This is a genomic window from Paenibacillus camerounensis, from assembly GCF_000723885.1.
Classification (GTDB): Bacteria; Bacillota; Bacilli; order Paenibacillales; family Paenibacillaceae; genus Paenibacillus_AQ; species Paenibacillus_AQ camerounensis.
In genome coordinates this window covers 1-57671 of the sequence record NZ_CCDG010000016.1, presented here as the reverse complement: position 1 = coordinate 57671, position 57671 = coordinate 1, and the positions used below count along the sequence as shown (strand labels likewise).

47 protein-coding genes and 1 riboswitch are annotated in these 57671 nt (G+C 52.3%); of the genes, 8 read left to right on the top strand and 39 right to left on the bottom strand.

The genetic code is table 11. The annotated features are described in order from the left end of the window. Nucleotides 1–81 precede the first annotated feature (81 nt). Both BN3772_RS06535 and BN3772_RS06530 read right to left on the bottom strand, forming a co-directional pair. On the bottom strand, nucleotides 82–2436 hold the full coding sequence (locus BN3772_RS06535) for a YhgE/Pip domain-containing protein (RefSeq protein WP_042197960.1): 2355 nt from the start codon (nucleotides 2434–2436) through the stop codon (nucleotides 82–84). Nucleotides 2437–2596: 160 nt separating this feature from the next. Further along, nucleotides 2597–3178, bottom strand: a complete 582-nt coding sequence (locus BN3772_RS06530) for a TetR/AcrR family transcriptional regulator (protein ID WP_086074440.1) — start codon at nucleotides 3176–3178, stop codon at nucleotides 2597–2599. A gap of 304 nt (nucleotides 3179–3482) precedes the next feature. Here BN3772_RS06530 and BN3772_RS06525 point away from each other — a divergent pair, with 304 nt between their 5' ends. Then, on the top strand, nucleotides 3483–4670 hold the full coding sequence (locus BN3772_RS06525; RefSeq protein WP_042197958.1) for a UDP-N-acetylglucosamine--LPS N-acetylglucosamine transferase: 1188 nt from the start codon (nucleotides 3483–3485) through the stop codon (nucleotides 4668–4670). Nucleotides 4671–4742: 72 nt separating this feature from the next. On the opposite strand, the gene BN3772_RS06520 is transcribed toward BN3772_RS06525, so the two are convergent. Both BN3772_RS06520 and thpR read right to left on the bottom strand, forming a co-directional pair. Further along, complete coding sequence (locus BN3772_RS06520; protein ID WP_042197956.1) at nucleotides 4743–5636, bottom strand: cell wall hydrolase; 894 nt, start codon at nucleotides 5634–5636, stop codon at nucleotides 4743–4745. Between the two features lie 83 nt (nucleotides 5637–5719). Continuing rightward, complete coding sequence (thpR, locus tag BN3772_RS06515; RefSeq protein ID WP_157643552.1) at nucleotides 5720–6325, bottom strand: RNA 2',3'-cyclic phosphodiesterase; 606 nt, start codon at nucleotides 6323–6325, stop codon at nucleotides 5720–5722. A gap of 88 nt (nucleotides 6326–6413) precedes the next feature. Here thpR and BN3772_RS06510 point away from each other — a divergent pair, with 88 nt between their 5' ends. Further along, a complete protein-coding gene (locus BN3772_RS06510) occupies nucleotides 6414–7373 on the top strand; it encodes a D-2-hydroxyacid dehydrogenase (RefSeq protein ID WP_341872565.1) in 960 nt (319 codons plus the stop codon). A 98-nt stretch (nucleotides 7374–7471) separates the two neighbouring features. On the opposite strand, the gene BN3772_RS06505 is transcribed toward BN3772_RS06510, so the two are convergent. Continuing rightward, the gene (locus BN3772_RS06505) at nucleotides 7472–9247 is read right to left on the bottom strand and encodes a methyl-accepting chemotaxis protein (protein WP_042197953.1); all 1776 of its coding nucleotides are present in this window, start codon (nucleotides 9245–9247) and stop codon (nucleotides 7472–7474) included. Nucleotides 9248–9464: 217 nt separating this feature from the next. Beyond that, nucleotides 9465–10874: a deoxyguanosinetriphosphate triphosphohydrolase family protein gene (locus BN3772_RS06500; protein WP_042197951.1), complete on the bottom strand. Its 1410-nt coding sequence runs from the start codon at nucleotides 10872–10874 to the stop codon at nucleotides 9465–9467. Between the two features lie 190 nt (nucleotides 10875–11064). Between BN3772_RS06500 and BN3772_RS06495 the strand changes: the two genes are divergently transcribed. Next, nucleotides 11065–11838, top strand: coding sequence for a polysaccharide deacetylase family protein (locus BN3772_RS06495; RefSeq protein ID WP_042197949.1), 774 nt, complete (start codon nucleotides 11065–11067; stop codon nucleotides 11836–11838). 119 nt (nucleotides 11839–11957) lie between these two features. Beyond that, entirely contained in the window at nucleotides 11958–12956 is a 999-nt protein-coding gene (locus BN3772_RS06490) for a substrate-binding domain-containing protein (RefSeq protein WP_042197946.1), read from the top strand. Between the two features lie 61 nt (nucleotides 12957–13017). On the opposite strand, the gene modB is transcribed toward BN3772_RS06490, so the two are convergent. From modB to BN3772_RS06440, 10 genes are all read right to left on the bottom strand, one after another. Continuing rightward, nucleotides 13018–13680 carry a molybdate ABC transporter permease subunit gene (gene modB / locus BN3772_RS06485; protein ID WP_042173261.1) on the bottom strand — a complete coding sequence of 221 codons (663 nt, stop codon included), beginning with the start codon at nucleotides 13678–13680 and terminating at the stop codon, nucleotides 13018–13020. Nucleotides 13681–13711: 31 nt separating this feature from the next. Further along, complete coding sequence (gene modA / locus BN3772_RS06480) at nucleotides 13712–14494, bottom strand: molybdate ABC transporter substrate-binding protein (RefSeq protein WP_042197944.1); 783 nt, start codon at nucleotides 14492–14494, stop codon at nucleotides 13712–13714. A gap of 170 nt (nucleotides 14495–14664) precedes the next feature. Beyond that, nucleotides 14665–15558 carry a nickel transporter permease gene (gene nikC / locus BN3772_RS06475; RefSeq protein ID WP_042197943.1) on the bottom strand — a complete coding sequence of 298 codons (894 nt, stop codon included), beginning with the start codon at nucleotides 15556–15558 and terminating at the stop codon, nucleotides 14665–14667. 13 nt (nucleotides 15559–15571) lie between these two features. Next, a complete protein-coding gene (locus BN3772_RS06470; protein WP_042197941.1) occupies nucleotides 15572–16576 on the bottom strand; it encodes an ABC transporter permease in 1005 nt (334 codons plus the stop codon). Nucleotides 16577–16655: 79 nt separating this feature from the next. Next, nucleotides 16656–18326: an ABC transporter substrate-binding protein gene (locus BN3772_RS06465; RefSeq protein ID WP_042197939.1), complete on the bottom strand. Its 1671-nt coding sequence runs from the start codon at nucleotides 18324–18326 to the stop codon at nucleotides 16656–16658. Between the two features lie 119 nt (nucleotides 18327–18445). Then, entirely contained in the window at nucleotides 18446–19438 is a 993-nt protein-coding gene (locus BN3772_RS06460) for an ABC transporter ATP-binding protein (protein WP_042197938.1), read from the bottom strand. Beyond that, the gene (locus BN3772_RS06455) at nucleotides 19435–20427 is read right to left on the bottom strand and encodes an ABC transporter ATP-binding protein (RefSeq protein WP_042197936.1); all 993 of its coding nucleotides are present in this window, start codon (nucleotides 20425–20427) and stop codon (nucleotides 19435–19437) included. Before BN3772_RS06455 ends, BN3772_RS06460 begins: the two co-directional genes overlap by 4 nt. Nucleotides 20428–20678: 251 nt before the next feature. Further along, nucleotides 20679–21644, bottom strand: coding sequence for a helix-turn-helix transcriptional regulator (locus tag BN3772_RS06450; protein ID WP_042197933.1), 966 nt, complete (start codon nucleotides 21642–21644; stop codon nucleotides 20679–20681). A gap of 259 nt (nucleotides 21645–21903) precedes the next feature. Continuing rightward, complete coding sequence (locus BN3772_RS06445; RefSeq protein ID WP_042197931.1) at nucleotides 21904–22554, bottom strand: hypothetical protein; 651 nt, start codon at nucleotides 22552–22554, stop codon at nucleotides 21904–21906. Nucleotides 22555–22741: 187 nt separating this feature from the next. Next, a complete protein-coding gene (locus BN3772_RS06440; RefSeq protein ID WP_042197929.1) occupies nucleotides 22742–23428 on the bottom strand; it encodes a M50 family metallopeptidase in 687 nt (228 codons plus the stop codon). 270 nt (nucleotides 23429–23698) lie between these two features. On the opposite strand from BN3772_RS06440, the gene BN3772_RS06435 reads away from it, so the two are divergent. Then, entirely contained in the window at nucleotides 23699–24226 is a 528-nt protein-coding gene (locus tag BN3772_RS06435; RefSeq protein ID WP_042197927.1) for a hypothetical protein, read from the top strand. A 39-nt stretch (nucleotides 24227–24265) separates the two neighbouring features. Continuing rightward, on the top strand, nucleotides 24266–24970 hold the full coding sequence (locus tag BN3772_RS06430) for an AIM24 family protein (protein ID WP_042173240.1): 705 nt from the start codon (nucleotides 24266–24268) through the stop codon (nucleotides 24968–24970). A 116-nt stretch (nucleotides 24971–25086) separates the two neighbouring features. Here the strand turns inward: BN3772_RS06430 and BN3772_RS06425 are convergent, their stop codons facing one another. From BN3772_RS06425 to BN3772_RS06295, 22 genes are all read right to left on the bottom strand, one after another. Continuing rightward, the gene (locus BN3772_RS06425) at nucleotides 25087–25542 is read right to left on the bottom strand and encodes a Dps family protein (protein ID WP_042197925.1); all 456 of its coding nucleotides are present in this window, start codon (nucleotides 25540–25542) and stop codon (nucleotides 25087–25089) included. A gap of 328 nt (nucleotides 25543–25870) precedes the next feature. After that, a complete protein-coding gene (locus tag BN3772_RS06420) occupies nucleotides 25871–28561 on the bottom strand; it encodes a discoidin domain-containing protein (protein WP_042197923.1) in 2691 nt (896 codons plus the stop codon). Between the two features lie 31 nt (nucleotides 28562–28592). Continuing rightward, entirely contained in the window at nucleotides 28593–30110 is a 1518-nt protein-coding gene (locus BN3772_RS06415; RefSeq protein ID WP_042197921.1) for a glycosyl hydrolase, read from the bottom strand. Nucleotides 30111–30325: 215 nt separating this feature from the next. Beyond that, nucleotides 30326–33097 carry a PA14 domain-containing protein gene (locus tag BN3772_RS31175; RefSeq protein ID WP_425280421.1) on the bottom strand — a complete coding sequence of 924 codons (2772 nt, stop codon included), beginning with the start codon at nucleotides 33095–33097 and terminating at the stop codon, nucleotides 30326–30328. A 100-nt stretch (nucleotides 33098–33197) separates the two neighbouring features. After that, nucleotides 33198–33277, bottom strand: a riboswitch (cyclic di-GMP riboswitch). A gap of 138 nt (nucleotides 33278–33415) precedes the next feature. Continuing rightward, on the bottom strand, nucleotides 33416–34789 hold the full coding sequence (locus tag BN3772_RS06385; RefSeq protein ID WP_042197919.1) for a sugar phosphate nucleotidyltransferase: 1374 nt from the start codon (nucleotides 34787–34789) through the stop codon (nucleotides 33416–33418). A gap of 467 nt (nucleotides 34790–35256) precedes the next feature. Continuing rightward, nucleotides 35257–36594: a UDP-glucose dehydrogenase family protein gene (locus BN3772_RS06380; RefSeq protein WP_042197917.1), complete on the bottom strand. Its 1338-nt coding sequence runs from the start codon at nucleotides 36592–36594 to the stop codon at nucleotides 35257–35259. A 4-nt stretch (nucleotides 36595–36598) separates the two neighbouring features. Next, nucleotides 36599–37699 (bottom strand): glycosyltransferase, encoded by a 1101-nt coding sequence (locus tag BN3772_RS06375; RefSeq protein WP_042197915.1) that lies wholly within the window; start codon nucleotides 37697–37699, stop codon nucleotides 36599–36601. Between the two features lie 45 nt (nucleotides 37700–37744). After that, on the bottom strand, nucleotides 37745–38884 hold the full coding sequence (locus BN3772_RS06370; protein ID WP_042197913.1) for a glycosyltransferase family 4 protein: 1140 nt from the start codon (nucleotides 38882–38884) through the stop codon (nucleotides 37745–37747). Then, nucleotides 38878–40071, bottom strand: coding sequence for a glycosyltransferase family 4 protein (locus BN3772_RS06365; protein ID WP_042197911.1), 1194 nt, complete (start codon nucleotides 40069–40071; stop codon nucleotides 38878–38880). The genes BN3772_RS06370 and BN3772_RS06365 overlap by 7 nt, the downstream gene beginning before the upstream one ends. Further along, on the bottom strand, nucleotides 40058–40912 hold the full coding sequence (locus tag BN3772_RS06360) for a glycosyltransferase family 2 protein (RefSeq protein WP_042197908.1): 855 nt from the start codon (nucleotides 40910–40912) through the stop codon (nucleotides 40058–40060). Before BN3772_RS06360 ends, BN3772_RS06365 begins: the two co-directional genes overlap by 14 nt. A 297-nt stretch (nucleotides 40913–41209) precedes the next feature. Then, nucleotides 41210–42598: an oligosaccharide flippase family protein gene (locus BN3772_RS06355; RefSeq protein WP_042173222.1), complete on the bottom strand. Its 1389-nt coding sequence runs from the start codon at nucleotides 42596–42598 to the stop codon at nucleotides 41210–41212. After that, complete coding sequence (locus tag BN3772_RS06350; RefSeq protein ID WP_042198056.1) at nucleotides 42561–44057, bottom strand: O-antigen ligase family protein; 1497 nt, start codon at nucleotides 44055–44057, stop codon at nucleotides 42561–42563. The genes BN3772_RS06355 and BN3772_RS06350 overlap by 38 nt, the downstream gene beginning before the upstream one ends. Before the next feature lie 29 nt (nucleotides 44058–44086). Continuing rightward, on the bottom strand, nucleotides 44087–44860 hold the full coding sequence (locus tag BN3772_RS06345) for a WecB/TagA/CpsF family glycosyltransferase (RefSeq protein ID WP_042197906.1): 774 nt from the start codon (nucleotides 44858–44860) through the stop codon (nucleotides 44087–44089). Then, complete coding sequence (locus BN3772_RS06340) at nucleotides 44857–46203, bottom strand: O-antigen ligase family protein (RefSeq protein ID WP_042197904.1); 1347 nt, start codon at nucleotides 46201–46203, stop codon at nucleotides 44857–44859. The genes BN3772_RS06345 and BN3772_RS06340 overlap by 4 nt, the downstream gene beginning before the upstream one ends. A 9-nt stretch (nucleotides 46204–46212) precedes the next feature. After that, complete coding sequence (locus tag BN3772_RS06335) at nucleotides 46213–47148, bottom strand: glycosyltransferase (RefSeq protein ID WP_042197902.1); 936 nt, start codon at nucleotides 47146–47148, stop codon at nucleotides 46213–46215. Between the two features lie 25 nt (nucleotides 47149–47173). After that, a complete protein-coding gene (locus BN3772_RS06330) occupies nucleotides 47174–47866 on the bottom strand; it encodes a sugar transferase (protein ID WP_042173210.1) in 693 nt (230 codons plus the stop codon). Between the two features lie 34 nt (nucleotides 47867–47900). Continuing rightward, nucleotides 47901–48791, bottom strand: coding sequence for a UTP--glucose-1-phosphate uridylyltransferase GalU (gene galU / locus BN3772_RS06325; protein WP_042173208.1), 891 nt, complete (start codon nucleotides 48789–48791; stop codon nucleotides 47901–47903). A gap of 50 nt (nucleotides 48792–48841) precedes the next feature. Then, on the bottom strand, nucleotides 48842–49483 hold the full coding sequence (locus BN3772_RS06320) for a CpsD/CapB family tyrosine-protein kinase (RefSeq protein WP_042197901.1): 642 nt from the start codon (nucleotides 49481–49483) through the stop codon (nucleotides 48842–48844). Beyond that, complete coding sequence (locus tag BN3772_RS06315; protein WP_042197899.1) at nucleotides 49467–50207, bottom strand: YveK family protein; 741 nt, start codon at nucleotides 50205–50207, stop codon at nucleotides 49467–49469. Before BN3772_RS06315 ends, BN3772_RS06320 begins: the two co-directional genes overlap by 17 nt. A gap of 419 nt (nucleotides 50208–50626) precedes the next feature. Continuing rightward, nucleotides 50627–51262, bottom strand: coding sequence for a response regulator (locus tag BN3772_RS06310; protein WP_042173203.1), 636 nt, complete (start codon nucleotides 51260–51262; stop codon nucleotides 50627–50629). Between the two features lie 23 nt (nucleotides 51263–51285). Continuing rightward, entirely contained in the window at nucleotides 51286–52932 is a 1647-nt protein-coding gene (locus BN3772_RS06305) for a sensor histidine kinase (protein ID WP_042197897.1), read from the bottom strand. Nucleotides 52933–53555: 623 nt separating this feature from the next. After that, nucleotides 53556–54413 carry a helix-turn-helix domain-containing protein gene (locus BN3772_RS06295; RefSeq protein ID WP_042197893.1) on the bottom strand — a complete coding sequence of 286 codons (858 nt, stop codon included), beginning with the start codon at nucleotides 54411–54413 and terminating at the stop codon, nucleotides 53556–53558. 83 nt (nucleotides 54414–54496) lie between these two features. On the opposite strand from BN3772_RS06295, the gene BN3772_RS06290 reads away from it, so the two are divergent. Continuing rightward, nucleotides 54497–56428, top strand: a complete 1932-nt coding sequence (locus BN3772_RS06290; RefSeq protein WP_042197890.1) for a beta-N-acetylhexosaminidase — start codon at nucleotides 54497–54499, stop codon at nucleotides 56426–56428. 42 nt (nucleotides 56429–56470) lie between these two features. Here the strand turns inward: BN3772_RS06290 and BN3772_RS06285 are convergent, their stop codons facing one another. Next, nucleotides 56471–56791, bottom strand: coding sequence for a hypothetical protein (locus BN3772_RS06285; protein WP_042197888.1), 321 nt, complete (start codon nucleotides 56789–56791; stop codon nucleotides 56471–56473). A gap of 114 nt (nucleotides 56792–56905) precedes the next feature. On the opposite strand from BN3772_RS06285, the gene BN3772_RS31780 reads away from it, so the two are divergent. Next, nucleotides 56906–57671, top strand: a 766-nt coding sequence (locus BN3772_RS31780) for a hypothetical protein (protein WP_052380402.1), incomplete at its 3' end; no start/stop codon positions are given.

Here is a 57671-nt window from a genome sequence, read left to right as displayed (position 1 = left end):
GACTTTTCTGCATATGAAAACAGAAAGGACGCCCCTGTAGGAGCGTCCTTCCGTACCTTTGGACAATTTCCGGTAAAATCGTTATACAGTCAACGCTTGTTCACCTTTTACAGTAATTTCATTCTCCTGTCCGCGGGTCATGAAGTAAGTAAAGGTAAGCGCCAGGAATACTAATCCATAAATGGCCAGCACACCCGCATCACTCCACATCACATTGTAATTACCGGTTGAAATGGCTGCCTTGAAGCCGCGGACACTATAGGTCATCGGAAGCAGCGGGTTAAAGAACTTCATCCAGCCTGGGATCAGCTCCAGCGGGAAGGTACCTGCGCTGGTGGTCAGCTGGAAGATCAGAATTACAATAGCTACGAAACGTCCAGGCTGATCCAGCCAGGTTACAATCGCCTGAATCATCCACATGAACGAGATGCTTGTAATGAAGGTAAAGGCGTAGAACAAGGCTACGTTCTGTACCTCAAGACCAAGGCCGTACAACACAATCATTGCCGCCATCAGCGACTGGAGCACGCTCATCATGGTAAAGGTCAATGTCCGGCTGATGAACCGGTTGAACCGGCTTGCACCGATGACCTCGGAGCTGCTCATCGGAATAACCAGCGTGCAGATCAGCGCACCTACGAATAATCCGAGTGACAGGAAGTATGGGGCAAATCCTGTGCCGTAGTTCGGCACTGCACTGACCTTCACTTCTTCAATCTGTACGGGCTGTGCGAACATGGACACCAGCGCATCCGACTTGTTCACAGTGCTGGTCTGCTCTGCTGCATCTCCCAGCTTCGAGGCGAGCTCGCCGGAGCCTGCCTTCAGCTCATCAAGGCCGTCCTTGAGCTGGCCTGCGCCGTCACTGAGCTGCTTCGATCCGTCCAGAGCCGAACTCAGGCCGCTGCTCAGCTGGCCTGTGCCTGCCAGCAGCTTGGCTGTGCCCGCCTCCAGCGCCTTACCGCCGTCAGCGAGCTTCGCGCCGCCTGCGGCCGCTTCGTCCAGCTTCGCGCCGAACTGCTGCATCCCGGCGGACAGCGTGCCGCCGCCGGCCGTCAGCTTCGCTGCACCGGCCAGGAGCTGCTGCTGCCCGGCCAGCAGCTGCGTGCTGCCTGCATTCAGCTGCTGCGCACCTTCATGCAGCTGGCTAACCCCGGCATCCAGCTGCTGCGTTCCCGCCTGCAGCTGGGCTGCCCCCTGCACCAGCTGCTCCTGGCCGCTGTGCAGCGAGACCGCGCCAGCCAGCAGCTGCTGCTGGCTCTGATCCAGCTGCGCTGTGCCTTCGGCTACAGCGGTGCTTGCCGCCAGCAGCTTCTGCACGTCTGCGCTTGCCGCAAGCTGCGGATTCGCCTTAGCCAGCTGCTGCAGGCCGTCAGCCACCGCTTGGGCTGCAGTGCTGACCTTCGCACTGCCTTCCTTGGAAGCCTGCAGTCCGGCTTCCAGCTTGGCGCTGCCTTCAGCGGAGGAGGTCAGTCCCGCCGCCAGCTTACTGCTGCCGTCCACTACGGACTGTGTACCGGCCTGCAGCTTGGTTGTTCCGTCTACTGCCGACTGTGTACCGGTCTGCAGTGCTTTGGCTCCGGCTTCGGCCTGTTTCAGGCCGGTGCTAAGCTGCTTGCTGCCGTCTGCTGTCTGCGCCACACCGTCCTGGAGCTGCTTATGTGCAGCCGACAGCTGCTGGAGCCCGCCGGCCAGAGTACTGCTGCCGCTCTCCAGTGCTGCTGCACCAGTGTTCAGCGCAGTTACACCTTCGGTCAGCGGAGCTACCCCGTCAACCAGCTTGCCGGTACCTTCAGCCAGCACAAGCAGATTATCCTTCAGCTTCAGCGCACCGTCATCCAGCTTGGCAGCGCCGTCGGCAATCTGGGTTGCCCCGTCTCCGGCATCGCCGAGCCCGCTGGCGATATCCGTTATTTTATCAAACACGGAAGACGTATAAGCCTCGGTAATTTTGGCCGACACCTTTGTTTTGATATCTTTAACCGCAGTTCCGCCGATCTGGCCGGCCAGGAAGTTGTACCCTTCATTCGGTTCATAAATAATCTTGGCCGGCTGAGGATCTGCATCCAGCAGAGTCGTTGCATTTGCAGAGAAATCCTCCGGTACAATAATCGCCATGTAGTAAGTATCATCGTCCAGTCCGGCTTCTGCCTCTGCACGGGTTACAAAATTCCAGTTGAACCCGTCGGTCTTCTTAAGCTCCTCCACCAGATCACTGCCGGCGGTAAGCTTAGCGCCCTCGTAATCAGCGCCTTTGTCTTCATTAACAACAGCGACAGGCAGCTCGGTCATTTTACCGTACGGGTCCCAGAATGCCTTAAGGAACAATCCGCTGTACATCACGGGAATGAACAGGACGACGAACATGGGGATCAGCACCTTGGGATTTTTAAGCGCAGCGCCCAGGTCCTTGATAAAGACGGATAAAGATTTCATTCTGGTTCTCTCCTTATAATCATATGCTCTTTGTATAAAAGCTATAAATCTCTCTATGGCAAAACCGGTTAACAAGTTTGCTAGTATACTGAAAATTGCAGTAACACCAAGTGACCATTTTCCCCATTCGGTCATTTATGAGCAAAAAAAATGGAGCACCTTAAGGTGCCTGCGCCACGCCGTCAGACAAAAACAGATGAAAATATTCCTTGATCTGCTCCTTGCTTAAAGGCACATGCACCTTGTTCAGCTCAGCGGTCAGCACGATGTACAGCCTGAACATTACAATAGATACAATCTGGGGGTCACACGGCTTAATCTCCCCCTGCTGTATAGCCTGCTCCACCTCCCGTTCCAGATATTCCAGCACAACGTTCTCCAGCTTGTCGAGCCCGTCACCGGCCTGCGGCGTTCCGAAATCGCGACTTTCCTGGGAAAGCTTGATGAACAGCTCGTGTTCGCCCCGAAATTCAAGCAGTGCATCCAGTACCCTGTGCAGGTTATCAAAAAACGGCTTATCCCGTCTGATCTCCCGCTCGGCAATATGCTTCATCTCGGTGATGACATCACGCAGGATCTCATCAAATAACTGCTCCTTATTCGTAAAAAAGGTATATATCGTGCCTTTTCCGACATTTGCAATCTTAGCGACCTGATCCATTGTCGTTGCCTTATAGCCGAATAATGAAAAGCACTTTGTCGCGGCCTGAAGCACCAGCTGCCTTCGATCTACCACAGCCACCATCGTCCACTCCCTTTCCTGCAAAAATAATCGCTGCCACACGCTCGTGACCATATTACTATTTCGGTCATTTGGTCATTACCAACTTTATCACTTTACCTTTCACTTGGCAATACCTGAATCTCAGCTTTATTTTATTTTTTGCAGTGTTTTAACTTTCCTATAACGTCTTATTTGTATAATGTGAGAAAAGAAGCCAAAACCCTTGTATAATGTAAGAGGAACTTTACAGGGTGGTATCTCGTATTCGCTCTAAGAGGAGAACCCGCAATTCTACCTATAATGGAAAGTAGCAGGTGAACTTATGCGAAAGAAAAGAGTACTGCTGTTTTCGGAAGGCTTCGGTACGGGCCATACAGGGGCAGCCTATGCTCTGGCCGAAGGAATCAGACTGCTTAGCCCGGACGTCCAGTGCCGTGTCATTGAGCTGGGCAAATTCCTGAATCCCACGGTTGCGCCTTGGATTCTTTCCGCTTACCGCAAGACAGTCAGCAGCCAGCCGAAGCTGGTCGGCATGATGTATAAAACCCAATATGATAAATCACTGAGCCGGCTGACCCGGGCAGCATTGCACCGGGTCTTTTATACACGTGCCAAAAAGGTAATTGAGCAGCTTAAGCCCGATCTCATTATCTGCTCCCACCCGATTCCTGCCGCCGTCATTGCAAGGCTGAAGCAGCAAGGGCTGGATGTACCGCTTTATACATTAATTACAGATTATGACGCACACGCCAGCTGGGTAAATCCTGAGGCTGACCGTTATCTGGTATCCACCTCCCGGGTCAAATCTATTCTTACCGGCCGGGGCGTTTCACCGGAGCTTGTCACGGTGACGGGCATTCCCGTACACCCCAAGTTCTGGGAGCGTTCCAATAAGACGCTGCTCCGCAAAGAGCTCGGGCTGGCGGATATCCCGACCGTTCTGATTATGGGCGGAGGCTGGGGGCTTATGTTCGGCCGGGATGTGATGGATTCCCTTACGGCAAGGATGGATGAGATTCAGCTGATCTTCTGCATGGGCAGCAACGACAAGCTGGTAGCCCGGATGCGCTCGACCCCGCTGCTGAATCATCCCAACGTCAAAATACTGGGCTACAGCAGCGAGATTAACAAGCTGATGGACGTCTCCGATCTGCTCATAACGAAACCGGGCGGAATGACCTGTACGGAAGGCCAGGCCAAAGGGATTCCGATGCTGTTCTATAGTGCAATTCCCGGGCAGGAAGAAAAGAACTGCCAGTACTTCGTAGAGCTCGGCCTTGCCGAGGAGCTTAACTCTCGGGTAGTGGACAAATGGTTCTCCCTGCTCCTGCGGGAGTACAAAGGAATTGAAGAGCAGCGCAGACGCCGGCTCGCCCTGGAGCGCCAGCAGCCGCATAACTGCGCTTCAGCCGTATTGCAGCTTCTGGGCAAGACAGCGGAAGCGACAGCCGAAATGCGGACCGCACGGGCTCAGGCCCGCACGGAAGAGGCTGTCTATGTTACGCCCTGAACGTCCAAAAACCTCCACCCTGCATAATGCAGATGTGGAGGTTTTTTTAGTTTGTCTGCAATGAAAGAGACCTTATTTATAAAAGGTATGATTGCCTATCGTCTTGGCGTAGGTACGGGAATGATGCACAGTCAGATCCTGGGCAAGCTGCAGCGACAGGAAAAAATACGTATCATCCGTAACCTCCTTCACGCCGGAAAGAGCGGCATTGACCGCTTTGATGCTGTCTTCGTTCGGTTTTACACGCTTAAGACGCCCGTTAGCTACCGGGCTGAACTGGCTTTTCTGATAAATAACCTTATATATAGTGTCGGGATAATTGGCTGACCGTAGCCGGTTCAGAACAACGTTGGCGACTGCCACCTTGCCCTGGTACGGTTCACCCTCTGCTTCTGCCATTACAATCTTCTGGAGCAGCAGCAGGTCTTCTTCGGATACGGCGTAGCTCCAGGTTGCTTCCGCTTGCTGTTCCTGGCTTAGTAGCTTTGTCCGGGAGAAGAACAATTTAAGTGGGGGATTGTGCTGAGATGCCGTGCTTACCTTCTTTACGGTCTGATTCCCCTTGGCTGCCGCCTGCTTGAGTGTTGTCTGCACTGCCGGCGGGGCCTTCATCAGAGTGGCTTTGGGCTGTTCAGGCTGCTTCACGGCCGTCTTCGCAAGCTTGAGCTTGTCGGGACCGAACCATCCTGCCTTATGCTTGTCCTGCCAGATATGGCTCAGACCAGCTGCCGATGTATAAAAAACAGGGGTGCTTGTGACAATCCTGCTTGTCCTCTCTGCGGTAGGCGATTGCTGATCCGTCAGTGCTGCTGCGGCAGCATAACCGGCTCCGCCTAATGTATCCAGTTGCTGTGTATTCTGTCCTTCGGTAATTGCACCCGGGCTGAACAGGCTTATCGCTGAGAAACACACTAGAATAACGCCTACAAGCAGCGCAATACAGCGGTTTTGTTTGAAAATTTCCATTGTTTACCTCCTAATTTACGGCACATTCCTATTGTATGTAACCGAAAACGGAAGCTTTGAAAACTATCCTGCCGATTTTGAGCTTAGAAAAATGTCATTTTTCGGATCATTTCATACATAGGAATGGCATGCATTCTAGTAGCATACACCACAAAAGCATCAACCGTCCAGTCTTTTACCGAACAATTGTTCTCCCCGATGTCAGATTCACTCTGCAAAAGCTTAAGCCGTCCATCACTGAAAGCGTGCTCATCCCTGTATTTCCGGGCCAGCGTAAGATGCGGGGAATAGGTTCTTTTTTCCTCCTTATACCCTAGCGGCGAGGTTACAGACACGATCTTTTTCTGCAGCTCCCGCAGCTGCCCCAGTTCACCGGAAACCCCTGCCCACAGCACTCTGGGCGACTCTGGAACACCGAAGGTCCCCCATTCATCAAGCCTCAAACGAAACGGCTTTTGGCCGGCAGAAATTTCCTTGAGCGCGGCAAGCAGGTCAGGAATTTTTGCAGCAGGAGTGTCACCCAGAAACTGGAGGGTAATATGATAATCATCAGGATATGTCCATTTGGCAAACTTCAGCCTGGAGGACAGGGCGGCGGCTTCCTGTCCCAGCAGCCCCCCGAGCTTCTCAGGCAGCTTAACAGCAACAAACAGACGCTCGGTTCCAGGGGCGGCGGATTGATTATCCATGTGCATTTCACCTTTCGGGACAGATTTGTTATCCTTATTGTATACATGATCAGCCTTTTTTACGAAAATCGTATAACGGGAGGGAACCATCATCACTAAATCTATTATTTGTCTGCAGCCTCTTACTTTACAACAGCAGGAGACTATTCTCGCCGCCGCCCCGGGTTATACCCTTACGCTCGGAAATGCCAAAAACCCGGATCTGGATGAGCTGGCCCGCGCGGAAATCGTAATCGGCTGGGGCAAAGGCATCAGTGACACTCTGCTGAAGCCCGATTCGCCGCTGCGCTGGCTGCAGACCTGGTCTGCAGGCGTTGAGAAGCTGCCTCTTAAGCAGCTTGAGGAGCGCGGAATTATCCTTACCAATGCCAGCGGTGTCCATGCTGAACCGATCACGGCTGTCATCTTCGGATTCATGCTGATGTTCACCCGGAATCTGCACACGGCTGTCCGCAATCAGCAGGAACGCAAATGGCATTCTGACGGCAATGAAAGCGAGCTGACCGGGAAAACTGCTGTTATCGCGGGAACAGGCTCCATCGGCAGCGAAACTGCGCGGATTGCCAAAGCCTTCAAGATGAACACAGTCGGCATTAGCCGTTCCGGTAAGGCGGTGGACGGATTCGACAAGATCTATTCAACGGATCAGCTGCAGGAGGCGGCCGGAGAGGCTGATTTCCTGATTAATACACTGCCGCTTACCGGCGAGACACAGAGGCTCTTTAATGCAGCCGTGTTCAATGCCTGCCCGCAGGGCGCTTATTATATCAACATCGGACGCGGTGCGACAACTAATACGGATGACCTCATGGCTGCCCTGAACAGCGGACAGCTGGCCGGAGCCGGCCTTGATGTCTTTGACCCTGAGCCACTGCCGCAGGAGCATCCGCTCTGGGGAATGGAGCAGGTCATTATTACGCCTCACTGTGCCGGCTCGACAGACCGCTATGCCGACCGGATCGTTGAGCTCTTCACTGAGAATGTACAAGCCTACCTGAATAACGGAAAACCGGTACGGAATCTGGTGGACTACAGCCGCCAGTACTAATTCTGACTGATGCTTCTGCTATAACAAAGGGGTATTCCCGGCGGCCTTAGTTTAGCCCGGCCGGGAATACCCCTCTTGTCTGTTTACTATATCGCCGATTATACCCGGAAGCGTGTTACCGACTCCTCCAGCTCGACCAGCCGGCTGCGGAGCTCGCCTATTCCTGCCGCCACCTCGCTGGTTGCCTGCACCTGCTCGTTGGCGGAAGCCGAAGTCTCCTCCACCCCCGCTGCCGACTGCTGGGCGAGTGCCGAGATATGCTGGCTGAACTCATTCATCGTTTCACTGGCACCGGCCATTTGCCGGATATCTCCGCTCATGTTCTCTATTGTTGCAGCCATAACATCCACAGACCCGTTAATCTCAGCGAGCGCGTTTCCGGTCTCTACAATCTGCCGGCCGCCTTCCTCTGTCTTCAGGACACCTTCCCGCAGATGCTCAACCATCTGCCTGGAATCAGCCTGAATCCCCTGCGTGATACTGGTAATCTCCGATACTGTCTGCTGCACATCCTCCGATAGCTTACGCACCTCCTGAGCCACCACTGCGAAGCCGCGTCCGCTGTCTCCGGCTCTGGCAGCCTCAATGGCCGCATTAATCGCCAGCAGATGAGTCTGCTCGGAAATGCCGCGGATGGAGCCGACCAGCCGGAAGATTCCCTCATTCTTGCGGTTCAGTTCCTCTACAGTATCCATCGACTGTGACACTGCTTCGGCAATTTGCTCCATCTGGGCTACTGAGCTTTCCATCAGCGCTCTGCCGCGCTCGCCTTTGGTGCGCACCTGTCCGGAGTGCAGCATCAGCTCATTGCTTTTCCCGGCGAATTCACCGATCAGCTGATTCAGATCCTCCACCGCCTTGGAGGCTTCCACTGCGGATTCCGCCTGGCTTCCTGCCGCATTAGCCAGCTCCTCCATCGTGACTGCAATCTGGCTGCTTCCTTCTTTGGTACCCGAAACCGTGCGCACGAGCTCTTCGCCCTGCTTCGAAATGACCCCTGAGACGTGACGGATCTGGCTGACAATTGCCAGCAGCGTCCGGTTCGTCTCATTAACAGTCTTGGCAAGCCGGCCGATCTCATCCTCATTTGCAATTAACAGGTCCTCTGAGGTCAGATCTCCCTCGGCAATCCGCTGCAGATGGGCGGTTACCGCTTTAATCGGGTTGATCATGGTCTTACGGATAATCATATTAATCAGGCCGATCATTATGAGCACAATCACTACAATAATAATACTAGTGACAAATGAGGTCTTGAAGCTTTCTTCCGAATGGCGGCCTTCCTCTTTAGCATCCTCCTGGCTGTATTTCACCAGCGCCTCCAGATCAATCTGCATCGCATTAAAGGCAGCAATCCCTTTTTGCGAAACCTCAAGCGCCAGTGCCTCATTTCCGGCGTCGCTAAGCTTAATTGCCTGATTATTTATCGTCATGTATTCTTCCCATTTGCTGTTGAGTGCAGACAGCCGTTCCAAGCCCTTGTCACCGTCAAGCGATTCCTCATACTGCTTCATTGTTCCGGCAACCTTGCCGACGAATTCATTCCTTTGTTCTTCCAGCTTGGCCTTCTCTTCACTGTCAGTATTGAGAATATGCTGCATGCTGAGTGCCATAATATGCTCTGTGTCATAGTTGATGCCGTGCACATAGTTAAGCGAAGGTATCGCTTTTTCAACAATATTTGCTGTGTTGTTCTGCATATTGTACATCTGATAGAGGGACGTCCCCCCGATTAGCAGCACCATTACCGCCAAGGCTATGTAGCCTGAAGCAATTTTCGCCCCTACACTTTTCCTTCTGGCTTCCATAGCTCCTTTTAGTTTACCGTTTGCCTGCTGCAGTACAGATTGCATACGCTTCCGATCTTTCCCCACAATTTTGCCCCCTCTGATCTCCCATAAACACTTCCATGTAATTCCAACCGGTTACTTTCATTTTCACAACTGGGCAAAACGAGCCATTACACTCTATATTTCGGCAAGATTTAAGCTAAATTTTAGATAATGCCGTTATTTTCAAATAACACTCCGTTTGCCTGCACACCTCAAAAACCCGGGTTTCACAAGGAGCCCCGGGTCTATTATAACCGCATCAATCCAGATCGTAAATCGAGCCCACCTTCAGGCCGTACAGCTCATTATAGATTTTCTCGGCAAAAGCATCCGTCATCCCGGCAATATAATCAATTACCATATGCTCCCACGTCCAGATCGGCTTCTGCTGCCGCTGATCCTTCTCAAAGCGCTGCAGCCAGTCGCTCGGAATGATGGCCTTAGAGGTCTCAGGATCGTTGAACGCCCCCCACAGCCGGCGGAGAATCCATTCACTGCGTTTTTGCAGGCGCTGCACGCGCAGGTCACGGATCATTGTGACCCAGGCGAAGCTTTTGAGTACACTGACCGTCCGCAGCATATCCTCGTCCTCAGCCCCTTCCTTGATGAACGTAACCTTCTTCCAGTCGCCGTCTGTAATAACCCCCAGGCTGGCTACAAACGTGCTGACCCAATAAGCCTTCACCTCGCGGCGGGTGCGGGAATAGTCGTTCTCGCAGGTCGGCATCTTCTCCATCCAGACCCTGAGGAATTCACTGAGAACCGCTTCTACTTTAATATGAATCGCTTCGGGCTGCCAGCCGCTCCAGAAGGCATCCTCCAGTGTGGTAATCTTCTCCACAATCAGCTGCTGAATGTAAGAGTCATGCATGAAATGCTCATGCACTTCGATCTTGCCCGCCTTAATCCCGTCCTCCAGGTCATGTGCAGAGTAAGCAATGTCATCACACAGGTCCATCAGCTGGGCCTCCAGCGTCTTCTTGCCTTCAGGAACTCCCCATTCCCTGCGGATCTCCGAGATATAATTCCATTCGGACAGATACATCCCCTTCTTCAGCACCGTGCCGGGAAACGGATACTTGTTGATTCCCAGCAGCACGGCATCGGACAGGTTCAGCCCGTCGATATTCTCACGCTTCTCCAGGAACATAATCAGCCGGAAATTATGGGCATTGCCCTCAAAATGCTCATACTGCCGTTTCATATTCCCTTCGATCGTCTGTTTCTGCACCGGGCCGGCGCCTGATTTCAGGACTTCTTCAGCTGTCTTTTTGGCAATGAGCTGCTCCAGGATGTTATCCAGCACCTCTTCCCCTTTATGCCCGAACGGCGGATGTCCGAAATCATGGGCGATTGCCGCACATTCCACTACCTCAGGATCAATGACCAGCCCCGGGTTATCTGCCTGTCCGGTCTCTACTTCAGGATAGGAACGAAGCAGGCTTTTGGCCGCCTCCCTGGCAATCTGCGCTACCTCCAGCGAATGGGTCAGCCGGGTGCGGTAATAATCGCCGGTACCTGCGCCGAACACCTGTGATTTGCCCTGCAGCCGGCGGAAGGTCGGCGAATGAATCAGGCGCGAATAGTCACGCTCATAAGCTGCTCTTGACGTTTCCAGGCGGGTAATCTCCGGATATTGCCTGTGCTCTCTTTTCTCAATTAGTGTCATATCCGCTGCCCCTATCCATGTTCTGTATTTAGTAATTCATTATAAGTCATTTCCGGCAAAACTTTCACTTAAAAAATAGAAAATACGCTTAAAGCCCGCCGTGAATATTTCAGCACCGGGATGGCGCATCATAAGGTCAAAATAGCCCGTTTCACGTATACGGGTCCGGTATGGAGTGAACAGAGAACCCATGAATAGCATCCGCCGAATATCTGCTGTACTGCTTGTCCCGCTTCTGCTGCTGATCAGCTGCTACAGCCCTGCACTTGCCGGGGCCGATATCAAGAACCGCCAGTATCACGAACAGAAGGGCGATATGATCTGGGAAGTGCCGATTAGCCAGAAAGTGATTGCTTTAACCTTCGATGACGGCCCTGATCCGACGGAGACCGCCCAGATTCTCGATGTACTGCAGGAATATAACGCAAAGTGCACCTTTTTTGCTATCGGCAAAAAAATTGCCGCCTATCCTGAAATCGCCGGCCGGGTTATCTCTGAGGGCCATGAGCTGGCCAATCATACCTATAACCACGTGTACTTCAAACGGCCCATCTCGGTCGGACAGGTAATGAAGGAGCTGAAGCAGACCGAAGACGAGATTGTTAAGGTCACAGGCCATCACAGCAGCCTGTTTCGCCCGCCCGGCGGGATGTACGATGAGACACTGGTCAATGTCTCGAACAGGATGGGGCTGAAGCCGGTTCTGTGGTCCTGGCATCAGGATACACGTGACTGGAACCGCCCGGGTGTCTGGAGCATCTCCAGCAAGGTGATCAAAAATGCCCGCAGCGGCGACATCGTACTTTTCCATGACTATGTCCACGGACAATCCCAGACACATGAAGCCCTGCAGATTATTTTACCTGCACTGGAGAAGCAGGGTTACCGCTTTGTTACTGTCTCCGAGCTAATCCGGCTGTCTGACTCCGAGAAGGCTGCAGAGAGCAGGCAGCTTGCTTACTAGAGACCGCCTCAGTCTCCCGCAGGTTCTTTAATTGCGCAGGCTCTCAAAATAAGGTAGGCTTGAACTATCTGTAGACTTAATGAGCGCTGCCGCAGTGCACCTCTAGGAGGCTTTATCCCATGTCCGAGAACACTTCCTATACAACCGAGGAACTTGCCCGGCTGTTGAAGATATCCAAATTAAAGGTATATGATCTGATCAAAAAAGGTGAGCTGCCGTCCTACCGTGTCGGCAAGCAGATGCGGGTGGACCACTCTGATCTGGAAGCCTATAAACAGAATTCCCGCAGCAGCAGTGCTTCCGCTGCCCTGCTCCCGTTGCAGACAGGCATACCGTTTGTTCTGCCGCCGGCTACCTTCTCACCTCCGCTTCATACCAACCAGCCTGCAGCCGGGCCGGTGAAGGCCGCCGTAACGAACATAGTGATTACCGGGCAGGATATGTCCCTTGATATTCTGGCTACTCATCTGGAGCGCAGCCTGCCTGCAGCCCGTCCGCTCCGTTCTTATGCCGGCAGTCTCGACAGCCTGATTGCGATGTATAACGGCGAATCTGATATTGTCAGCACCCATCTGCTGGACGGTGATACAGGGGAGTATAACCTTCCCTATATCCGCAAGCTGCTGGTCGGCTTCTCCTATCTCGTCGTGCACATGCTGACCCGCAGCGCCGGATTCTATGTGCAGCAGGGTAATCCGCGGAACATTTCCGGCTGGCGGGACTTACAGCAGGAAGGCCTGAGGCTGATTAACCGTGAGCGCGGCTCCGGCGTACGTGTACTGCTGGACGAGCAGCTGCGGCTGCACGGAATTTCCGTAGCCGGACTCAGCGGGTATGAGACGGTGGAGAATAGCCATCTGGCGGTTGCCGGCCGCGTAGCCCGTGGTGAAGCCGATGTCGGCATTGGCATTGAAAAAGCCGCCAAGATTATTGACGGCCTGGAATTCATCCCGCTGATTCAGGAACGTTACGACCTCGTGATGCTCAAGAAGCCAGGGAATGAACAGTGGATTAATGCAGTTCTTGATATTTTACGCTCACCGGCCTTCAGGAATGAGCTCAATTCGATTCACAGCTATGATCTGACCGGAACCGGTGAAATTGTCTACGAAACCTGATGCTGACCGCATAAACAAAACTCCGGCCCCGCCTGATTGAACAGGCAGGGCCGGAGTTTTGTTATGATCGGCGGTTAACGAACATCAGCATAAGGGCAGAAATAACAATAATGGAACAGACCCACATCCAGGCAAGGGTCATATTGCCGCCGTCAACGGCCACATAAATCGCTGTTGGAACCGTCTGTGTACGCCCCGGAATATTCCCGGCAACCATAATGGTAGCCCCGAATTCTCCAAGCCCCCGGGCGAACCCGAGCACAAATCCCGCAGCCAGCGCACGGCCGGCTAACGGCAGCGTCACATACCGCAGTACCTGCAGCTCGCTGGCACCCTGCGCACGCGCAGCATCCTCAAGATCCTTATCCACTTCCTCAAAGCCGGCTTTGACTGTCCGGTAGACCAGCGGAAATGCTACCACTACCGCAGCTATTACCGCCGCACCCCATGTAAACAGAATAGTCTGCTCTGTAAGCCGTTCGTACAGCTCGCCGATCCAGCTCCTGCGCCCCAGAATGACCAGAAGCACAAATCCTACTACGGTCGGCGGCAGGACAAGCGGCAGCATCAATACAGTTTCCAGCAGGCTGTAGCCCGGGAATTTCCGGCCTGCCATCAGCTTGGCCACGTAAGAGGCCAGGATAAATACTATAATACTGGTAATTACAGCTATTTTGACTGAAAGCCAGACCGGGGCGAAGAATTCAGTCCAGTTAATCTCCACACGCTTTCACCCCGCTTATCTCTAATCTCAATTAATTGGCCAGTGAAAAGCCGTAGCTTGTGAAAATACTGCCTGCTGCCTTGGTCTGGACATAATTGTAGAACGCCTTGGCTTCTGCCTGATGATCAGATTCCTTTATAATGCCTACAGGGTAATTAATTGCTTTATGGACATGGCCGCCTACGGTAAGAGCGATCTTGACCTTCTTGGAAGTCAGGGCATCCGTCTTGTATACGAAGCCCGCATCCGCATTACCTGTCTCCACATAGGAGAGGACCTGGCGGACATCCTTGGCAAAGACCAGCTTGCTTTGCAGTGTATCCCATACCTTCTTGGCAGTTAATGACTGCTGGGCATACTGGCCGGCAGGTACAGATTCAGGCTGGCCGACAGCTACCTTTTTAAAGGCTTTGTCAGTAAGCTGTGTAATGGTGGTGATTACTGTCTTGGAGTTAGCAGGTACAACCAGTACCAGCTGGTTCTTTAAGAGCTGCTTATTCTCAGAGATAAGCCCCCCGTCGATCAGCGCCGTCATCTGTTTATCACCGGCAGAGAAGAACAGGTCAGCAGGAGCCCCTTGTTCAATTTGCTTTTGCAGCGTACCGGAAGCGCCATAGTTGAATACAAGGTCGATGTCAGGATGAAGCTTCTCGTACTGTACTGCAATCTTGTCCAAGCTATCCTGCAGACTGGCTGCTGCAGATACAATAATTTCTGTCTTTTTGGCTGCCGCCTGCACCTGGTCCACCGATGACACTGAAATACCCGACACGAGTAAAAAAGATAAAACTAGCATAGCCCATTTCTTCAACATAATTTTCCTCCTGCTTATGTATCTATATTTTGGTGCTATTTTAGCATATCTTTTTTCGTTTTACTATATATTTAGTTATGTTTGTTTATGTTTAGTTATATCCAGTGTGTAAAAGAAGATAAAAAAGCCCTTTAGCGGATTGCCGCCCAAAGGACTTTCTGAATTGATATTTAGTTCTTCATCCGCGGATCAAGTACATCCCGCAGGCCGTCCCCCATCAGATTGAAGCCCAGTACAGTCAGCATAATGGACAAGCCGGGAAAAATAACCGTCCACGGCGCCTTCTGAATGAACTGCCTGGAATCCGACAGCATCTTCCCCCACTCCGGCTCCGGAGGCTGTGCACCAAGCCCCAGGAAACCAAGCGCCGCCGCCTCAATAATGGCTGTCGCAATCCCCAAGGTCCCCTGTACGATAATCGGCGTCAGACTGTTCGGCAGAATATGCGTAAGCAGAATCCGTGAGTTCTTCATCCCTATAGCCTTTGCCGCTATGATATACTCCTCCGATTTCAGTGAGAGCACCTTTGCCCGGACCAGCCGGCCATAGGCCGGGATATTGACGATCGCAATCGCATACAGCGCATTCTGCAGCGAAGGCCCGAGGATAGCGACAATCGCAATAGCCAGCAGAATGCCGGGAAAAGCCAGCAGAATGTCAAACAGCCGGGAAATCAGCATATCAACCCATCTGCCGTAAAATCCGGCCAGCACGCCAAGAAAGGTCCCGGCCACAATCGACCCGATCACCGAAAAAAAACCTACCCACAGGGAGATTCGCGCTCCGTACAGTATCCGGGTAAAGATATCCCTTCCCAGATCATCGGTTCCGAACCAGTGCTCGGCAGACGGTGCCTTCAGACGGTTGACCAGCTCCTGCTCCTTATAGCCGTAAGGCGCAATGAATGGTGCCAGCAGTGCGATCAGTACAAAAAAAACAATAATACACAGACCGAGCATCGCTGTCTTATTCTTGCGGAAAGCCCTCCACGCATCGCGCCAGGGTCCGGAAACCTTCTCGCCCTGTACATTCGGGGGTGTTACATTTACGGCTGCTTGTCCCATATGCTATCCCCCCTCACTTATAATTGATGCGCGGATCAACAGCCGCATAGAGCAGATCCACAAGCAGATTAATCATTACAAAAATGAATGCAATAATCAGAATTCCGGTCTGAATGACCGGATAATCACGTGAGCTGATCGCTTCAAATATATATCTTCCCACGCCCGGCCAGGCAAAGATCGTCTCGGTCAGTACCGCACCGCCAAGCAGGGCACCGGTCTGCAGCCCAATCACCGTCAGCACAGGAATTAGAGCATTTTTCAGCGCATGCTTGTAGACGACAAAAAACTGTGACATGCCTTTGGCTTTGGCCGTACGGATATAGTCGGAGTTCATAACCTCAAGCATACTGGAACGGGTCATCCGGGCGATTATGGCCATCGGAATTGTACCGAGCGCTATACTTGGCAGAATTAAGTGCTTAATAACCGTCCACAGCTGGCCCCACTGCCCTGCAATAATGGTATCAAGAACATACAGATTGGTGATGCTCTCCACCGGATTACGCTGATCCATCCTTCCTATGGAAGGCAGCCAGTGCAGCTTCAGCGCAAACAACAGCTGTTCCATCAGCCCCAGCCAGAAAATCGGCATGGATACCCCTATGAGTGCAATGATCATCGCAGTATAGTCGAACCAGGAGTTTTGCCGCCAGGCGCTCAGAATTCCCGCATTGACGCCTACAAGGGTCGCAAACAGCATACTGGCAGCCGTAAGTTCCAGAGTTGCCGCCAGATAAGGCATTATTTCCTTGGCAATGGGTGTTTTGGTACGGATGGAGGTGCCTAAATCGCCTTGCAGCAAATCCCCCATATAATTGAAATACTGCTGCAGCCAGGGCTTATCCAGACCGAGCTGCTCCCGCAGCGCCTGCTTGGACTGTTCCGTTGCTTTCTGTCCGAGGATCGTCTCAGCCGGGTCCCCCGGAATGGCATGAATGATCGAAAAGACGATGATGGTCATTCCGATCAGTACAGGAATCAGAACCATAACACGTTTTAATAGGTAGGAGTTCAAATCGGCTCACCTTCCGGATATCCCAGAATCACTTGCCGCAGCGGCAGCCGCGGCGGCAAGGACATGCTGTCGGATCATACTATTCGAAGTAAATTTCGCTGTAATATTCCGTACCTGTCGGACCTGGAACATAGCCTTTCAGATTAGACTTGGCAGCCAGCAGCGGGGTAGTGTGCACGAGCGGAATCCAAGGCGCATCCGCTTTAATGATTCCCTGGGCCTGCTTATACAGATCTGAGCGCTTCGTCTGATCTGTTTCTTTCTGCGCATTTACCAGAATGGTATGAAGCTCTTCATTTACATAGAAGGAACGGTTATTGCCCGGGATCGCATCTTTATCAAGCAGCGTATACAGAAAGTTATCAGGGTCACCGTTGTCACCGGTCCAGCCGAGCATATAGATATCATCCTTTTCTCCGGCCTTGGTGTCATCGAGATAGGTCGCCCATTCGGGGGATTGAATGACGGTGTTCACACCGATTTTTTCCCAATCGGCCTGAATAGCCTCGGCTACCTTTTTGCCGTCCGGCATGTAAGGGCGGGATACCGGCATAGCATAGAGGGTTACTGTATCCGGCAGACCGTCAGGATAACCGGCTTCAGCCAGCAGCGCCTTCGCTTTGTCCAGATCGTATTCATAATCCTGCACGGCATCATTATAGCCCCACAGTGACGGAGGCATCGGGTTCACTGCAGCCGTAGCCTGACCCGAGAAGAAAGCATCGATGATAGCCTGTTTGTTCACAGCATGGTTCAGCGCTTGTCTTACTTTTACATTGTCAAACGGTTTCTTGTTAAAGTTGAAGCCCAGGTAGGCAACATTGAACGGCGGACGCTCAATCTTCTGCAGATCGGTATTTCCTTCAAGCGTCGACAAATCGTCCGGACTCAGATCTTCCATCAGGTCGATTTCACCGTTCTGCAGGGCATTGAAGCGTGCCGAATTGTCCGGAATCGAGCGGACGATGACTTTGTTCAACTTAGGAAGTCCTTCTTTCCAGTACCCGGTGTTTTTGTCCAGAGTGATGGAATCATTGTGCTTCCACTCCGTGAAAACAAACGGGCCGGTGCCTACAGGCTCATTCTTGAAATTTTCCTTTTTGTCCTTAATGGCCGCAGGGCTGGCAATACCGAAGGAAGTCATTGCAATATTCTGCAGGAACGGAGCCTGCGGCTGGTTAAGGGTAAATTGTACGGTCGCAGCATCTACAGCCTTCACTTCTTTGATGACACGGCTGCCGTCAGGACCGAACATCGAATCGTAATAGTCAAAGGAGTCGCCTTCAAATTTGAATTCACTTGCCGGATCGCTCCAGCGGGTGAAGTTGAACACAACCGCTTCGGCATCAAAATCTGTTCCGTCATGGAATTTCACACCCGGATGCAGCTTAAAGGTATAGGAAAGACCGTCCTCCGATACTTTCCAGCTGTCGGCGAGCGACGCCTGTACTTCCGAGGTTCCCGGCTTGTATTCCAGCAGGGAGTCAAAAACCTGATGGGCAATCTTCAGCGATTCACCGTCGGTTACAATCGCCGGGTCCAGCGAGGCAGAATCGCCGCCGCGCCCCAAAATCAGGGTATCCTGTGCGGATGCCGCCGCATCGGGAGAGCTTTCAGGCGCAGCCGTTGCCGCCGCATTTGAACCTGATGTTGCTTCTGTGGCCGCATTGTTGTTATTGCCTCCGCAGCCGCTTAATGTCAAAACCGCCCCCAGAGTTACTGCAAGTGCAAGACTACTCCATTTTTTCATCTCTAGAAAAGCTCCCTTCTTTTCTTTGAATGTTGTAAAGCATTTATATGGAGCTGCGCATTAGCGCGGCCATATACCAGGCGCACTTCCTTCACTCACGGCTGTCAGCCGCCGGGTCTCTAGGCAAACCGGATTCCAGCCTCTCTATCGTACAGATGGCAGGCTGTCAGATGTCCGGCTCCGCTCTCCAGCAGCGGCGGCCTTACATTCCGGCATACATCCATCACGCGGGGACAACGGGTATTAAAGGCACAGCCGGCCGGCGCATTTGCCGGACTCGGCACTTCGCCCTGCAGAATGATCCGTTCTTTGCGGAAATCAGGATCCGGCTCAGGCACAGCTGACAGCAGCGCCTGCGTATAGGGATGCTGCGGCTCGTCATACAGTCTGTGCTTGCCGCTCACTTCAACAATCCGGCCCAGATACATCACGGCAACGCGGTCGCAGATGTGCTTCACTACACTGAGATCATGAGCAATAAATATGTAGGTCAATCCGAACTCCCGCTGCAGATCCTGCATCAGGTTAATCACCTGGGACTGGATAGATACATCCAGCGCGGATACCGGCTCATCGGCGATAATCAGCTTAGGCTGCAGCGCCAGCGCTCTGGCAATACCAATCCGCTGGCGCTGGCCGCCGGAGAATTGATGCGGATAGCGCTGCAGATGAGCTTTGGCCAGGCCGACTACGTCTGCCAGCCGCTCCACCGCCGCCTTCCGCTGCATGGAATTGCCTGCTCCGTGCACAATGAGCGGCTCCTCCAGAATGCGCTGCACGGTGTGGCGCGGATCCAGCGACGAGAAGGGGTCCTGGAATACAAATTGCATGTCACGGCGGCGTCTGCGCATCTCTTCCATGGACAGCTTCGTAATGTCCTGCCCCTCGAAGCTGATTTCACCCGCAGTCGGCTCTATCAGCCGCAGCAGGGAACGTCCGGTGGTGGATTTACCGCACCCGCTCTCCCCGACCAGACCGAAGGTTTCGCCTTTTCTTACCGAAAAGGATATATCATCCACAGCCTTGACGAAGCCCTGGGCTTTATTGAAGAATCCTTTGCGGATCGGATAATACTTTTTGAGCCCTTTGACCTCAAGCAGCGTTTCACTCATACAACGGCCTCCTCCCGCCGGGTTTCATGCAGCCAGCATCTGCAGCTATGCTGATTCTCCTGCAGTGTAAGCTGCGGCAGCGCCTCACGGCAGACATCCATCACATTGCCGCAGCGCGGTGCGAACCGGCAGCCCTGCATGTCCTTGCTGAGGATCGGTACGCTGCCCGGGATAGAATGCAGCCGCTCCCGCGTCTCATTCATCCGGGGTACAGATTCTATCAAACCGCGTGTGTACGGATGCAGCGGATTCTTAAAAATATCCTGTACGCTGCCCTCCTCCACTACCTTCCCTGCATACATCACCACAACCCGGTGGCACATTTCCGCCACCACACCAAGATCATGGGTGATCAGCATTACAGCCGTTCCCTGCTCTTCGTTCAGCCGCCGGAGCAGATCAAGAATCTGGGCCTGAATTGTCACGTCGAGTGCCGTGGTCGGCTCATCCGCTATCAGCAGCTCGGGATTGCAGGAGATGGACATCGCAATCATGACCCGCTGGCGCATCCCTCCCGAAAGCTGGTGCGGATATTCATCAACTACCGCCTCAGGGCGGGGGATTCCAACCTTGCGGAGCATCCCTACCGCATGCTCTCTAGCGTCTTTTTTGGACAATCCGAGGTGAAGCCTTACCGTTTCCATAATCTGCTGTCCCACTGTGAACAGCGGATTGAGCGAGGTCATAGGCTCCTGAAAAATCATTGCTACAGAATCTCCGCGGATTCGGCGCATTTCTTTTTCCTTGAGCGGTACAATGTCCCGGCCTTTGAACAGTATGCGGCCGCCCACAATTTTGCCCGGCGGATCGGGAACCAGCTTCAGGATGGATAACGAGGTCACGCTTTTGCCGCAGCCGGATTCACCGACCACACCGAGCACTTCTCCAGGAAGAATGAACAGATCAACACCGTCAACGGCGGGAATCTCTCCGCGCTCGGTAAAAAAACGGGTGTGCAAACCCTCAATTGTCAGAATCGGCTGAATCATGCTGAACCCTCTCTTCTGCTAAAAATTGAACAAAGGTCAAATGCGGGAAAGGTATAATATGTTAGATATAATAACCTAAACATATCATAATGGAGTTATTTTTAAGGGTTAAATCAACATTACTGTTATTTAATGTATAACTTACTATATTAACTCACGCTAGACAAGATAAATTTGTAAAATTAACTAACCTTATCAATTTAGACGGTTTAAAGCCGGAAGAACAGGAATAGCTCCTGCATCATCCTAAATCATTTATACAGCATCAGCCATTTCTCAATGTGCTGCCTTAACACATCCCTGTAATAAAACGGCTCCAGAATCTCCGCCTCCTCCTCGAATTTCATCAGCCAGCGGACAAAAGCGATATCCTGTCCGACCGCCACCTTGAAATCCAGACAAGAGCTTTGCCTGTCCACCTTGCTGGGCCTTACCAGCAGGTCTTCATATTTAATCCGCTCCATCATCCGCTTTGAGAAACGGACCCTGAACTCAATCTGCACACTGTCCTGATCAAGGCTCCATTTTTGCGACATAAAGGACTGCAGATCAAAGCGTTCCTTGGAAAACCAGTTGTCCAGCACAGTCACCTTGGAGAAGCCGTTAATGTGAAAAGCGCGGATTCTCCCGAACCGCTGGCAGGCACCGATCAGGTACATCCGGTTCTCAAGCGGAACAATGCAGTAAGGATCAATCTGTATGCCCAGCTCCTCACAGCTGTTCTCATAGTAATCCGCCAGCAGGCTCCGCTGCTTCATCACGGCAGACAGTATCTCCGTCAGAAAAGCTGGCTGCTCCGGCTGCGCCTTACTCCAGTCCGTCCCGGACTGCCTGGGTTCCTTCTTTACACTTTCCATTGTTTCTTCTCTTTCCGCATTTCGCTTATATTGTGAAGCCATTATTTTTTCATAGGCGGTTTCGAATTCAGTCGGCAGCAAAGGCCTAATGTGCTCCATAACTTTACGCAGCTGTGAAAAGGCCGCCGCCTCATCATCAGTCAGATCCAAAGGGTACAATGCAAAATTACCGATAAAAGCATATCCCTTCCCATGTCCCAGGTGGGTGATCGGAATATGCATGGCGCTCAGCGCATCCATATCCCGATATATCGTTCTTTCGCTGTTGCCGCAGCGTTCTGCCAGCTCACGCGCCAGAATCCCAGGTTTTGCCTGAACTAACGTGATGATGCGCATCAGCCGGATCAATCGGTCTGTCATTTTTCAGTTCCCCTTGATATATGGTAAAATAGACCCATTATTTTATATAAATTAGTTATATTTATCCATGAATGAGAATCTAATAACCGAGTCACAAAAAGATAATAGAACTATTTTACTACATTACCACATTTATATATTACATAATCTGTGAAGCGTCCTTTGATCGGCAGGTTATTCATTATGTATGTTTTGCAGCTTTTCCGGCTGACAGCTTTGTGTTTCTTCCTTTATCCCCGTTAATGCCATCAGCAGTCCGCTATGCTTCAAGCTGCTTATACAGCACTTCTGCTTCCTTCACAAGCTGCATATCACCTGAGCGTGCCGCCAGCAGCAACAGCTTATCCGCCTGTCTGCGCAGCTTATCCGCCAGCATCGGGTCAGTACTGCGGTTACGGTGCAACGACGCCTCCTCCAGCACCTTTATCATCTTCAGCAGCTCCAGATGCTTTTCAACATGGAAGTTCCCTCCAATGGCGAGTACATCGGTATGATGCGAATATTCAAGTCCCAGCTTTTGCAGCGGCAGCTCCTTGATCCGCTCCACCGGCGGCTGCTTGTACTGCCATTGCAGCCAGAGCGCCTCGTGAATTCCGGCAGGCATGCCTTCAGTTGTGAACTCCAGGCAGATGAACTTGCTGGCGCCGGAGTGGATTTTGCCCAGCCTGAGAAGCAGGGATCTTCCTTCACCGGCTTCGGCGGTGCAGCCGTAAGCTTTTATAAATGTGAAATGGGACTCCAGCCAGATGCGCAGCTCAATCTCCCGTGCTACGACCTTACGGCTTTTTTTACGGGCCTCGTCCCCCTGGGACATGCCTTTCCACTCCACAAGCAGTATTAAATTCCGGGAAACCCCGGCAAAAATCCGGCTTCTGCTCCATGTAAATATGGGCTGGATACTAGCTTGCATATTTCCACCTCTTTCTTTTTTTGGTTCTTCTATTAATGTACCAATAATGGCGGACAACTCCTTGTCATGGAATATACGTTCGCGTCTATATTATCGACAAAAAAAGAGCCACTCTACTAAAAAGCAGATTGCCTCTTTACGAAAAAATGTCCTTTTGTCTAAATATGGCGAAATACCCACTTCTCCTTCACCGGTTGTTCCTGTAACTACGCATGCCCTCATTTCTGAAAAAAAACCCCAACGACCATTTTGCACATAATAATGAAAAAAGAACAAACAATGCCGCCCAGAAGAATGCCGGTAAAAAGGTTAGCCCGGCCAGATTCGCCGCATCCCCGGCCCCGGAAGGAGACAGCAGCGAAGCGGAGAACAGGAACAGCGTCCCCATCACAGACTCTTCCAGTGTCAGAAAGGCCAAAAACAGATAATAGTACCGGCTCGCCTTAGGCCACAGATACAATAGTGCCAGATTAAGGGCAATAAACCCGCCCAGCCAGAGCATGCCGAAGCCGCCCCTGACATACAGAACCAGCATAATCAGCGATACCAGCGAGGATAACAGCAGACCCCAGCGCTCGCGCCCTTTGGCATACAGATAAAACAGCAGCAGGGCGAACAGCGAAGCCAGCGGATACCCCGAGAGCGATACCAGCACCGGCCTCCAGCCTGCTTCGACCGCCGAATAGGTCACGCCGCTATGGTCTGCGTACAGCTCAATCCTCAGCACATTTCCCGAGAGCAGCAGTGTAACCAGCGCATGCCCGAATTCATGGAACATGGTATCCAGATTGCGGAAAACCGATGAGAATGGAATCAGACGTGTTAAAAGCGCAGAGCCTGCGAGAAACAGCAGCGTTTTCAGCCATTTATTCATACCTTCAGCCCCTTCCCGTTCACAGTATACGTCAATTTTCCGCTGCAGGGAAAGCCAAAATGAAACCAGACCACTCAAATTACGGTATTACCTTTGGTTACGGCCATCAGCGGGAGGGTAAACATCCTTAAACCGCAAAAACCCGCTAAAATAGCACATTGTTTGCTCCACAGGACGCCAAATGCAGCCAGGCTTCGATCAAATGTGCCTATACTTACCTCTCTATGCTAAACTATTAGCTGTACGAACCTTTTTCAGGTGGTGAATGATATGATCAGCAAAAAAAGCCTTACCCGGAACTGGAAGAAGCTGTCGCTATCGGCTCTGCTGCTGCTCGGTATTTCCGTCTGTCTGCCGGCCCCGGCAGCAAAAGCCAATTATTTCAGTGATTTATATAATGGATTGCAGAACTTTTCAGAGCTGCCCGGCGAAGTGAACAGGCTGCAGCAGAACTATCAGCAGACGGTTGAAGAGCTTCAGCAGACGAAGGATCAGCTTGGGCAGACCGTTGATGCACTGGGGGAGACGCAGAACCAGTTGGGCCAGACCCTGGAGCAGATGGAGACGTACCGGACCCAGAATGAAGCGCTGCAGGAACAGAACCGCCAGCTCAGCCTCGTAGTGGATGAACTTAAAAATGACCGGACACAGCGTGAACATTATTTTAACCGGATTAAAGTTACTGTCATTACGGGGATTGCCCTTATTCTGGGCTATTTCGTAATCATCCGGCTGCTGCGCTTCACGATGCGCCACCGGTCCAGAAAAGGCGATAATCTGCGCGACCGGCTGCGGTGAACTATGATGGCAATGTTGTAAGAGGAAGGAGTGCGTGCGATGAACATAGACATCCAAGATGAAGGCGACAGCGGCAGCGGACAAGCCGTTGCTTTTACGGTCGGTGACAATGAACAGGTCCATGTCCTGCATCCCCAGCAGATTATCGCTTATCAAGGCCCCTCTTCAGGGCGTGCGGACCGGCTGATGGATGTCAAGGGAATGTACCGCAAGCGCAAGCTGATCCGTTCGGATCTGTCCGGGCCCTGCAGGTTCGTTGCGGCCCTGCCGCCGGGATACCGGGTCAAAACGCTGCAGCTTGACGGCAAAAGTGATCTGCTCTATGACTTCAGGCATCTGTTCTTTTACAGTGACGGAATTACGATGCAGACCCGCGTGCTGAGCATGAAGAATATGCTGGTGACCCGTGATGTAGTGAAGGTGAAATTTGCCGGCCGCGGCAGTATCGGCATTCTGACTGAAGGAACGGTCTGCCAGGCTGAGCTTCACCCTACAGATCCGCTGTATGTGGATGCGGGCAGTATCGTTGCTTATCCGGAGAATGCCAGGCTTGAGCTGACCGTCTACGGCAACCATCTGGCCAGCCAGCATATGAGCTACCACTGGAAAATGACCGGCCACGGGCCGGTGCTGTTCCAGGCCGGGCGCCAGAGCCGCCGTTTTGAACGTGACAATGACGAGGACGGCATCATCAAGCGCTTTTTGCGTGAAGCGCTGCCGTTCGGCGGCGTATTTATTAAATAGCTGATGTCGTTCAGCTTCTATCAATAACAAGGCCCGTGCGGTAACCGCACGGGCCTTGTTATGTGCTCCAGCCTGCACATGGGCAAGCTGCAGCAATCCTCTATTAAATATTGATATTAAGCAAGGTAGGCATTCAGCATCCAGGCATTCTTCTCTACACTGGTTCTGATTCCAATCAGAAGATCGGCTGTCGGCTGGTCGCTAAGCTCCTCGGCTGCGGAAATGGCATTCTTAAGCTCTTCCGATACCAGTGCAAAGTCTTTAATAAGCTGGGCAACCATTTCTTTGGCACTCTCACCGCCGGCTGCTTCCTTCAGTTCGGAGAGGGCCAGATACTGGATCATCGAGGAGGCCGGCTTACCGCCGACAGCGAGCAGACGTTCAGCCAAATCATCCACATATGTGGCAGCCTCAGTGTAGAGCTCTTCAAACTTGGCATGCAGGGTGAAAAATTGTGCTCCGCTCACATACCAGTGATAGTGGTGAAGCTTCACTCCGAGCAGAGTCCAGTTCGCGGTCTGGCGGTTCAATGCGGCGTGCAGTTCTGTCTGATTGTTGACTTGGGTACTCATTCTAAACAGCCTCCTATAGTTTAATTATTTGTTATTGTATTTAGACTCGTTCTAAATCTATATACAATATAACACAAAGATATACTGTTTTGCAAGGTGCAATAGGTTTTTGCTGCTGCAAATTCTAGCATACCTGTTATGAGAAGCCTGTTATTTGTGTCACAATCATCAGGCTGGTCCGATATTGACATAAATCACTTGACGGCGGCATATAAGGTTACACAAATTATGCAGCTGAGCCGCCCTCCAGCACCGCAGAAACGTCAAAAAACCCGGCCGGACGCGGCAGGGTTCCCTTCACAGGAGCGCAGCAACACCATCCTGTGTCTTATTCTCTTGAGTATACCTGAAGCTCCTGAATGGACCAGTAATTCCCCCCTGATCCTGTCTGCAGGATTTTGATATACCGCGTCTTCAGCTGCGGGAAGCTGATCCGGGTCATGCCAAGCTGCCCCTTTCCGCTAACCACACGCTTCCAGTTCTGTGCATCATCCGAGACATACAGCTCATAACTGCGCGGATAATCGTAGGAGGATAAGGTGTAATCCAGCTCTACTACCTCCACCATATGTGCTTTGCCGAGATCAATCTGAAAATATTCCCCTGAAGCCTGATGCTTACCGGTATCCCAGCGTGTACGCCGGTCTCCGTCAATGGCTCCTCCCGGGTTCGAAATACTGGTACTGACATTGGACGATACCTTCCACTGCGAACGGTCCAGCGGAACGAGGCCTGTTGCCGTAATCTGCACTTCATCCGACAGAAGGCGCGAGCCGGTAACTCTGACTGCATACGTATAAAGCGTTCCCTCCTGCAGCTTGCTGTCCGTAAATTCTGTGCTCTTCACATCCGCTTTAATCACCTTAAGCTCCCCGCCGGAGCCTTCGGCCCGGAGCACTTCATAGCTTGCTCCGGGAGCCTCCAGCCAGCTCAGCTTCATGGACAGCCCCTTAACTGCGGCTGCCTTGAAGCCTTGCGGTGCCGCATCGGCTACCTCGGAAGAGGGCTCCAGTATATACTGGACCGCCTCTCCCGGTGCGAGTGTCTCAGTGAATTCAAGCTCAGGCGCTGCATTTTTTCCGGCTACATAACTGCGCGCTGTCTCATAGGTATCCCCGCTGCCGAAGCGTTCACCCTCGTAGACTGTTTTTTCAGGCATAGTGACTTTTACTGTCACAGTCTGCTCCGTCTCTTCAAAGTTAACGAAGTTCACCAGCACCTTATTGGATGTAGCTCCGCTGCCGGCCAGCGGCTCAATCGCAGACGTATCTACAGCCCGGACGTAGACCAGCTTATCGGCCAGCTCATCCTTGTTGGAAATCTGATAGGGTAGCGGTGCACCATGCGTCGCATATGCAAGACTGAGCCTGCGCATGATGCTGACCCGCGAATCCTCATTCTCTTTGGTGTAGTAAATTTCCGTCTTGGCCGGATCATGCTCTTCCAGATTGAAGCCGTACTTGAACAGGCTGAAATTTTTGAAAAAGGCGGCATGCTGCACAAACATATCCGCATAGCCGATATGGGCGCGCATGATCCGGTCAAATACCGCTGCTGTCTGCTCGGAGGCGCCGTACTGGTGAGCATCGGTATGCGAATCCGAGGTTCCGAATTCAGTGGTCAGCATTTTTTTGCTTAATCCGTCTGCTGCACCGCCGAAGGTTTTGAGATTCTCAGTGAAGCTGCCTCCGTTGCTGAAAATATAGGATTCCCCGTAGGAGTGCCCATTGGTGAGATCCGTTACCTCCTCCAGCTCATTCCGCTGCGCAGGATCACGCTCCCAGCCGTCGGGATCGCCGCACTGCTTAAGCGTCCCTTTCTGATTGCCGCAGGAATCCAGGCTGTACTCCGGCCAGTAGGCCCATCCGGGTGCTACAGTCTGCAGGTGAGGGGCAATCGTCTTACCCTTCGTGTTCAGCCAGTCTGCAATAGCCAGGTTAACCTCCTTGGAACGGTTAAACAGCCCGGGCTCGTTATCCACCTCGTAGTATTGGAAGTACGGGCTGTACTGCTCGAAATAATCCGTCAGCTTCTTCTCGGCATCCGCCGGCAGTGAGCCGTCGGCATTCAGCTTAATATCTCCGGTATACAGGTACAGGGCAACCGACTGCATGTTGTAATCCTGAAGCACCTTGTAATAATCCTTCATATTGGAGCAGGAACGGCCAACGTCACTGGCACAGCTGGTACGCATAATGTTGCCGCTGTACGCCACGCCGAGCCATTTCATGATATAAGGCAGATGACTTACGGCACCTTCATCAAAATAAAACTGTTTATTGTTGACCATTGTGCCGGTCAGTGTGTAACTGCCGTGAATCGGCTCCTGGATCGGGGCATTCAGTGATTCCAGGCTAAGGGTATCCCAAGTCCACCAGTTGTATTTATCCTCCATACTGGATGAGTAGATCCCGCGTGCCGCCTGCAGCTTCAGCACGTTGCTTCCTGTTACCAGCTGCTCCTTTGGAATATAGAGCTCATAGGATTTGCGGAAGCTGTATTTGCTGTCGGTGCCGGCTACACCCGCAATCTGAATGATACCCGATAACTGGCGGTTGGAGAAAACGCTCATTTGCGGGACCGATTTGTAGGCATCGATGATGCTTACGCGAAATAAGACCCCGTTCTCCGGGATCTTATTCAGATTATAGGTAATACTCAGTTCAGGATTGGTATCCCCTCTCAGTCCCGAAGGCACGCTCTGGAGATTCGAGGGCGTCTTGGCAGAGGAGGCAGAAACAGTGTAAGCGGCTTTGGCGCCCGCTGAACCGGCTGCCGCAAACTCCGCAGACGAGCCGTCCTGCTTGCCCAGCTGCCAAAGTACAGAACCATCCGGCAATTCCGGGCCTGCATCACTGGCTGATGACAGCTTGGTCATGTCTACTTCTGTCTCGCCCTGCTTCGTGCCGTCCTCTCCGAAGACAGAAACGGATACTAGAAACAAGATGGCTAAAGCTGCGAATTTGAGCAGTAGATGAAGAGGTTTAATGGTTTTTTTCTTCTTATTTCTGGTCCTCATTCCCTTGTCCTCGCTTTCTTCCGGGGTTAGATTACTTCGGAGGAGTTAATGCGCTCTGGGGAATTACCCCCTGCTTCTGGCTGGCGCTCTTCCATTGCAAACCGATGCTTGCATTACCATGATCCTCATAATACTCAACCTTGATATCATAAGGGGTTCCGGCAGTCAGCAGAATACTTCCCTCCCGGCTGGTACCGCTCTGCTTCTTCCAGCTGTCGATAATCAGCCTTCCTCCGATCCAGACGCGCACTCCGTCATCCGAGGAGGAGATAAAGGTGTATTTTTCACTGTACAAAGGTTTGATGGTTCCGGTCCAGCGGACGGAGAAAAGCTCCTTATTGATTCCGACTGCCGGCGAATTCTGATGCCAGTTGAAATCAATCCTGCTGTCATTGCGGATGAGATCGGCACCTCCGGATAAGTCGGTATTATTGAAATACTGCGCTCTTAATCCTTTGGGCTGCTTGGCTGCCAGTGTTTTCACCTTGCTGGCCAGATCAACGATATAATCATCCCGGGAAACAATGTATTTATTGCTCATAAAGCTGGTGATTTTCTGATTATTATTGTTCTCCGTCAGCATTTTCCCCCATGTCATCGTATATACCCATTTACTTTGAGTTTGAGACAATGTTACAGGGTCTGGAAGCTCTCCGCTCTCCCCGATTCCAATCGGCTTCCCTTCCGCCAGCTTCAGCAGCTTATCATAGTAGGATTGTTTGAAATCGTCGTTATAAATGTCTGCGGCCAGAACATCTACTTTATCTATGCCGGGAAAATAAGGTTCATAAGCGTCTGAAGCGTCATTTGGCGCGTTAGGATTCCATACCCACAGTAAATTGTTCAGCCCGTGAGTAACGGCCAGCCGCTGGTACATAATGTCCCAGAGTTCGGCAAAATTGTCCTTTTCCCCCCACCAGAACCAGCCCCCGTTCATCTCATGGTAAGGCCGCCACAGCACCGGAACTCCGGCCTCCTGCAGCTGTTTCAGGTAGACAGCAATTTCGTCGATATCGGCAATCAGCTTCTTATATTGCTCCGTGCCTGGAGTTACATAGGGATTGAATTTCTCCTGGCTAAGGGTCATGTGTACATTTTTCCATTCATCGGTAGTTCCGGGCAGGTTCTGATGGAAGGTCATGGCTACAATGCCTCCGCCTTCATGCCATCGGATTGCACTGTCCGTAACCCACTGCCGCTGCTGGGCAATAAGGGATTTCGGCTGATTACCGATTGCTCCAAGCTCGTAGCCATGCAGCACAGCAGATTGTCCGCTGATCTTCTTCAGCTTCTCATTGAATTCATCCGGGCTCTCCAGATAGTCATGCTGCCCGGAGATCATTCCGTTGCCGCTAAGACCCGTGAGATAGCTCAGCAGCTCCTCCGCTTCACGGGAGGCAGCTGGATGAATTGGAGTGATTTCCGCTGCCGGGGCTACCGGGGTATGGACAACCGGAAGACTGCGCACCTCGGACCAGGGCAGCAAAGAAAGGACAAAGATAATAGGCAGAATAGTAGTATACAGCCGGTACTTGCGGTAAGTGTTCAATGTTATCTCCTTTCTCCAGCCGCATAGCCGCACAGGTGCTCCAAATGTCTCCCTTGGACAGGAGATTCTTAGGCAGCATCCGGATGAGGACTATAGCTTAGTAGCCCTGCCGGTAAGCAGGGCCCTTAAGATGGACTTTGAGGATTTAGTATTGTAACGGCTTTACCAGCATCAGTGACGGCGGTGAATTCAGTTGAACACGCTCTGTTGCCTGATCAGGAAGCGGAAGGCAGGAACAAGGCACTGGCAGGAACAGCCGTTTTGATTTGGCTGGTACTTTCCCACATCAGCTTAGCCTTTGCATCCCCCTGGTTCTCGTAATATTCCACTTTAATATCATATAATTGCCCGGCTTGCAGGCTGATGCTTCCTACGCGTTCGGTTCCGCTCTGCTTCACCCAGCTGTCGATGATCAGATTGCCGTCGATCCAGACACGGATACCGTCATCTGATGTGGTGTAAATATTGTAGGTTTCACTGTACAGCGGCTTAATCTGACCGCTCCAGCGTACGGAGAAGAAATCAATGCCGATTGCTTCATCCGGTGTACCCTGACGCCAGTTGAAGTCCAGTACAGCATCAGTTCTCACCAGTGCAGGAGTACCACTCAGCTGAACATTATTGAAATATTCCGCATGCAGCCCGTTATCTGCCGGTGCTGCTGTTGGGGTCGGCGTTGGTGCCGCTGTTGGGGTCGGCGTTGGCGCTGCTGTTGGTGTTGGCGTCGGTGCTGCTGTTGGTGTCGGCGTTGGTGCCGCTGTTGGTGTTGGCGTCGGTGCTACTGTTGGTGTTGGCGTCGGTGCTGCTGTTGGTGCTGGCGTCTGACCTTCTGACACATTCTTTACAAACAAAGCGCTCGCAGGGACAACAACCTTCGGCTGGCTCGGGCTCTGCCACATCATGCGGACACTTGCATCTCCGGCATTCTCGTAATACTCTACTTTGATGTCATACAATTGCCCTGCCTGCAGCGCGATGCTTCCCGTACGCTCGGTACCGCTCTGCTTTACCCAGCTGTCAATGATTGATGTGCCGTTGACCCAGACACGGATTCCGTCATCTGAATTTGTAAAAAACTGATAAGTTTCACTATAGGCCGGCTTGATCTGACCGCTCCAGCGGATCGAAAATCCGTCAACCGGGAGTACAGGATCAGGTGCCCCCTGCCGCCAGCTGAAGTTGAGCTGATCATCATTGCGTACAAGCACCGGAGTGCCGCTCAGCGTCATATTCTTAAAATATTCGCCGCTCAGCCCGTTAACTGCGGGCTCCTGCAGGACAGAATCCGGAGCCAGGCCCGGCTTGGCAGCCTGTACCGGTGCTGCGGTCGGTACTGGCGTTGGCACTGGTGTCGGTGCCGGTGTTGCGGTCGGTACTGGCGTTGGCACTGGTGTCGGTGCCGGTGTTGCGGTCGGTACTGGCGTTGCTGCCGCTGCCTGATTTGCAGCTGTATTCTTCACAAATAATGCACTTTCAGGAACAACAGCCTTCGGCTGGCTTGGGCTCTGCCACATCAGGCGGGCGCTGGCGTCACCGGCATTCTCATAATACTCGACTTTAATATCGTACAGTTGTCCTGCCTGCAGGGTGATGCTTCCAGTACGCTCGGTACCGCTCTGCTTCATCCAGCTGTCAATTACTGATGTACCGTTAATCCAGACACGGATACCATCATCGGAATTCGTAAAGATCTGATAGGTTTCACTGTAAGCCGGCTTGATTAGACCGCTCCAGCGGATCGAAAATCCGTCAACCGGGAGTACAGGATCAGGAGCCCCCTGCCGCCAGCTGAAGTTCAGCTGTGCGTCATTGCGTACAAGTGCCGGTGTCCCGGACAACGTCATGTTCTTAAAATATTCGCCGGTAAGCCCGTTAACAGCCGGCTCCTGAAGAGCAGGAGCCGATACCGGTGTTGCTATTGGCTTTGCTACCGCAGTTGGCGTCGGTACTGGCGTTGGTGTTGCTGTTGGAGCAGGTGTCGGTGTCGCTGTTGGTTTAACTGTCGGCGTTGCGGTCGGTGCCGGTGCAATCCATGCCTTATACTCTTCACGGCCCAGGGTATAGCTGTCGTTCATGAAGTTCTTGATGGTATCTGTACTGTTATTTTCATACAGCATTTTTCCCCAGTTCATCATGAAAGCATATTTTTGCTGGGACAGCTTCAGCTTTGCTATGCTTGGCATCTCACCATTTTCGCCGATACCGATCGGTTTACCTGCGGCAAGACTGAGCAGACTGTCATAGTATTTATTCAAAAAGTCATTATTATATATATCTACTGCGAGCACATCCACTTTGTCTGCCCCCGGATAGGTGAGCTCATACGGATCGGAGTTGGAGTTAGGAGCATTCGGATTCCATACCCACAGTAAATTGTTTAATTGATGAACGTTAACAAAACGGTCATACATGATATTCCACAGTGCGGCAAAATTGTTTTTCTTCCCCCACCAGAACCAGCCGCCGTTCATTTCATGATAAGGTCTCCAAAGAATCGGAACTCCTGCATCACGCAAGCTTTTGAGAGATACGGCTACTTTATCAAGGTCTGCAATCAGGGCATTATATTCAGTTGTGCCGGGTGTAACATATTTATTGAATTCTGCCTGAGTGATGTTCTTCTGCACATTTCCCCACTCGTATTTGGTTCCGGGCAGGCTCTGGTGAAATGTCATGGCTACGATACCGCCGGCTTTATGCCAGTTAGTGGCACTCCAGACGATGTTCTTACGCTGAGCAGCTACTCCGCTCTCGCTCTGTCCGCCGATCGCCCCCAGCTCATAGCCGTGCAGCGCTGCGTACTGCCCGCTTGTTCCTTTCAGCTTGTTGCTCAGCTCATCCGGACTTTCAAAATAGTCATGCTGTCCTGTAATAATTGCATTCCCGGAAACAGCATACAATTTGTCCAGCAGCTTAACCGCCTCTGCTGAAGCATTGGAATTCACTGGTGCTCCGGTCACAGAAGCTGCTTGCACATTTGACGGCATAACACCTAATCCTATAGGTACAGCGGACAATAAAACGGCCACGGACAATACGGCAGACAACAGACGAGACTTACGGTAAACTTTCAACATTTATCTTCCTTTCGGTAGCCAGGCTGCCACTTGGGAGAGGCCCTATAGCTTTGCGTCCCTATCTTTCGAGTAGGTTTGCCTTTGTCGTTTTGGAAGGTGTTATCCCTCTTACCGTAAGTATCGACTCTATGAAGTTGTAGGTTTATAGCAAAAATGAAGATCTCTTAATAAATAGTTCCTAATACCCGTTTCACACTTTTCACAATTGGTTAAATAGATTAATTAGACCTATGAAATAAACTGATGCAGCTCGATGTCCTCCCAGTCCAGCGTTATCCGGATGTTGTCCTCCTCCACCAGCTCTGAGCCGCTCTGTACCTCTATAAACTCCACATCTGTCAGTGCCAGGATGGCATGTTTAGTGCCTTCAGGGATGCGGACAACATCACCGGCTTTTACTGTATGCATCTTTTCATTGATGACAATGCTTGCTTCCCCGCTGACAAAGGTCCAGATTTCACTGCGCTTGTGGTGTAGCTGATAGCTGATATTTTTACCCTTCTCGATAAAAATCCGCTTCGTCAGCACTTCATTACCCTCATCATATTTCACATAGTCGATTACCTTGTAATGACCCCAGCGGCGTTCCTCGTACATCGGTCTTTGTTCGTGAGACTTCAGTACTTCCTTGATGCGCGGGCTTTCCGCTTTATGGGTAACCAGGATACCGTCCGGGCTGGCAGCGATGATCAGGTCCTTGGCCCCGATGACTGTAATCGGAATGTCCAGCTCATTGATCAGGCAGGTCCGCTCCGAATCAGAGGTTACCACCCCTTTGCCGACCAGATTACTGCTCATTTCCTCGGTCAGCGTATTCCAGGTGCCGAGATCCTTCCAGAAACCGGCATACGGCTGCACGACAATTTTCTCCTCTTTTTCAACCACTTCATAATCAAAGCTGATGGATGCCAGCAGCTTATACTGCTTCTGCAGCTCCTCGTAGTTAAGCGGCAGGCCTTTGCTCTGCAGAATATCCAGCAAATAACCGAGGCGGAAAGCGAATACGCCGCAGTTCCAAAGGGCACCCTTGCTGATCAGCTCTTCTGCCTGTACACGGTCAGGCTTCTCCTGGAAATGGCTCACCTGCAGATAGCCGCCTTCCCCGGCCGCTGCACTGGTCGGAATAATGTATCCGTATTTCTCTGATGCATGCTCAGGCACTACGCCCATCAGCGCCAGATTTGCGCCGCTCTCCTCCATCGTCTGCTCCAGCCGGATTACGGTATCGAAGAAGGAAGCTTCCACATAAGGATCGACGGGCAGGATCGCTACCGTCTCTGCCGGGGAAACACTGGCGATGGAATACAGATAAGCCGCTGTCAGGGCAATGGCCGGGAAGGTGTCGCGGCGCTCCGGCTCCACAATAATCGGCACATGGCTGCCGAGCTGGCTCTGAATCGATTCCACCTGGCTGCGGCCTGTGGCCAGATAGGACGAGCCCGTCATCCCTGCTTCCTCCAGCTGTCTCCAGACCCGCTGTACCATGGATTCCGGTTCGCCCGCCGGGCTTTCCAGTACCTTCAGAAATTGCTTGGAACGTGAGTCATTGGACAATGGCCAGAGCCGTTTACCTGAACCGCCTGATAGAAGTACTAGTTTCATGGGGAACCCCTCCTTGGTATGTGGTGACGCTAAAATTTCGGATTGTTATTGGGAGCATTTTGCAGGAAAGAAGATCAAAACCTCGGGCTGTTGTTAGGGTCACTCCAAGGAATGTTTGGGCTTCCTGCCGCTGTTGTCTTCGGATTTCCTGATTTGAACCGCTGGCCGCGGTAGAAATCCGAAGACAAAGGCGGACGCTACCGCTCCTACAGCTCCAAAATTCCTCTCCGATCCTTTTTACAACAGGTAAGCTGTTTGCTGTTCACGCAGGGAAGGCTCCCTGCTAAAGACCCGGAATTGCCGCTTGGTTCGGCGGCAGCTAAAGACTAAGAGCTAAAGACTAAGAACTAAAGATTAAGAGCTAAAGATTAAGAGCTAAAGATTATGGGCTATAGTTATGTCAGAGTTTTGCACTATGCACGAAAGAGATAAGAACGTACAAACGTACAAACTTAGAAATCTAAAGCTTAAACCGCGCCGGCAACAGGAGAGTACCCGCTAAGCCCACCCATCTGCGGGCGGCCGACAGAATGATACTCAAGGCCCGTTCCTCCAATCTGCTCCTTGGAGTAGAGGTTACGGCCGTCAATCAGGATCTGGCGGCGCATGGTACCGGCCAAATGATGCAGATCAATATCCTTGAACTGCGCCCAGTCGGTCAGCAGGCAGACAGCATCGCTGCCTTCGGCAGCCTCCTCCGGTACGCCGCACCAGCGCAGCTGCGGGTGATCGTACTGTGCCCGGAAGTTAGCGGCGGCGATCGGGTCGTACAGCTTCACTGTGGCGCCCTCTGCTACCAGTGCCTCCACGATCTCGCGGGCCGGAGCCTCACGGACATCATCGGTGTTCGGCTTGAAGGCCAGGCCCCAGATACCGATTACGGCGCCGCGCAGGCTGCCGAGCGATTCATGCAGCTTGGAGATAATCATGAACCGCTGGTCCTTGTTCACCTCGACCACCGATTTCAGCAGCTTGAACTCGTAGTCCACGTTGCCGGCAATCTGGATCAGCGCATTGGTATCTTTCGGGAAACAGGAGCCTCCGTAACCGATGCCGGCCTGCAGGAACGAGGAGCCGATTCTCCGGTCCATTCCCATGCCCTCCGCCACCATGGTCACGTCAGCTCCCACTTTTTCACAAATGTTGGCAATCTCGTTGATGAAGGAGATTTTTGTCGCCAGGAACGCATTCGAAGCATATTTGATCATTTCCGCACTGCGGATATCCGTTACGAAGATATTTTCTGTAAAGCCCTGATGAAGCTGGCGCATGACCGGCTCAATAGCCGCGTTGTCGAGCCCGATCACGATGCGGTCCGGATGCAGGGTATCACGGATCGCGGAGCCCTCACGCAGGAATTCAGGTGCGGAAACAATATCGAAGGGGTGGTTGGTGCGGGAAGCAATCAGCTTGCGGATTCTTTCGTTCGTTCCGACCGGAACCGTCGACTTGGTCATGATGATTTTGTAGCCTTCCATCGCCTCGGCAATTTCGGCTGCCGCACCTTCGATATACTGCAGATCCGCTTCGCCGCCCGGCAATGACGGTGTGCCGACCGCCAGGATGACGATATCGGAGCGGCGCACCGATTCCTGAAGATCTGAGGAGAAGGACAATCTGCCTTCACGCAGATTCATTTCAATCAGCGCCTCGATGCCCGGCTCATAGATCGGGGATTCCATCCGGTTAAGCTTATTGATTTTGTCCTCATCCTTATCGACACAGATCACATGATTACCATTCAGTGTAAAGCAAACGCCTGATACAAGACCGACATAGCCGGTACCGATAACTGCCAGCTTCATATAATCATCCTCCTTTTAGGAAATTAACGTAGGCTTGCTCTACATACTGCTTGAACTGCACCATAAACGCCTGTTCATCGAACTTGCGGGCATGACCCATAATCCGGCCGATATCCCATGCGTAGGATTCCACTTCATTTATGGCCTTCAGTAAATCGTCAACCTCCTGGTGCTGGAAAAACACGCCGTTCACATAAGGGACGATCGTATCCAGTGCACCGCCGGCCTGATAAGCAATAACCGGTCTTCCTGCAGCATTCGCCTCAAGCGGCGTAATGCCGAAATCCTCTTCACCCGGGAATATAAACGCCCGGCACTGTGACATCAGCCCTGTTACCTCGGCATCCTCCAGCCGGCCCAGGAACGATACGTTGCCTTTGGCCATGCCTTCCAGACGCTTGCGGTCCGGCCCGTCTCCGACGATGAACAGCTTCAGCCCGTTCCGGTTAAAAGCTTCTACCGCGAGATCGATCCGCTTGTAGGATACAAGCCGCGAGACGATCAGATAGTAGTCACCGATGGAATTGGAGCTGGTGAAGCGTGCCGTATTGATCGGCGGGAAGATAATATCCGCATCGCGGTGATAATAATTCTGGATCCGCGTCTTCACAACGGAAGAGTTAGCCACGAACTGATTAACATTTTTACTCGTCCGCTGATCCCAGGTCTTGAGCCGCTGCATGTAGACCTTCAGCAGTCTTTTGAACAGACCGGAATTGGTTTGCCGCTCCATGTACGTGTCATAATCCCAGGCAAAGCGCATCGGCGTATGGCAGTAGCAGAGATGGAACGTCGATTCGGGCACCTGAATGCTTTTCATAAAAGCACTGCTGGAGCTCAGGACGATATCGTACCCGCGAAAGTCCAGATCACGGATGGCCATGGGATATAGCGGCAGCACCCCTTTGAAATTGGTCTTCACTCCCGGAATTTTCTGCAGCCAGGAGGCCCTGATGTCCGCGTCTTTGAGGTTGTCGGTCAATCGGCTTCCGTTGAACACGGTTGTGAAGATCGGAGCTTCCGGATACATGTGGTGAAATACCTCCACTACTCTTTCCGCTCCGCCCATTTGGATTAAGTAATCGTGCGCTATCGCAATTTTCATGTGAATCATCCTCAAAGTTTTATGGAGCAGCATCATCAAGCAAGATCAGGTTGCCGCCAGCAGGCCTTTGTAGTAATCAACAATGTCTTTGACGGTATTCTCGATGACAAAATGCTCTTTCACCCGCTTTGTTCCATTCTCGGCCATCCGTCTCCGCTCTTCAGGATGGTTCAGCATCCAGAGAACGGATTCTGCAAGTATTCCGGCATCCCCTGGCTGAATCAGCAGCCCTGTCACTCCGGGAACTACGATCTCCACCGGCCCGCCTTCATTCGAAGCGACCACCGGCAGTCCCGCTGCCATGCCTTCTACGATAACCTGGCCGAACGGCTCAGGTGTAACCGATGTGTGTATCAGCAGATCGGCTTTTTGCATCAGTCCCTGTATATCATCCACATGGCCCAGCAGGCTGACATTCGTCAGATCATTCTGCTGGATCGTCCGGATTAATTCCTGCTTGTATTCCTCTTCCCCGAACAGCGCATCACCGGCCAGCCAGAATTTCACTCTGCTGTCCTGCTTGAAGGCTTTGGCTGCCTCCAGCACGATATGCTGGCCTTTCCAGTGTGCCAGCCGTCCAACCAGTAGGACGTTGAAATCCTTCTGGTCTCTCCTGCGCGTTCCCTCACTGATTGCCTTGGCGAAGGCGGAGTAGACAACGAGCGTCTTCTTCGTCTGCGGCAGCTCCAGCGCGTTCAGCGTAGAGTGGGAGTTGGCAATGACCCCATTCGGCAGCAGCCGTGACATCAGGCGGATGGCCTTGGCGACCACTGGCTTCAGATACGGGGCTCCAATATGGTCCCGGATATGCCAGATTAGCGGCACACCCGCTTTTTTGGCGGCAACCGCACCGTAGAACGCGGATTTCAGTGAATTGGTGTGTACGCAGTCCACCTTCTCCTGCTTCAGCAGGGGGGCAAGCTTGCTGCCGTAGGCCAGCAGCTTGAAGGCCGCTGCCGGAGCACCAAGGTTGACGGCGTTTCTGCCGCGGCTGCGGATGCTCTCATCAAGCGGGATAATGCGTACATCAATGCCTTTTTCACGCAGCCTTTCGGCGAGCGTACCCTCTTCAGCCAGAATCACGAGCGGCTCCACATTCTTTCCGATATTGGTGAGAATGTTGAACAGGGCAACTTCTCCTCCGCTCCATTTAGCGGTGTGATCAATATAGGCGACTTTTAGCATCCTGCAGCCACACCCTTTCCCAATGTCTGCAGAAATACGGATTCGACCTGATCACCGACATGCTGCCAGGTGTACTTCTCCAGGACATGAGTCCGGCATTCCTCGCGGCCCGGCAGCAGCTTGCGGTTACTGAGCATATGGATCATGCCCTCTGCCATATCCTCACTGGCGGCACTCTTGAACAGCAGCTCCGGACGGAAGCCCTGGAGTATTTCCTTGTTGCCGCCAACCGGGGTAGCCATGACCGGAAGTCCGGAAGCCAATGCTTCAACGGTAATCAATCCGAAGCCCTCCAGCGCCTGCGAGGGAACTACGAACATATCGGCTGCCTGGTAGTACGAAGCCAGCTCATGATCCGGAATATATCCGAGCAGCCGGACCTTGTTGCCAAGGCCGTAATCGGCGATTTTTTCTTCCAGCTCACCGCGCAGCGGTCCTTTGCCGCCGATTAGCAGAATTGCATTCGGGAAGCGCTCCGATACCTGCTTCCAGGCCTCCAGCAGCTGCAGCAGCCCCATGCGGTTCATCAGCCGCCGCACAGTCAATACGGTGGTTGCCCCCTCCGGCAGATTCAGCGTCCGCCGCACCGCCAGCCGGTTGTTCGCCGGAACGAAACGTTCCACATTGGCTGCACCCGGAATAACGACGATCTTGTGCAGCGGCACCCCGTGCAGCTGATGCAGCATATCGCGGAAGTATTCGCTCAGTACTATAAATTTATCAGCCAGCTTGTAAGCCTTACGTTCGATTGATTTGGCAATAGTTGTCTTGACCCGGTGCTTGATGCCCTGGCCTTCTATCTTCATCTCTTCATTCCACGGGCCGTGGAAGGTCATGATAACCGGTATGCCCCGCTTCTTCGCCTCAATTGCCGGCCCGACGCCATATGGGGCAAAGTGAGAATACAGAATGTCGATGCGTCCGCTGCCGCTGCCCATCAGATCGGCTGCTTTGCGCTGGAAGGCATCCTTGCGCTTCCAGATCGTCTCCTTGGGATCACCCGCATTATGGATAATCAGTTCCTTGGGAGTAGGCGGTGTCTCCTGGCTGCAGATCAGCGCATGCACCTGGTTGCGTGTGGAGAGCTGCTCGCAGACTGATTTGAAATACGTGTTCAGCCCGCCGGGCTGCAGCGACGGCCAGCTGAGGCCGGTCGTCATAATGTTAAGTCCGTCACTGTACGGCATAGCTTCTCTCCCCCTTCTTCCCTTTCTCCGCCTGACCCTGCGCATTATGCCGGGCCAGCCTGCCGGAGCTGGTTAATTCGTAATGCTTGAAGCCGACCATGAATTCATACATCACCCAGAATACGGATACCGCAAATCCGGAAATGCCTTTCTTGAACAGGCCATGCAGGAAATATTTCTGCAGGAAACGCGCCGGCGGCCGCAGCAGCAGATTTCTCAGCTTGAACGGCTTACCGCTGGCAAATGCACTTTGCGCTTCCAGATCAGTGTATTTGTTAAAGCGGGCTACATGGTCATTGATGCTGCGGAAGCCCTGATGCCAGAGGACACCGTTCAAACGCACTGTCCGCTCCTCCTCAACCTCAGGCATTTCATGCACCAGAGAGTTGCGGATTCCGTACTCCTTACGGTTGTACAGGCGGACCAGATATTCGCCTTTGTCCAGCCATTTGCCCAGGAAATCACCGATCCGGTACAGAGAGAAGGCTACTCCCCGGTCTGTCAGGCTAGGCTTGCGCTGCAGGATGTCCTGTGCCAGCTCGTCGCTGACCACTTCGTCGGTATCAATCAGGAAGACCCAATCATGGACGGCGCGTTCCACTCCGAATTCCCTTTGTTTGGCATATCCGGGCCATGGGTTGACGTATACCCGGCAGCCGAGGCTTTCAGCCAGCTGCACCGTCCCGTCTTTACTGCCTCCGTCGATTACAACCACCTCATCGGCGAATGTCCGGCAGGACTGAATTGCTTTGGATATGCGAACTTCGTCATCCTGAGCAATGATGACAACCGAAATCGGATAACTGCCCGGGCTGCCAAGCACGCTTGTCAATGAATCCATGAAGGTCTCCTCCTTTACTTGGGTGGTCCGGTGTGTGCCGTCGCTGCGGGAAATGTTTGGGCTTCCGATCGCTGTTGTTTTCTAATTTCTTTATCAGACTGCTGTTAGCAGTTGAAATTAGAAAACAGCTTATGCTTACGAAGTGAGCTTTTCTGCGAAAAGCTTTAAGGCGAACACTTCGTTTCTACAGCTCCAAACTTTCCCTCCGCTCCGTCATACACCGTCCCTTGGTTATTTAGCCGCTAAGTGCTCGCAACGTATCTTCTGCCCGCTGCAAAACACAAAATCACTTAACTGCTAACTACTGGTGTCCGCTGGTTTCTTGCGGATGTAAGAATTCATCGTTGTCTTCATCCATTGGATGTCCTCCCTGCTAATCAGCAGGCGGGGAAGCTTAACCTTCAGGTTATATCTGATATTAAGGATAATGAACAGGAAGCGGAGCGCAGCCGATGACAGCATTGCTACCCCTGCCCCGAACAATCCGAATTTTGGAACCAGCAGGAAGAGCAGCGGGATGACAAGAATCAGGCCCACCCCCTGCAGGATGGATACAAATTTCGGTTTACCCAGCGCCATAAAGGCCTGAGCCAGAATCAGGGTGCCTCCGCTGATTGTTACTTCCAGCAGCAGAAGGCGGAATACCGTCAGCGCTGTATTGAAATCCTTGCCGTACAAGAGCGGGATCACCAGTGGGGCTACCAGCATCAGGAACAGCGCGCCGAGCAGGGTGCAGGTGGTGCTGATCCGGAAAGCCTTGAAGGTCAGCGAGATCGCTTCATCTTTCGAAAGCTCGGAGGCTTTCGGGAACAGCACCACAGTAATCGAATTCGAGAAGAAGTTAACCATCCGCGACAGGCTCACTGCCACTGCGTACAGCCCCAGATCAGCCGGCCGCAGAAGGCCGGCGATTATGATCTGGTCGATATAGGTGGAGAACTGGCCTAGCAGATCATTACCGTAAGAACCCAGCCCGTAAGTGAACAGCCTTTTGAAATTACGGTAAGTGTCCCTCATCTTAACTCTGTAGGTTCGCAGCAGCAGGGTAGTCATCCAAATGAACAGCGGCACCGACGGAATCAGGTAGGCCAGTGCGGTAGTATACGGGTTCATACTGCCGGTAAGAATCAGAATACCGATTACAGCCAGCGTCAGAAGCGGAACCAGATACCTCTGCCAGTTGAAGGTTTTGTAATCCCCCCTGAACTGAAAGGCCGCGTTATTGATCTGGGAGACCACAATCAGCGGACACAGAATCATTGAACACTGGGCGAACAGCACAACCTCGGAACTGAAGGAATTGAGCCAATACGGAAGAACAAAAATGCCTACTACCATTGCCACTATCCCGAAGCTGAGGCCGATCAGCAGCGCCACCCGGTACAGCACTCCGGCTTCATCCGGGTTCTTCTTGGCATTGTAGATCAGTGCCGACGGAATTCCGAAGCTCATACTGAACGCCAGAAACTGTGACCAGTTCACCATCGCCGTCTGTTCACCCCGGCCTGTCGGCCCGAGGTAGCGGGCGGTCAGCACGCCTGTCAGCATATTGACCAGGAGAATCAGGATGCTGACCATCATCGTTTTCACTGCCGCCGAGCTGTTGTTCTTGCTCTGGGTAAACCGTTTGAGCGAGGACCATACCGCGCTAGTGGGTAGTGATTTGGCGTTCGACTGCTGCTGCATGCGGTGATCCCTTCTTTCTGCTTTCAATAATCTCTTTGGCGCCGAGACCAAGTCCAATCAGCATCCAGATCAGGTATCCCTTCAATCCGGGGAAGCCGTTATCAGACAGCAGGCTGACTACCGCTCCTGTCCAGGCTGCCAGCGAAAGCCTGGCATAGGGCTGGAGGCTGTCCTTGCTCGTGACCCTGCCTACAATCTGTTTGATGACCGCACCCAGTGCGCCAAAGAAGAACAAGGCGCCAAGTACTCCGAAGGTGAGCAGCAATGCGATAAACCCGTTATCCATATTTCCGTACTCGCCAAGCTCTCCTCCATTTCCTATCTTGGTGCTCTGTCCCACACTGCCAATCCCCTGGCCGACCGGATTGGATGCTACGAGCGGAACCATGTTCTGCCAGAGGGCAAGACGCTCATTGTAGGAATGATCCTCCTGCACCGAGGTTAAGGTCTCCATCCGTGCAACCAGTCCTTCGGCACCCGGAAGCTTGGGAACGATCCAGAACAATGCGGCGGCAACAAAGCCCAGCTGGAGCAGCGTCTTCCATTTGCCTTTGGAGGGTGAGGAAGCGATGTAGACCAGCAGCATCACCAGCAGGACCAGCCAGGCTGCGCGGACCAGTGTGGTCAGCAGGCAGATTACGACGAGCAGGACGCCGATCCAGCGCAGTGTACCCTGCCATCTGCGTTCAAGGACCATCGGCACCAGGGCGAAGACCAGGAAGGTGGCCGCCGGCCCGGGTGAATTCAGTGTGGAGAATACCCGGACTTCCAGCGGATACGGCGTTCCGATGGAGATCATATCGGCATTGCGCATCCAGAAGGCATCCCACGGCGGAACGGTCAGATACTGAATGATCCCATAGGCGGCTACCAGCACTGCAATGTTGGCAAAAGCATACAGCAGCCGGTCAATGTCCTTCGGCGTAAACCTTGTTACCGCAAAATAAGGAATCAGCAGCAGCGGTACGATGTAATTGGCCAGATCGTACACAGAGCCTACTCCGTTCTTTGCCAGCCCGATGATGGCGCCGTAAGCCAGTGCTACGGAGAACAGCAGGAGAATCCGGGTCGATGATTTGCGGATCCGGTGAATCTCACGCAGCACCGGAATGGCAAGGGTAGCCCCCGTCAGCAGCGGCGCCAGGCTAAGCAGCGAAACCGGGTGGTATACACCCTCGGACCAGTCCGCAATGCGTCTCAGCTCCGGGGCCACCGCCCAGATCAGCAGCGTGTAAGCGATCAGCTGCTTCGGCTTCAGCAGTGCCAGGAGGAGGGCGGGAAAGAGAAGTCCCGCCAGTATCGCTCCCTGCAGACTGTCGGAGGCACTGAGCTGCGCACTCGCATACCCGATAACCAGCGGGATTCCAAGACATATGGCACTGATCAGCGCCATGGCCGCGCCTGATTTCAAGGTGCCCAGAGAGGGCAGCGATAGCCCGCTTTCTTTGTCCTCCGTCATCTTCTTTCCCCCTCCTGCCGGCAGCTTCATTATTCAAGGCTTCTGCCCTTCACTCTGTCCTTCTTGCGCAGCTCCTTGAGCAGCAGCACTAGGAATTGGGCATCGTCTACAAGATATCTTTTCCAGAGTCTTCCCGGCTCCTGGCTTAACCGCCAGAACCATTCAAGCCCTGTCTTTTGCATAAAGTCCGGCGCCCGCTTCACGGAGCCGGAGAGAAAATCAAAGGTTGCCCCGACGCCGATCGAAATCGGTGCCTGGTAAGAGTTGTAATGTTGGTATATCCATTTTTCCTGCTTCGGCGCGCCTACACCGACGAATACAATATCAGGCCTGCTGTCCGTCAGCATCTTGATGATGTGCCGGTTCTCCTCCTCGTTATGCTCAAAGCCGTAGGAGGGGGAATAGCAGCCGACGACATTAATACCAGGATAGGCCGCTTTTAAATTCATTGTCGCCTTCTCCGGTACACCTTCCGCCGAGCCAAGGAAGAACAGCCGGTACTTCCTTTGCTCAAAAGCATTGCCCAGCCGGCTGAACAGATCAGCACCGGATACCTTCTGCTTGAGCGGCTTGCCGAGCATCTTGGAAGCCCAGATCAGCGGCATGCCGTCTGCGACTACCGCGCCTGCTTCGGAATATACGGTCTGGAATTCCTTGTCCTTGCGCAGCTTGATTACATGATCGACATTGCAGGTCAGGATGTAGGACTGGCTCCTCTCCTGAATCGTTTTGTCGATGTAATCCAGCAGATCCATGAAATCATAGTTATCAAAGTTAACATCGAACATATTCACTTGGTTCATCGTATCACTTCTTTTTGTGGGGAATCGGATGGCTGTGAAGATCGATACAAGCAGTTCAGATACCAGCAGAACGGAATGATGAGTTGGACCGTCGACAGCGTGTTGTCTGAAAAAGAATAAATGAGAAACGCTGCAATCAAGAGAGCGTAATAGGGTCTGACCGGCGGAGCCAAAGCTCTGTAAACTACAAGAAACACAGCCAATAAGGAAAGCAGCAGCAGGATGGCGCCAATGTACCCTCCATCGTAATAGAACCGGATATACTCATTGTGCGGAACCACAAATCCGTAATAGAGTGTGCCGTCATTGGCTACGGTGGCTGATCCAAGCCCCCGGCCCGCCCAGGGCGAACCGGCTGCCTTGTTCAGGAAAAACTCCCACGCCTCCGTCCGGCCCGACAGGTCAATCCCCGTCTCCGTTGTCCGTTCAAACGAACGTTTTCTGAGATTGTCCAGCTGCAGATATACAGCTCCGGAGAGTACGATCCCCCCGCCCAGCAGCAGGATTAAATACTGTGACTTACCCTTTAAGTACTGACGCGAGATGTCGTAGAAATAATAGAGAACCATTGGCACCAGGGCCAGCATCGGTCCCCTCGTCCCTGTTCCTACCAGAATCAGGAAGTTCAGGGCCAGCATGGCGTAGAATAAGCGGATATGCTGCGGACTGCGCTTAATCTCAATGAAGCAGACTGCCACACCTATGAAGGCCAGCATCGCCAGATGCGGTGCAATGTTCGCTCCCTGCAGCCGTACAGCACCCGTGAATTCTATAGCGAGAAGAGAATGCATCCCTGCCGCCTGCAGCAATATCCCTAGCCCTACACTGATCACAGGCAGCATCGCAATGATGCGGATCTGCTTGTCGGCAACCTCCTTCTTCCAGTTAATCAGCAGAAACACGAAGGGGAGCGACAATCCGATAAAAGCTTTTACAGCAATGGATGAGCTCATCTCCGGCAGCCAGGCTGAGAAGCCGAAGGTGATAATCAGCAGTGTGAACATGGCCCACAGGGGAGGACTAAGCTTGAACCTCAGCCCGTTGACCAGAATGCAGGGTACCAGCAGCATCAGAATCATCAGCTTGTAGAGCGAAAGAATTTCGATGCCGAACATGCTGCCGCTATACAAAAAGTTGATCGAGACCGCCGTTGTCAGGAGTACGAAATAACTGATTACATCGGGACGTGAGATGGAGACAGTCAGTAAAATAATCAAGAGTACGGCCGCTACCGCAAATACCGGCTGGTAAATGACCGCGGTCCCCAAAAGAAGAGCGGACACGAGGTAGAGCATTCCGTATGGCAAAGCGTGTAATTTAGTGCCCCACTCAAAATTAGTCATTGTCTTCCCTCACCCCGCTGCAGATTCCCTCTTCCGGTTCCAAAACATGTGAAGCGTCCCGCGAATGCTCTCCAGGCGGCACCTGTTCAGCAGCTTTCTGCCCCGGCTTCTGGAGAAGACCGAGTCGGCCATCACATACACGATTTTGGCAGCCGTCTTACCCAGCAGCAGCAGATTCCCCTTTAGCCCTTCGCTTTTCATGGCGTTAGAGATGCCCTGGCTGTAATACCTTTTCATGATCCAGTCTTCGGTCAGGCGCCCTGCAGCCACGAAATGGTCAACGGACATCTGCGGATGATACAGGATGGTGTGTCCCTGTCTTTCCAGCTGTCCGAAGAGCCAGGTTTCTTCGCCCGAGATGAGCGAATCGCCCTTTCTTCCGAGATCCAGCGGGAACAGGCTGATATTAAATGCCGGCTTGCGCATCGCCATGTTAGCTCCGCACGGATGCAGCCGTTTCGGATATTCCCTGATCTTGTTGCCCAAATCAACAATGGTGTAAGGCAGCTCAAACGGCTTGATCAGCCAGTCCGGGCGCTTGCTCTCGAAGATCGGGGCAACCTTTCCGCCCATGGCCATCACTTCCGGCCTTTCCTCAAAGGTGCTGATTATTGTTGTAATCCAATTCCGGCAAGGTATCGCATCATCATCCAGAAAAGCAATAATCTGCGATTTGGAAGCCAGAATTCCTGTATTCCGGGCCGCCGATAATCCCTGTACCGGCTCCAGAAGGTAACGGATATCCATTTCTGCACCATGCGCTTCAATGAAGCCCTTAATCTCCGCCGCTGTATTGTCGGGGGAATTGTTATCCACCACGATAATCTCAGCCCGATGCAGATTCTCAAGTCCAGTCAGCGAATGAAGGGTTTTAACCAGCAGCGCCGATCTGTTGTAGGTGCAGATAATAATGGAAACCTGTGGGATTTCTCCGTACTCAGTCATCGGCAATCACCCAATTCCCATATTTTTAATAAGCATCCTTGGAACCGAGCAGCATAAGGCCGGTTTTGAAAATGATCTTCAGGTCCAGCATCGTGCTCCGGATATGGATATAAGTCAGATCCAGCTGCACCATTTCATCAAAGCCTACACTGTTTCTGGCATTTACCTGCCAGTATCCGGTGCAGCCCGGTGTAACAAGCAGCCGCTGCTTGTCGTAATCCGTATACTGCGCCACCTCTTCAACGAGCGGAGGACGGGGGCCGACCAGACTCATATGGCCCATCAGCACGTTCCAGAGCTGAGGCAGTTCATCGATGCTCGTCTTGCGGATGAATTTTCCGATCCGGGTGATGCGGGGGTCATCCTTGATCTTGAACATCGCCCCGCTCACTTCGTTGTATGCCATCAGGTTCGCTTTGAGCTCCTCCGCATTGGAAACCATGGACCGGAATTTATACATCGGAAACAGCACCTCGTCCTTGCCCACTCTGTTCTGCCGGAAGAACACCTTGCCTTTGGGATCCTCCAGCTTGATCAGGACGGCCACAAGGGCGAAGAGCGGCAGCAGTACGAGAAGACCAAGGGCGGAGAAAAGAATATCAATGATCCGCTTCATTACCAGATAGGAATCCATTCCTTTGCTTCCTTCTTTGGCATGCAGCATGTAAAGTTTCGGCAGGACGGCCTCGTAGTCTTCCGGCAATTTTTGCATGCTCATTTCTTCTCATTCCTCCTAAAAGTTTAAAATATTATTAGCTGCTAAGTGTGGTTTGTCCGGCTTTGCTGAGCCATTCTGCCATCGCATCCATTACCGGGTAGCGGAGATCATCGCTCTGGAGAGCAAATTCCAGTGTAGTCAGGATATAGCCGAGACGTTCGCCGACATCATATCGGGTTCCGTCGAAGTTATAGGCATAGACCCGTTCGCTCTGGTTCAGCTTCTGGATAGCATCTGTAAGCTGAATTTCGCCGCCGGCGCCTTTTTCTTGCAGATCGAGATATTTGAAGATTTTTGGAGTGAAGACGTAACGTCCCATGATTGCCAGGTTAGACGGGGCTGAGCCCAGCGGCGGTTTCTCCACGAAATTGTTAACCCGGTAGAGCCGTCCGTCCTGCAGATCCGGTTCAATAATCCCGTACCGGTTAGTGAATTCATCCGGAATCTCCTGTACTCCGATGACCGAGTTCTGTGTTTCCTCGTACTGGTCGATCAGCTGCTTGAGGCAAGGTGTCTTCCCGGTTACGATGTCATCCCCGAGCATAACGCCGAAGGGCTCGTCTCCGATAAAGCGGCGTGCGCACCATACGGCATGCCCCAGGCCCATCGCCTCTTTTTGACGGATGTAGTGAATTTCTACTTTGGAGGAACGCTGAACCTCTTTGAGCAGCTCCAGCTTTCCGTCCTCCAGCAGGCGGGATTCCAGCTCGAACGCATTGTCAAAGTGATCCTCGATCGCCCGCTTGCCTTTACCGGTAACGATAATAATGTCCTCAATACCGGAAGCAATCGCTTCTTCCACGATATATTGGATGGTCGGCTTGTTGATGATTGGAAGCATTTCCTTAGGCATAGCCTTTGTGGCAGGAAGGAAGCGCGTTCCTAGCCCAGCTGCAGGGATAATTACCTTCTTTACCTTTTTCATCGCACTTACCTCCTGATCGTTATGTGTGGGTTTTGAGACTTAAGGAACTCTTATCTGGCCTGATTCATGGCAATGCCTAGAATATTCGACCCGCTCTGCTCAAGCAGCGTCTTCAGCTTACGGACTGCCTCACGTTTTGTTTTGCCGTGCCTGGCCACCAGGATGACTCCGTCGGTGAGCGGGGCAAGAATACGGGCATCACTGTATTCCACTGCCGGAGGTGTGTCGAGCAGGATCAGATCGAAGCTGTTCTTCAGCTCCTCCAGCAGAGTGGCCATTTTGGAATTGCCGAGAAGATCCGGAGGACTGATGCGGGTCTTGCCTGCCGGAACCACGGCCAGATTGGCCAGATTTCCGTATACAGCAATATCCTTCGCTTCCTCCTGGCCGCTCAGATAAGCGGCAAGCCCTTCACTGCCCTCTACCTCGAACACCGCATGCAGTCCGGGACGACGCAGGTTGCAGTCGATAACCGCTACCTTCTTGCCGTCCTGGACAAAGGATACGGCCAGATTGGACAGAACCGTCGTCTTCCCCTCTCCGCCTTCAGCCGAGGTGAAGAGAAGCACCTTTCCGCTGTCGCCTCCCGTCAGCCCGAGCTGACGGATATAGGTGCGGAGCGAACGAAAGGTTTCGGAGATATGCGAGGACGGGTTCAAGTCTGCAATCAAGCTTTTATTCAGCCGTAACATAAGCACCCTCCCCTACTCTTGCATCGGCATTAGCCGCTCTGCCCAAATCACGCTTGCGGATGACCGGAATGCTGGCAATGACCGGCAGTCCGACATCAAACTCTGCTTCCTTCTCCGTGCGGAGGGTTCCATTCAATGTTTCCAGCAGCAGGATGATTCCGACTGCAGCCATAAGTGAAACCACAAAGCTGATGACCAGATTCATGGCTACACCGCCGTTAGCCGGTGCCGGAACATCGGCCGGATCAGCCGGTGTCAGGAAAGTAACATTATCCAGCATCATCAGTGACGGCAGGCTGCGGATGAAGCTTTGCGAAACCGCGTTAACAATGTTGGCAGCCGTGCTGTAGCTTTCGTCCTGCACATTCAGATTGATAACCGAGCTTTTCTCAGAGGATCTTACCTGCAGCTTTGCAGCCAGCTGTTCTTCCGTAAGACCAAACTCAGGATGATCAGCAACAACACTGCTCAGAATTGCGGGGGACTTCATAATTTCCTTGTAGCTCTCGATGAGGTTCAGGCTGAAGTTCAGATTGTTAAGATTGTTGCTCTCGGGTACATTTGCGGTATTGTTGACCAGCAGCTGTCCGGAGGCGGAGTAGACGGGTGTAACGAAGTTCTTGCTGACATAGAAGGTAGTGGCACAGGAGACTAATACAAAAATCGTGATCAGCCAGAGCCTCTTCTTTATCAGGTTAATGTAATCCAAAATCGTCTTTTCCACAGTAACCCTCCTTCCGCATTCATTACGTTCTGAAAGCATTCATGAAAGTTTCAGATATCTTGTGTCTTATTCTATCAATCTGTACGGGTTATCACATGGCTCCTCCCATTACTTTAATGTTCACTTTCGTGTGAGTGAATTTGGTGCCTATGCGGGGCTGAATGGTATACTTTAGTACCATACCCCGGCGAAAATCCAGCTGATGGATGGGAGCTAAGCCGACGTCAGCTCCAAGCCTGTCTTTATAAGGATGCGATCAACTTACACTTCACGTTAGATTCACTAAAAGAATCCACAGAAACAGCCCCGGTCTTTGCGAAAAGACCGGGGCTGTTTCTGTAATATTCGTGTTGTTGCAAAAAAAAACACGGACATCCTTGTCCGTGCTCTGTTATCTCTATAAACGTTATGAATGGCTGTTAATCGTAGGACATTTCATACTTGGTCAGTCCGACTGCATTGGCGTACAGCGCTGCCTGCGTACGGTCAGCAACCTGCAGCTTCGCCAGAATCTGGCTTACATGCTTCTTGACGGTGAATTCACTGATGAACAGGCGCGAAGCAATATCCTTGTTGCATGCACCCTGGCCGAGTTCAATCAGTACTTCCTTCTCCTTAGGTGTCAATTCGTCGGTAGGACTGCTGCCGCTCATCCGCATCTTATCTTCCATAAGTCCGGGATCATAATACTTCCGGCCCTTATAAACCAGCTGGATTGCAAACAGCAGTTCCTCCGGCAGGGCTTCCTTTAGCACGTACCCGTCAACCAGTACCTCTTCGGCTTTGAGGAAGTCTTCCCGGCTTGCCGATGAGGTGAGCAGGATGAACTTGCTGGAAAGTCCGCGGGCCCGGGCACTCTTGATAACATCAAGGCCCGATTCATCCGCCAGCCGCAGATCTATCAGAACAAGATCAGGCTGTGTCTCTTCAATAACCAGAAGAGCTTCCTGGCCATTCGTTGCTTCGCCTGCAAAATGCAGATTCGGCTGCATGGAAATGACCGCTGCCAATCCTCTTCTCACCAACGGGTGATCATCAACAATGACGATATTCACTTGAATGACCTCCTGCCTAAAGTTTATGCATTCTTTAATTCAGCCACGCCGACAGGTATCGAAATCGAAATCTTGGCGCCTGCATTCTCGCTGCTGGAGATATGAAATTCTCCGCCCAGCGACTGAGTCAGATACTGCATATTCTTCATACCAAGCCCGCCGGTAGTATCTTCAGACGTAGTCCACAGCAGATCGGTGTCGAAACCGATTCCGTCATCTGTAATGGAAAGTCTGATCCATTTAGGCTTCAGGGACAGCTCAACATCCACCCGGCTGGCAGCACCATGACGTATGGCGTTGCCTGTCGCCTCGGATATTATCCGGAAGAGTGCCTTGTGGTAAGGATAAGGGAGGCTGAAATCATCCCCCGTTATTTTCAGTTCAATCTCCACATCATTGAGCCTGGACAGGCTCTTAAGATGTGATCTGACCATCCCAAGCCAGGTGGGTCCGCCGCTTTTTTTAGAACTGAGGCTGTAAATCGTAATCCGCAGCTCCTTGGCAACCCGGGTTGCCGAATCATGAATCAGGTCAATCTGCTCTTCAAGCTCCGATTCGGACATTTTGCGCCAGGTCTGCTTCAGGGAATGGGTTGCGTATACGATGCCGAACAGGCTCTGCGATACGCTGTCATGCATCTCATCTGCGATCCGGTTCTGCTCATTCGTGATAATCAGACGGTTCTCGATGACCCCAAGCTCATGCCGCTCCAGAATGATCGCACTAAGCTCTGACAGGAACATCAGCTGCTGAATGTACCATCTGCGCCCTTCAAGTCCTTCCGAAGATTCCAGCTTCACGCCGATCATACCGACAAAGCGGGTACTCATTCTTACCGGCATCAGCAAAAAATCGCCAAGGCCCGGCATACTCTTGAACACCGGCTCACGCTGCAGCCTCCACTCGTGCTCATGCTTTTCCAGCTCTGTGAACAAAAAGCGTTCCTCTTCATGCTGCCAACCGGTCTGCCGGCTCTGCGGAGCGGGCTCACCGCTCTTTTTGGCAAACCAGAATAAGGCCTTATCCAGCTTGGTCAGCTTCACTACGTAATCTGTGATGACCTGGCCGATATTCATGAAGTCATGCTGGCTGGAGGTTTCTACGATGTGATAGAGCGATTTAATATGCTCCATGGTTTCGTTGGTCCGCGCGTTCGCTTCTTCCCGCTGCCGCTTGATCCTGTTAACCATCTGCATAACTATAACCGCAAGTACCAGGGCTAGAAACAGGTTGCCGTTCTGCAGCACTGCATCTGATAAAGATTTGCCCGCGGAACTAACAAATATATAGCAAAACCCGGTTATCATAACAATATAGCTCAGCAGCAGCCCCCATCCGAAATACATGGACAGCGATCCCGCCGCGATAAGAACAGGGTTAAGTACGTAAAGCTTGAATACACTGTCAAAACCGCCTGTCAGTAAGGTCAGTGCAATAACGCCAGCCATCTCTATACTGACTGCGAGCATTAGAACCCGCGGTCTGGCCCGGAGCCTCCGGTAAATGATTACGAATACTTGTGCTGTTAAGAAAAGCGAGACGATTAATAGGGATTTATAAATGACGGAAGGCCCCGTATGGTCCAGGAGGTACATCAGAGATGTGAGGGACAAAGAAAAATATCTGTAAAAAGCTATCATTTTGTCTTCCGCAGTTGATTTGATTTTCATCCCACCACCCTATTCTCCACCTTTTTTGGAAAATGCGAGCTTATCAAAGCTTTGTTTAAAAGCATCATACATGAGAAAAATCACAATAACAAGTTTCTATGTTTATTGACAACGTTTTCTTTGCAAAAAAATAACATTGCGACCTAATTTTTTTTGAGGTATTTATTATATTTTTATTCGTTTCACCAAAAACTAGTACAACATATCATACCCGGCTCGCCGTATACGCAAAACAGCCTGTCCGTAAGCGGACAGGCTGTTTTGCGGCGTACAATATCGGTTGCGGGCATTTACGGGCCAATCCCGCTCAGCTGGATACTGCCGGCCCTGGATGCGGCTGCTTAATATTACAAATACAAATCTGGTAACGCTGCTCTCCAACAATATGATAACCGGTGGAAAGTACACGGACTGTATGATCATTGCGCACATCAACCTTGTGGAGAATACGGCAAGTAATGCAGTAACATTCTCTCATGGTTTCATCTCCGGTAAATGCATAGTCAAATAGCACTAAACTTTCTGTTAATATTAGCTAAATAATAGCACCCTATTTTTATAAGTGTCAACATAAATCAGCATAATCCGACAAATTTCTTCTATTTCAGCCATGAATTCATCCGCTAAAGGACGCTGCTGCGGCACAGCTGCGGGGAGATGCCCATGTATTTCTTGAACAGTCTGGAGAAATAAAACGGGTCGCTGTAATGCAGAATGCCCGAAATTTCCTTGACCTGCAGAGAGGTATTCAGCAGCAGATGCTTCGCCTCCCCCATCTTGAGCCTATGGATATATTCATGCAGCGGATAACCGCTGCTGCTGCGGACCATCCGGCGCAAGGTTGACATGGATATATGGTGCTTCGCGGCAAGCTCCTGCAGATCAGGCTGCTCATAGATGCAGGCCTCCAGATCCCTGCGGATGAGCTGAAGCGTCCCCGGCTTCCAGAGCCGCTGGTGATCCCGGACCACAAAGAAGCACTCGAGCAGCATAGCCTCCAGCCGCAACGCCGCACGGTCGGCATCAGCAGGAATACCGCCGTCCATCAGGCCCAGCACCTCCTCAAAGAAATCTGCAAGCCCCGGAAGCCTGCCGGCCTGAATGACACTTTCATCAGGTATAATTCCTGCTTCCAGCCATTCACCCACCCGGCTTCCTGTAAAGTTAATGTAGTATTCATCCCAGCTTCCGCCGGGGGGCGGACCATAGCTGTAACAGCAGCCCGGCCGGAAAAAGAACAGGCTCCCTTCCCCAACCAGCCGGTCCTCGCCCCCATCCTCAGACATTACCCCTGAGCCCGATACGATATAGACCATCGCCCAGTGACCGAACACCACATTACTGCGGAACAGCGTTCTGCCCGGCAGATGCCCAACCTGCCCGACCCGGATTGCCCTTAACCTAAGCATAGAAGCATCCAGCTTGGGATCAATGATTCTTAGCGGATAAGGGCTGATCATATAATCCATGAGCTTGGGCATACACTCTATTCCTCCTTCTATTTCAGCATGCTATCGTTATTTACAGGTGATCATATTCTACATGAATAAGAGGTGTCTCAGCTATGTCTAAAATCTGCGCTTTGCAGCTTTTGCCCTATCCGCAGACTCTAACGGTCTTAGAGGGGCTGTTTCGCATCCCTTTGAACAGCTCTATCATTATCCCTGCAGCAGAGAACCGGGATATACTGCCCGCAGCCTGTAAGCTGCAGCAGATAATCAGCCGGGCGCTGCAGCTTAGCCTGCCCCTCTCTATCGGCTTTCGTTCCTCTGCCCTGCCGGCTGCGAGCTTCCATTACAGCCCGCTGCTTCCTGCACAGGGATACGAAATTACAGCCGGGGCAGACGGAATAGTTATAAGCTACAGTACTCCGGAAAGGGCTTATTATGCTGTAGCTACACTGAAGCAAATTCTGGAGCAGTGCGGCAGAGAGCTGCCTTACCTGTATATCCGCGATCAGCCGGATTTTGCCGCCCGCGGGCTGATGCTTGATATTAGCCGCAATAAAATCCCAAAGCTGGAAACCTTAATGCAGATTGTTGATTTAATGGCTGACCTGAAGCTTAATCAGTTACAGCTATATATAGAAGGTTCTCCTTTTGCCTACGAGTCCTTTCCGCAGGTCTGGGAGCTGGAAACACCGGTTACGGGCGACGAAATATTGCGCCTGGATGCATATTGCCGCGAGCGTTATATTGAGCTTGTACCGAACCAGAACAGCTTCGGCCATATGGAGAATTGGCTGACCCGTCCGGAATTCAATCACCTGGCCGAAATTCCCGGAGGCTTCAAGCTGCCTGAGAGCATGTATGACCACGATCTTTACCCGGACGGACTATTCATGCAGCCGGGTACATTCCGAACAGAGCATCCTGAAGTCCTTGAGCTCCTGGGAAAAATGTACGACGATCTTCTGCCCTACTTCACTTCCGCGCAGTTCAATGTCGGCTGTGATGAAACTTATGAACTGGGGCTTGGCCGGAGTAAAGCCCTTGCTGATACCGGAGGCAAGGGTCCGCTATACCTGTCCTTCCTGCTTGAAATTCATAAACTGGTCACTGCCAGGGGGAAAAAGATGCAGTTCTGGGGGGATATTATCATTCAGTATCCCGAGCTGATACCGCTTCTTCCGAAGGATATTATCGCCATGGAATGGGGCTATAGTGCAGGCCATCCCTTCGAAGCGGACACCCTGAAATTCCGTGAGGCGCAAATCCCGTTCTATGTCTGTCCGGGTACGAGCTCCTGGAATTCGCTGACCGGCCGCACCGACAACATGCTGGCCAATCTGCGCAGCGCAGCTGTACACGGCAAAGCGAACGGCGCAATCGGCTATCTCATTACCGACTGGGGCGATTTCGGCCACTGGCAGCATCTGCCGGTCAGCTATGCCGGATACGTCTTCGGTGCCGCACTCGCCTGGAGTGTCGATAACAATCTGGAGGCCGATACGGCGGGATACCTGAACAGCTTCATCTTCCGCGACCGCTCAGCCGGAATCGGCCAGCTCCTGCTTGACCTCGGCAATTATTACAAGCTGGAGTCCGGCGCCCTGCGTCCTAATGATACCGAAATGTCCATGCTGCTGCGCAGCCGGCTGGACAATATGGGGATTGCCGGCAAGCTTAGCCCGGAGCAGCTGGATCAGCTGGAGGAATATATACTCGGCATTGAGGACCGCCTGGAGGTGCTGTCCTTAGGCTGTGCGGATGCAGAGCTTGTGATGCTTGAGCTGCGTAACGGCATTCACTTTGTGAAGCATGCCGTACAGCTCGCCCGGATCAAGCTGCAGCTGGCCGGAGCAACGGAGCCGCCCGGCCCGGCCGTTATCCGCAGGCAGATTCATGATCTTGAATTGCTGCTGCACGGCTATCGCGGGCTATGGACCCGGCGCAACCGGCCGGGCGGACTTCCGCAGAGCATCAGCAGGCTGCTCCGCCTCAAGGAGGAGTACGAAGCCCTTCTCCTCAGCCTTACTGAGCATACAGGGAATTAACAGAAGCAATAATGAGAGCAGCCGGATAATTTCCGGCTGCTCTCATGAATTTCTTCCCGGTTTAAGGCGTCTGTCCCGCAGGAATTCCTCCCTCACTTCTTCATACTGGTTAATCAGCATTTCCCGTTCTCTGCGTTCATGCGCCTCCCGCAATCCGCTCTCCGGCATCACAGTCTCATCCTCACTAATCGCCCAGATATCAGAGAACAGATAATCCCTGATTTCAACTACCGTTCCGCTAAGCCTTCCTCCCCGCCAGAGCAGACCGCCGGCACTGCGGATAACCGCACGCCCGTCAGGCGTAACGGCCTTCTGCCCGATACGGATCCGGGCCAGCATCTGCCCGAATGTGTACCACTGCATCTGCACATTCCCCCTTCAAATTCTAATTGAAATAGATGTTAATGCAGCATACAATCATAGTATCAAAACAGCATAGATTTACAGACAAACCTTATAGTGACAGGGGACAAGCCGATGGATTGGCTGAATGATTATGAGCAGGAGCTTCAAGCTGTTTTTCAGGAATGCAAAGCAAGCATTGCCGCATTTCCGGAGCCGCTGAACTTCAGGGGGTTGGCTTATCTGGAGCAGTTCGATGTTTTCCGGGCCCGCAGCAAAAAGAATTATATCTGCTATCTGCTTCCGTTCTGGCTGCGCAGTGAATGCGGGCTGAGCGCGCAGCAGACACACATCATGTCCTCAGGCAATGTCCTTCTGATGCTTTATTTCTTTTTGCAGGATGATCTGATGGATAACCGGCGCAGTTCGGCCGCTGAGCTGCTCCCGCTGGCCAACTTGCTGTATGCGGAGTTTTTTGACCGCTACCGCCCGCTGTTTTCTGCAGAGTCCTCCTTTTGGAGCCACTTCAAGCGTTATCTCTTCGAATGGTCTGACAGCGTCAGCAATGAAGCTTCCGGTAACTACTACTATAACGACCGCAGCCGGATTGCCGCCAAAGCGGCACCGCTCAAGCTTTCAGCTACAGGCGCTCTGCTGCTCACCGGCTCTGCGGCCTCTATACCGGCTGCTGAAGCTGCTGTCCAGGAGGTCCTAATCACGCTGCAACTGCTCGATGATTATGAGGACTGGGAAGAAGATCTGGCGGAGGGCAGCTATAATTGCCTGCTGGCTCTGGCCGGCAGACAGCTGTACCCTGACAATCCCGAAGCCCGCCTGACCCCTGTTGAGGTCAACCATTTCATTTATACAGCCGGCGGTCTTATCTCGTATGCCGTCTTCT

Excerpts from the sequence above, each read along its gene's own strand:
- BN3772_RS06500 (WP_042197951.1), bottom strand. The coding sequence starts at position 10,874 with ATGACACTAATTGAGAAAAGAGAGCACAGGCAATATCCGGAGATTACC.
- BN3772_RS06365 (WP_042197911.1), bottom strand. The coding sequence starts at position 40,071 with ATGCCGTACAGTGACGGACTTAACATTATGACGACCGGCCTCAGCTGG.
- BN3772_RS06490 (WP_042197946.1), top strand. The coding sequence starts at position 11,958 with ATGTCCGAGAACACTTCCTATACAACCGAGGAACTTGCCCGGCTGTTG.
- BN3772_RS06375 (WP_042197915.1), bottom strand. The coding sequence starts at position 37,699 with ATGAAAATTGCGATAGCGCACGATTACTTAATCCAAATGGGCGGAGCG.
- BN3772_RS06455 (WP_042197936.1), bottom strand. The coding sequence starts at position 20,427 with ATGATTCAGCCGATTCTGACAATTGAGGGTTTGCACACCCGTTTTTTT.
- BN3772_RS06445 (WP_042197931.1), bottom strand. The coding sequence starts at position 22,554 with ATGCAAGCTAGTATCCAGCCCATATTTACATGGAGCAGAAGCCGGATT.
- BN3772_RS06495 (WP_042197949.1), top strand. The coding sequence starts at position 11,065 with ATGAATAGCATCCGCCGAATATCTGCTGTACTGCTTGTCCCGCTTCTG.
- BN3772_RS06345 (WP_042197906.1), bottom strand. The coding sequence starts at position 44,860 with ATGAACCAAGTGAATATGTTCGATGTTAACTTTGATAACTATGATTTC.
- BN3772_RS06525 (WP_042197958.1), top strand. The coding sequence starts at position 3,483 with ATGCGAAAGAAAAGAGTACTGCTGTTTTCGGAAGGCTTCGGTACGGGC.
- BN3772_RS06285 (WP_042197888.1), bottom strand. The coding sequence starts at position 56,791 with ATGCAGTGGTACACATTCGGGCAGATGCTGGCCCGGATCCGTATCGGG.
- BN3772_RS06380 (WP_042197917.1), bottom strand. The coding sequence starts at position 36,594 with ATGAAGCTGGCAGTTATCGGTACCGGCTATGTCGGTCTTGTATCAGGC.
- BN3772_RS06385 (WP_042197919.1), bottom strand. The coding sequence starts at position 34,789 with ATGAAACTAGTACTTCTATCAGGCGGTTCAGGTAAACGGCTCTGGCCA.
- BN3772_RS06425 (WP_042197925.1), bottom strand. The coding sequence starts at position 25,542 with ATGAGTACCCAAGTCAACAATCAGACAGAACTGCACGCCGCATTGAAC.
- BN3772_RS06305 (WP_042197897.1), bottom strand. The coding sequence starts at position 52,932 with ATGAAAATCAAATCAACTGCGGAAGACAAAATGATAGCTTTTTACAGA.
- BN3772_RS06320 (WP_042197901.1), bottom strand. The coding sequence starts at position 49,483 with ATGTTACGGCTGAATAAAAGCTTGATTGCAGACTTGAACCCGTCCTCG.
- nikC (WP_042197943.1), bottom strand. The coding sequence starts at position 15,558 with ATGGGACAAGCAGCCGTAAATGTAACACCCCCGAATGTACAGGGCGAG.
- BN3772_RS06355 (WP_042173222.1), bottom strand. The coding sequence starts at position 42,598 with ATGCAGCAGCAGTCGAACGCCAAATCACTACCCACTAGCGCGGTATGG.
- BN3772_RS06330 (WP_042173210.1), bottom strand. The coding sequence starts at position 47,866 with ATGAGCATGCAAAAATTGCCGGAAGACTACGAGGCCGTCCTGCCGAAA.
- BN3772_RS06295 (WP_042197893.1), bottom strand. The coding sequence starts at position 54,413 with ATGCCCAAGCTCATGGATTATATGATCAGCCCTTATCCGCTAAGAATC.
- BN3772_RS06520 (WP_042197956.1), bottom strand. The coding sequence starts at position 5,636 with ATGGAAATTTTCAAACAAAACCGCTGTATTGCGCTGCTTGTAGGCGTT.
- BN3772_RS31175 (WP_425280421.1), bottom strand. The coding sequence starts at position 33,097 with ATGCCGTCAAATGTGCAAGCAGCTTCTGTGACCGGAGCACCAGTGAAT.
- BN3772_RS06360 (WP_042197908.1), bottom strand. The coding sequence starts at position 40,912 with ATGGATTCATTGACAAGCGTGCTTGGCAGCCCGGGCAGTTATCCGATT.
- BN3772_RS06535 (WP_042197960.1), bottom strand. The coding sequence starts at position 2,436 with ATGAAATCTTTATCCGTCTTTATCAAGGACCTGGGCGCTGCGCTTAAA.
- BN3772_RS06350 (WP_042198056.1), bottom strand. The coding sequence starts at position 44,057 with ATGACGGAGGACAAAGAAAGCGGGCTATCGCTGCCCTCTCTGGGCACC.
- BN3772_RS06290 (WP_042197890.1), top strand. The coding sequence starts at position 54,497 with ATGTCTAAAATCTGCGCTTTGCAGCTTTTGCCCTATCCGCAGACTCTA.
- BN3772_RS06435 (WP_042197927.1), top strand. The coding sequence starts at position 23,699 with ATGATCAGCAAAAAAAGCCTTACCCGGAACTGGAAGAAGCTGTCGCTA.
- BN3772_RS06340 (WP_042197904.1), bottom strand. The coding sequence starts at position 46,203 with ATGACTAATTTTGAGTGGGGCACTAAATTACACGCTTTGCCATACGGA.
- BN3772_RS06370 (WP_042197913.1), bottom strand. The coding sequence starts at position 38,884 with ATGCTAAAAGTCGCCTATATTGATCACACCGCTAAATGGAGCGGAGGA.
- BN3772_RS06465 (WP_042197939.1), bottom strand. The coding sequence starts at position 18,326 with ATGAAAAAATGGAGTAGTCTTGCACTTGCAGTAACTCTGGGGGCGGTT.
- BN3772_RS06450 (WP_042197933.1), bottom strand. The coding sequence starts at position 21,644 with ATGACAGACCGATTGATCCGGCTGATGCGCATCATCACGTTAGTTCAG.
- BN3772_RS06430 (WP_042173240.1), top strand. The coding sequence starts at position 24,266 with ATGAACATAGACATCCAAGATGAAGGCGACAGCGGCAGCGGACAAGCC.
- thpR (WP_157643552.1), bottom strand. The coding sequence starts at position 6,325 with ATGGATAATCAATCCGCCGCCCCTGGAACCGAGCGTCTGTTTGTTGCT.
- BN3772_RS06460 (WP_042197938.1), bottom strand. The coding sequence starts at position 19,438 with ATGAGTGAAACGCTGCTTGAGGTCAAAGGGCTCAAAAAGTATTATCCG.
- modA (WP_042197944.1), bottom strand. The coding sequence starts at position 14,494 with ATGTTGAAGAAATGGGCTATGCTAGTTTTATCTTTTTTACTCGTGTCG.
- BN3772_RS06335 (WP_042197902.1), bottom strand. The coding sequence starts at position 47,148 with ATGACTGAGTACGGAGAAATCCCACAGGTTTCCATTATTATCTGCACC.
- galU (WP_042173208.1), bottom strand. The coding sequence starts at position 48,791 with ATGAAAAAGGTAAAGAAGGTAATTATCCCTGCAGCTGGGCTAGGAACG.
- BN3772_RS06440 (WP_042197929.1), bottom strand. The coding sequence starts at position 23,428 with ATGAATAAATGGCTGAAAACGCTGCTGTTTCTCGCAGGCTCTGCGCTT.
- BN3772_RS06420 (WP_042197923.1), bottom strand. The coding sequence starts at position 28,561 with ATGAGGACCAGAAATAAGAAGAAAAAAACCATTAAACCTCTTCATCTA.